The 41764-nt window shown below is 67.7% G+C and carries 29 protein-coding genes; 18 read left to right on the forward strand and 11 right to left on the reverse strand.

Annotation, left to right across the window (positions count from 1 at the left end):
• Positions 1 to 286: 286 nt before the first annotated feature.
• Positions 287 to 2005, reverse strand: a complete 1719-nt coding sequence (gene ggt / locus VG566_RS19315) for a gamma-glutamyltransferase (RefSeq protein ID WP_241884218.1) — start codon at positions 2003 to 2005, stop codon at positions 287 to 289.
• Positions 2006 to 2693: 688 nt separating this feature from the next.
• Here ggt and ilvC point away from each other — a divergent pair.
• From ilvC to leuB, 9 genes are all read left to right on the forward strand, one after another.
• A complete protein-coding gene (ilvC, locus tag VG566_RS19320; protein WP_014648333.1) occupies positions 2694 to 3668 on the forward strand; it encodes a ketol-acid reductoisomerase in 975 nt (324 codons plus the stop codon).
• A 39-nt stretch (positions 3669 to 3707) separates the two neighbouring features.
• A complete protein-coding gene (gene ilvG, locus VG566_RS19325; protein WP_014648334.1) occupies positions 3708 to 5444 on the forward strand; it encodes an acetolactate synthase 2 catalytic subunit in 1737 nt (578 codons plus the stop codon).
• Positions 5428 to 5679 carry an ACT domain-containing protein gene (locus VG566_RS19330; RefSeq protein ID WP_014038403.1) on the forward strand — a complete coding sequence of 84 codons (252 nt, stop codon included), beginning with the start codon at positions 5428 to 5430 and terminating at the stop codon, positions 5677 to 5679. The genes ilvG and VG566_RS19330 overlap by 17 nt, the downstream gene beginning before the upstream one ends.
• 96 nt (positions 5680 to 5775) lie before the next feature.
• Positions 5776 to 6867 carry a threonine dehydratase gene (locus VG566_RS19335; RefSeq protein WP_049420878.1) on the forward strand — a complete coding sequence of 364 codons (1092 nt, stop codon included), beginning with the start codon at positions 5776 to 5778 and terminating at the stop codon, positions 6865 to 6867.
• On the forward strand, positions 6864 to 8450 hold the full coding sequence (locus VG566_RS19340) for a 2-isopropylmalate synthase (protein WP_046432422.1): 1587 nt from the start codon (positions 6864 to 6866) through the stop codon (positions 8448 to 8450). The genes VG566_RS19335 and VG566_RS19340 overlap by 4 nt, the downstream gene beginning before the upstream one ends.
• A gap of 10 nt (positions 8451 to 8460) precedes the next feature.
• On the forward strand, positions 8461 to 9240 hold the full coding sequence (locus VG566_RS19345; protein WP_032958187.1) for a class I SAM-dependent methyltransferase: 780 nt from the start codon (positions 8461 to 8463) through the stop codon (positions 9238 to 9240).
• Between the two features lie 60 nt (positions 9241 to 9300).
• Positions 9301 to 10719: a 3-isopropylmalate dehydratase large subunit gene (gene leuC, locus VG566_RS19350; RefSeq protein ID WP_049405004.1), complete on the forward strand. Its 1419-nt coding sequence runs from the start codon at positions 9301 to 9303 to the stop codon at positions 10717 to 10719.
• Complete coding sequence (gene leuD / locus VG566_RS19355; protein WP_024958459.1) at positions 10719 to 11297, forward strand: 3-isopropylmalate dehydratase small subunit; 579 nt, start codon at positions 10719 to 10721, stop codon at positions 11295 to 11297. Before leuC ends, leuD begins: the two co-directional genes overlap by 1 nt.
• Entirely contained in the window at positions 11287 to 12348 is a 1062-nt protein-coding gene (gene leuB, locus VG566_RS19360; RefSeq protein ID WP_241884217.1) for a 3-isopropylmalate dehydrogenase, read from the forward strand. Before leuD ends, leuB begins: the two co-directional genes overlap by 11 nt.
• A 166-nt stretch (positions 12349 to 12514) precedes the next feature.
• Here leuB and VG566_RS19365 read toward each other — a convergent pair whose 3' ends face one another.
• Complete coding sequence (locus VG566_RS19365; RefSeq protein ID WP_241884216.1) at positions 12515 to 13288, reverse strand: SDR family oxidoreductase; 774 nt, start codon at positions 13286 to 13288, stop codon at positions 12515 to 12517.
• Between the two features lie 117 nt (positions 13289 to 13405).
• On the opposite strand from VG566_RS19365, the gene VG566_RS19370 reads away from it, so the two are divergent.
• Positions 13406 to 14311, forward strand: coding sequence for a LysR family transcriptional regulator (locus VG566_RS19370; RefSeq protein ID WP_241884215.1), 906 nt, complete (start codon positions 13406 to 13408; stop codon positions 14309 to 14311).
• A 356-nt stretch (positions 14312 to 14667) separates the two neighbouring features.
• Here the strand turns inward: VG566_RS19370 and VG566_RS19375 are convergent, their stop codons facing one another.
• Positions 14668 to 17829, reverse strand: coding sequence for an efflux RND transporter permease subunit (locus VG566_RS19375; protein ID WP_053496227.1), 3162 nt, complete (start codon positions 17827 to 17829; stop codon positions 14668 to 14670).
• Between the two features lie 4 nt (positions 17830 to 17833).
• The gene (locus VG566_RS19380) at positions 17834 to 18964 is read right to left on the reverse strand and encodes an efflux RND transporter periplasmic adaptor subunit (RefSeq protein ID WP_164111205.1); all 1131 of its coding nucleotides are present in this window, start codon (positions 18962 to 18964) and stop codon (positions 17834 to 17836) included.
• A gap of 119 nt (positions 18965 to 19083) precedes the next feature.
• Here VG566_RS19380 and VG566_RS19385 point away from each other — a divergent pair, with 119 nt between their 5' ends.
• The 3 genes from VG566_RS19385 (at position 19084) to VG566_RS19395 (ending at position 21923) form a co-directional block, all read left to right on the forward strand.
• Positions 19084 to 19764: a TetR/AcrR family transcriptional regulator gene (locus VG566_RS19385; RefSeq protein WP_197561212.1), complete on the forward strand. Its 681-nt coding sequence runs from the start codon at positions 19084 to 19086 to the stop codon at positions 19762 to 19764.
• Between the two features lie 136 nt (positions 19765 to 19900).
• Positions 19901 to 20548 carry a protein-L-isoaspartate O-methyltransferase family protein gene (locus VG566_RS19390; RefSeq protein WP_014648346.1) on the forward strand — a complete coding sequence of 216 codons (648 nt, stop codon included), beginning with the start codon at positions 19901 to 19903 and terminating at the stop codon, positions 20546 to 20548.
• Between the two features lie 16 nt (positions 20549 to 20564).
• A complete protein-coding gene (locus VG566_RS19395; protein WP_014648347.1) occupies positions 20565 to 21923 on the forward strand; it encodes a TolC family outer membrane protein in 1359 nt (452 codons plus the stop codon).
• 100 nt (positions 21924 to 22023) lie between these two features.
• Here VG566_RS19395 and VG566_RS19400 read toward each other — a convergent pair whose 3' ends face one another.
• Complete coding sequence (locus tag VG566_RS19400; RefSeq protein WP_069117901.1) at positions 22024 to 23268, reverse strand: amino acid transporter; 1245 nt, start codon at positions 23266 to 23268, stop codon at positions 22024 to 22026.
• Positions 23269 to 23491: 223 nt separating this feature from the next.
• Positions 23492 to 24790 carry a lipid IV(A) 3-deoxy-D-manno-octulosonic acid transferase gene (gene waaA / locus VG566_RS19405; RefSeq protein WP_014648349.1) on the reverse strand — a complete coding sequence of 433 codons (1299 nt, stop codon included), beginning with the start codon at positions 24788 to 24790 and terminating at the stop codon, positions 23492 to 23494.
• Between the two features lie 60 nt (positions 24791 to 24850).
• On the opposite strand from waaA, the gene VG566_RS19410 reads away from it, so the two are divergent.
• Complete coding sequence (locus VG566_RS19410) at positions 24851 to 25768, forward strand: LpxL/LpxP family Kdo(2)-lipid IV(A) lauroyl/palmitoleoyl acyltransferase (protein WP_014648350.1); 918 nt, start codon at positions 24851 to 24853, stop codon at positions 25766 to 25768.
• A 101-nt stretch (positions 25769 to 25869) separates the two neighbouring features.
• Here VG566_RS19410 and VG566_RS19415 read toward each other — a convergent pair whose 3' ends face one another.
• From VG566_RS19415 to VG566_RS19425, 3 genes are read right to left on the reverse strand one after another with little or no spacing between them, the layout of a single operon-like run.
• Complete coding sequence (locus tag VG566_RS19415; RefSeq protein WP_241884214.1) at positions 25870 to 27201, reverse strand: O-antigen ligase family protein; 1332 nt, start codon at positions 27199 to 27201, stop codon at positions 25870 to 25872.
• Positions 27182 to 28297, reverse strand: a complete 1116-nt coding sequence (locus tag VG566_RS19420; protein WP_241884213.1) for a glycosyltransferase — start codon at positions 28295 to 28297, stop codon at positions 27182 to 27184. Before VG566_RS19420 ends, VG566_RS19415 begins: the two co-directional genes overlap by 20 nt.
• 15 nt (positions 28298 to 28312) lie before the next feature.
• Positions 28313 to 28510, reverse strand: coding sequence for a zinc-finger domain-containing protein (locus VG566_RS19425; RefSeq protein WP_005410967.1), 198 nt, complete (start codon positions 28508 to 28510; stop codon positions 28313 to 28315).
• Positions 28511 to 28930: 420 nt separating this feature from the next.
• Between VG566_RS19425 and VG566_RS19430 the strand changes: the two genes are divergently transcribed.
• The gene (locus VG566_RS19430) at positions 28931 to 32275 is read left to right on the forward strand and encodes a GH92 family glycosyl hydrolase (protein ID WP_241884212.1); all 3345 of its coding nucleotides are present in this window, start codon (positions 28931 to 28933) and stop codon (positions 32273 to 32275) included.
• Positions 32272 to 33015, forward strand: coding sequence for a basic secretory protein-like protein (locus VG566_RS19435; RefSeq protein WP_164233166.1), 744 nt, complete (start codon positions 32272 to 32274; stop codon positions 33013 to 33015). Before VG566_RS19430 ends, VG566_RS19435 begins: the two co-directional genes overlap by 4 nt.
• A gap of 547 nt (positions 33016 to 33562) precedes the next feature.
• On the opposite strand, the gene VG566_RS19440 is transcribed toward VG566_RS19435, so the two are convergent.
• Positions 33563 to 35854: an NADP-dependent malic enzyme gene (locus VG566_RS19440; protein ID WP_014648356.1), complete on the reverse strand. Its 2292-nt coding sequence runs from the start codon at positions 35852 to 35854 to the stop codon at positions 33563 to 33565.
• Between the two features lie 230 nt (positions 35855 to 36084).
• Positions 36085 to 37428 (reverse strand): dicarboxylate/amino acid:cation symporter, encoded by a 1344-nt coding sequence (locus tag VG566_RS19445; RefSeq protein ID WP_014648357.1) that lies wholly within the window; start codon positions 37426 to 37428, stop codon positions 36085 to 36087.
• A gap of 332 nt (positions 37429 to 37760) precedes the next feature.
• On the opposite strand from VG566_RS19445, the gene VG566_RS19450 reads away from it, so the two are divergent.
• Both VG566_RS19450 and VG566_RS19455 read left to right on the forward strand, forming a co-directional pair.
• Complete coding sequence (locus tag VG566_RS19450; protein ID WP_164166472.1) at positions 37761 to 38930, forward strand: porin; 1170 nt, start codon at positions 37761 to 37763, stop codon at positions 38928 to 38930.
• A gap of 66 nt (positions 38931 to 38996) precedes the next feature.
• The gene (locus tag VG566_RS19455) at positions 38997 to 41639 is read left to right on the forward strand and encodes a hybrid sensor histidine kinase/response regulator (RefSeq protein WP_241884211.1); all 2643 of its coding nucleotides are present in this window, start codon (positions 38997 to 38999) and stop codon (positions 41637 to 41639) included.
• Positions 41640 to 41764: the final 125 nt, after the last annotated feature.

Consider the following 41764-nt stretch of genomic DNA (forward strand, 5'->3'; position numbering starts at 1 on the left):
TTTTTCCTGCGGAAAACGGATCCGACCCCAACCATCAGCACGCGGCTGTTGCTGTTGCTGTTGCTGTTGCTTTTGATCTTCTTTTTTCTTCCTGCGGTGGCGGCCGCAGAAAACTGTCAGAGGCCGGGTGGGTGGGCTGGGCGGGGGTGTCAGCCGCATGGATGCGGCTGCCAAGCCTACAAGGACGTACTTGCGGCGTCCCCCGAACAGCCTACCCACCCGGCCCAACAAGCTATTCCGCTTCTGAACCCACCGCAGAGGGGGCTCAGCCCGTTGGCCGGGAAACTCAGTACCCCGCGGCCTGCCCATCCTTGCGACTCTCCGAAGCTCCGTAATAAACCCCGCTCTCGGGGTCGCGCATGATCGCCTGGTACCCGCCATAAGGCCCATCGGCGAACACGATGCGATGCCCCTTGCGCATCAGCGCACGCACCGTCTCGTACGGGAAGCCGGTTTCCAGATTCACTTCACCACCGTCGGTCATCGCCGTGGCCTGTCCGGTCGGTTCGGTCGAGCCCTCGTGCTGGATGCGCGGTGCGTCACCGGCTTCCTGCAGGTTCATGCCGAAATCCACCAGGTTCATCACAATCTGCGCGTGGCCCTGCGGCTGCATCGCGCCGCCCATCACGCCGAAGCTGGCGTACGGCTTGCCGCCCTTGGTGATGAACGCCGGGATGATCGTCTGGAACGGCCGCTTGCCCGGTGCATAGCCGTTGGGATGGTTCTTCTGCAGCACGAACATCTCGCCACGATCCTGCAGGATGAAGCCCAGCCCCGGCGGCGCCATGCCGCTGCCCATGCCGCGGTAGTTGGACTGGATCAACGACACCATCATGCCGTCGGCGTCGGCCACGGTCATGTAGATCGTGTCGCCTTCTTCCAGCTGCTTCGGCGTGCCCGGCTGCACTTCCTTCAACGCCTTGTCCATCGAGATCAGCGCGCGGCGCTGCGCGGCGTATTCCTTGGAGATCAGCTTCTGCACCGGCGCCGGCTGGAAGGCCATGTCGGCATAGAAGCGCGCACGGTCGGCGAAGGCCAGCTTCTTCGCTTCGACGAACAGGTGCACGTGCTCGGGTGAACCGAACGGGATCTTCGAGAAATCGTAGCCTTCCAGCACGTTGAGGATCTGCAGCGCGGCGATGCCCTGGCTGTTCGGCGGCAGCTCCCACACGTCGTAGCCACGGTAGTTGCTGCTGACCGGCTCGACCCATTCACCGTGGTGCTCGGCCATGTCCTGGTAGCTCAGGTAGCCACCATTGGCCTTGAAGTAGTCGCCGATGGTGTGGGCAATGGCGCCCTTGTAGAAGGCATCGCGTCCGCCGTCGGCAATCTGCTGCAGGGTGCTGGCCAGGTTCGGGTTCTTCCACATCTCGCCCTTGCGCGGGGCGTGGCCGTTGATCGTGAACTGCTCCTTGAAGCCCGGGTACTGCGACAGCTTGGGCACCGAGCGGTCCCAGTAGTAGGCGATCACCTCGGCGACGGGATGGCCCTCGCGCGCGTAGCGGATGGCCGGCGCCAGGTTGTCGGCCATCGGCTTGCGGCCGAAGCGATCGTGCAGCGCGAACCAGCCGTCGACCGCGCCGGGCACGGAGACCGGCAGCGGGCCGGTAGCCGGGATGTCCTTCAGGCCACGTCGCTGGAACTCGGCCAGGGTCAGCGACTTCGGCGAGCGCCCCGAACCGTTGTAGCCGTAGACCTTCTGCGTCTTCGGGTCCCAGACGATGGCGAACAGGTCGCCACCGATGCCGTTGCCGGTCGGCTCCATCAGGCCAAGCGCGGCGTTGGCGGCGATCGCCGCGTCCACCGCCGAGCCTCCCCCCTTCATCACGTCCAGTGCAATCTGGGTGGCCAGCGGCTGCGAGGTCGCGGCCATCGCATGCGGGGCGATCACCTCCGAACGGGTGGCAAAGGTGTGGCCGGTGATGCGGTCGGCGGCCGAAGACAGTGCGGGCACAGCGGCCAGTACAGCGGCGGCCAGCAGGGAACGGGCAAGGCGTCGGGACACGGTCGGGTTCCGATGGAAGGGTGGTCCCCCGATCTTCGCCGCTGCGGCCATCCTGGGGTATCGGGCAGAGGTCATGGACGTTGATCCTGGGGTGGGTGTGCAAGGTCCGCACCCAGCAAGGCGAGGATCCGCCGGATTCCGCGCAAAAACCGCCCTGAAAGGAGTGAATTCCGGTTCACCGAAACACTTTCAGCGGCAACCATCCTTGTGCCACAGGCGATTGCGCCGGATGCAACGGAAACCAACAAGAATTCCGCCGCGAGGGTTGACATCGCCAAAACGGCTGTGTTTCTCTCGATCACATGTTGCATCACAACACGCCACCGCGAACCCACAACGAAGCCGCCGACATCGGCGCCGCCTCGCTGCGTTCGATTCTTGTGCTCGTACTTATTACCCAACCAACAGGTGCGGGACGAGCCAGCGTGTAAGCAACGAATACACCGGAACTCTTCAAAAACCCGCACCCGCCCCGGTGCGGGTTTTTTCATTTCAGAACCTGGTTTCAGACGCAACCACCATGCACAACGCCCAACGCAAAACCCGGACCCACACCGCCGCCACGCCTCGTGGTGGCTGTGCCTGCGCGGCGCATGGTGCCTCCTCCACCGCTTTCCCCTGACCGGCCGGTACGTCACCTCGACGACCGGCCGTTCTTTTTTTCTTCCCACCGCAAGGAACCTCCCCCATGAGCACCAACGACCTGCCCCAGACCAAGATCGCCGTCATCGGCTACGGCAGCCAGGGCCGCGCCCACGCACTGAACCTGCGCGAATCCGGCTTCGACGTGGTGGTAGGCCTGCGTCCGGGCGGCCCGACCGAAGTCAAGGCACAGGCCGACGGCTTCACCGTGAAAGCACCGGCCGACGCGGTGAAGGATGCGGACCTGGTCGCCGTGCTGACCCCGGACATGGTGCAGAAGAAGCTCTACGACGACGTGCTGGCGCCGAACATGAAGCAGGGTGCGGTGCTGCTGTTCGCGCACGGCCTGAACGTGCACTTCGACATGATCAGGCCGCGCGACGACCTGGACGTGGTGCTGGTTGCGCCCAAGGGTCCGGGCGCGCTGGTGCGCCGCGAGTACGAGATCGGCCGTGGCGTGCCCTGCATCTGGGCGGTCTACCAGGACAAGAGCGGCAAGGCGGCCGAGTACGCACTGGCCTATGCGGCCGGCCTCGGCGGTGCACGCGCCAACCTGATCCAGACCACCTTCAAGGAAGAGACCGAGACCGACCTGTTCGGCGAGCAGGCGGTGCTGTGCGGCGGTGCCTCGGCACTGGTGCAGGCCGGTTTCGAGACCCTGGTCGAAGCGGGCTACCAGCCGGAGATCGCCTACTACGAAGTGCTGCACGAACTGAAGCTGATCGTCGACCTGTTCTATGAAGGCGGTATCTCGCGCATGCTGGAATTCATCTCCGAGACCGCGCAGTACGGGGACTACGTCAGCGGCCCGCGGGTGATCGACGCCGGCACCAAGGCGCGCATGAAGGAAGTGCTGAAGGACATCCAGGACGGCACCTTCACCAAGAACTGGGTGGCCGAGTACGAAGCGGGCCTGCCGAACTACAACCGGTTCAAGCAGGCCGACCTGGAGCACCCGATCGAGAAGGTGGGCAAGGAACTGCGCGCCAAGATGGTCTGGTTGCAAGGACAGGCCGCGTAACCGCGCGGCCCTCCCCCACCCGCTTTGCAAGGTTCCCCCATGAACTCTTCCACACACCGCAGCGCGCCGCCCAACGGCGCGCGCTGGCTGACCCAGGCGCTGGAAGCCGAAGGCATCCGCACGCTGTTCGGCTATCCCGGCGGCACCATCATGCCGTTCTACGACGCGCTGGTGGATTCGTCGCTGAAGCACATCCTGGTGCGCCACGAGCAGGGTGCCGCACTGGCGGCGAATGGATTCGCCCGCGCCAGCGGCCAGGTCGGCGTCTGCGTGGCCACCTCCGGCCCGGGCGCCTCCAACCTGGTCACCGGCATTGCCGATGCGATGCTGGATTCGGTGCCGATGGTCTGCATCACCGGCCAGGTCGCCACGCCGCTGCTGGGTACTGACGCTTTCCAGGAACTGGATGTGTTCGGCCTGACCATGCCGATCGTCAAGCACAGCTGGCTGGTGCGCAGCGTCGACGACCTGCCGCGCGTGGTCGCCGATGCCTTCCGCGTCGCCCGCGAGGGCCGGCCCGGCCCGGTGCTGATCGACCTGCCCAAGGACGTGCAGCTGGCCGATGCCAGCCACCTGCCGGCGCACGTGCCGAGCAGCGTCGAGCCGCCACCTGCGCCGGCCGAAGCGGCCATCGCCGAAGCCATCGCCGCACTGGCAGCCGCCGAGAAGCCGGTGGTCTACGCCGGTGGCGGCATCGCGCTGGGCGATGCGGTGCAGGACCTGCGCGACTTCGTCGAAGCCAGCGCCATCCCCACCGTGATGACCCTGCGTGGCCTGGGCGCGCTGCCGGCCAGCCATCCGCAGTCACTGGGCATGCTGGGCATGCACGGTACCCGCGCGGCCAACATGGCGGTGCAGGAAAGCGACCTGCTGCTGGTGCTGGGTGCACGCTTCGACGACCGCGCCACCGGCAAGCTGGCCGAGTTCGCACCGTTCGCCCGCGTCGTCCATATCGATGCCGACGCCTACGAGATCTCCAAGCTGCGCAGCGCCGATGTCGCCGTGCCTGGCAACGTCGGCCATGCCATCCGTGCCCTGCGTGCGGCCTTCCCCTCCCCCAAGGCCCATCAGGACGCGTGGCGCAGGCGTTGCGCGCAGCACCGCGACCGCTTCTCGGCACGCTACGACGCACCGGGCCAGCACATCTACGCCCCGGCGCTGCTGAAGCGCCTGAGCGAGCTGGCCCCGGCCGATGCGGTAATCGCCTGCGATGTCGGCCAGCACCAGATGTGGGTGGCGCAGCACTGCCGCTTCAACCACCCGCGCAACCACCTGACCAGTGGCGCGCTGGGCACCATGGGCTTCGGCCTGCCGGCGGCGATGGGTGCGCAGTTCGCATGCCCGGAGCGCACCGTGGTGCTGGTGTCCGGCGACGGCAGCTTCATGATGAACGTGCAGGAGCTGGCGACCATCGCGCGTTGCCGCCTGCCGGTGAAGATCGTGCTGCTGGACAACAGTTCGCTGGGCATGGTGCGGCAGTGGCAGGAACTGTTCTTCGCCGAGCGTTACAGCGAGATCGACCTGTCCGACAACCCGGACTTCGTGGCGCTGGCACAGGTGTTCGGCATCGCCGCCACCCGCATCGACAACCGCGACGACGTGGAAGGCGGCCTGGCCGCGCTGCTGGCCGAACCGGGCCCGGCCCTGCTGCACGTGGCCATCGATGCACGTGCCAACGTGTGGCCACTGGTGCCGCCGAACACCGCCAACAGCACGATGCTGGAAAGCAACCCTGCCCATGCCCGCCAGGAGACCCCCAATGCAATACCGGCTTGACCTGGTGCTGCACCCGGCCGAAGGCGCGCTGCTGCGCGTGATCGGCATGGCCGAACGCCGCGGCTTCGCACCGCGCGCGATCAGCGGTGCGCCGGTGGCCGCCGACGATGGCCGCTGGCACCTGCAGCTGGTGGTGGATGGCCAGCGCCCGGCGGAAACGCTGTGCCGGCAGATCGAGAAGATCTACGACTGCGTGTCCGTGCAGGTCACTGCCGTGGAAGGAGCATCCGTATGAACACCCGTACCGTAGTGACCACGGTGCCGGTACGGAGGCGTCTTCTTCGCCGCCCGTGCCCGCATGCGGCGGTCGCCCGCACCGCGCTGGTGGCCCATGCCGGCCGCTGATGCCAGCCAGGAAAGCGATGTCGGCGACGTAAGCGTCGCCGACGTACTGGCGGCGCAGGCCCGGCTGCGCCGCTTCCTGCCGCCTACCCCGCTGCACCATGCCGAGCGCTTCGGCACCTGGCTGAAGCTGGAGAACCTGCAGCGCACCGGGTCCTACAAGGTACGCGGCGCGTTGAACGCGCTGCTGGCCGGCCGCGAGCGCGGCGATACCCGGCCGGTGATCTGCGCCTCGGCCGGCAACCATGCCCAGGGCGTGGCATGGGCGGCCTACCGCCTGGACGTGCCGGCCATCACCGTGATGCCGCATGGCGCACCGGCCACCAAGATCGCCGGCGTCGCCCACTGGGGCGCGACCGTTCGCCAGCACGGCACCAGCTACGACGAGGCCTACGCCTTCGCGGTCGAACTGGCACAGCGACACGGCTACCGCTTCCTGTCCGCGTTCGACGACGCCGATGTGATCGCGGGCCAGGGCACGGTCGGCATCGAGCTGGCCGCACACGCGCCGGACGTGGTGATCGTGCCGATCGGCGGCGGTGGACTGGCCTCCGGCGTTGCACTGGCGCTGAAATCGCAGGGCGTGCGCGTGATTGGCGCGCAGGTGGAAGGCGTCGATTCGATGGCACGTGCGATCCGCGGCGACGTGCGCGAGATCGCCCCGGTTGCCTCTCTGGCCGACGGCGTGCGGGTGAAGATTCCCGGCTTCCTGACCCGCCGCCTGTGCACCTCGCTGCTGGACGATGTGGTGATCGTGCGCGAGGCCGAACTGCGCGAAACGCTGGTCCGGCTTGCGCTGGAGGAACACATCATCGCCGAGGGCGCGGGCGCGTTGGCGCTGGCGGCCGGCCGCCGCGTCGCCGGCCGCCGCAAGTGTGCGGTGGTGTCCGGCGGCAACATCGATGCCGGTGTCCTGGCCGGCCTGCTCACCGACATCCGTCCGCGCCCGCCACGCAAACCGCGGCGACGGCGCAGCGAAACCCCGCGCTCGCCGACCAAGGCCAGCGCCCTCGCCTCCCCCGCCTCTTCCCCTTCCCCCCTGCAAGCCGTCGCACCCGCTGTCGAGGAGATTTCCCTGTGACCACCATCGAACGAATTACCACCCCGCGCATCCGCATCTTCGACACCACCCTGCGTGACGGCGAGCAGTCCCCCGGCTGCAGCATGAGCCCGCCGCAGAAGCTGGTGATGGCGCGTGCGCTGGACGAACTGGGCGTGGACATCATCGAGACCGGCTTCCCGGCCAGCTCGCAATCCGACCGCGAGGCGATGGCGCTGATCGGCCGCGAACTGCGCCGCCCGAGCCTGAGCCTGGCGGTGCTGTCGCGCTGCCTGCAGGCCGATATCGAGACCTCCGCACGTGCACTGGAAGCGGCAGCCAACCCGCGCCTGCACGTGTTCCTGTCGACCAGCCCGCTGCACCGCGAGCACAAGCTGCGGATGACCCGCGAGCAGGTGCTGGAGTCGGTACGCAAGCACGTCTCGTTGGCCCGTTCCTACATCGACGACGTCGAGTTCTCGGCCGAGGATGCCACCCGCACCGAGCTGGACTACCTGATCGAGGTTTCGCGCGTGGCCATTGCCGCCGGCGCCACCACCATCAACCTGCCCGACACCGTCGGCTTCACCACGCCGGAAGAAATCCGCGCGATGTTCCAGCAGGTCATCGCCGGGGTCGCCGACGTGCCGAACGCGGCCAACGTGATCTTCAGCGCGCACTGCCACAACGACCTGGGCCTGGCGGTGGCCAACTCGCTGGCCGCCATCGAAGGCGGTGCACGCCAGGTCGAGTGCACCATCAACGGCATCGGCGAGCGCGCCGGCAACTGTTCGCTGGAAGAGATCGCGATGGTGCTGAAGGTGCGCCAGGCCTTCTACGAACAGGACAGTTCGATCAACACCCCGCGCATCGTCGGCACTTCGCAGCTGCTGCAGCGTCTGGTCGGCATGCCGGTACAGCGCAACAAGGCCATCGTCGGTGCCAACGCATTCGCCCATGAATCGGGCATCCACCAGCACGGCATGCTGCGCCACCGCGGCACCTACGAAATCATGCGTCCGGAAGACGTGGGCTGGGAAGATTCGCAGATGGTGCTGGGCCGCCACAGTGGCCGCGCCGCCGTCGAAGCGCGCCTGCGTGCGTTGGGCTTCTGGCTGGACGAAGACGAACTGAAGCTGGTGTTCGAGCAGTTCAAGGGCCTGTGCGAACAGCAGCGCGTGGTCACCGATGCCGACCTGCAGACGTTGATGCAGGGCGGCTCCAGCGCGCAGGGCTACCGCCTGGCCTCGATGACCATCAGCGACGTCGGCAGCCGCGCCAACGCGCTGGTCGAACTGTCCGACCCGGATGGCAACCGCGTGGCCGAGACCGCGCAGGGCGACGGCCCGGTCGATGCGCTGTTCGGCGCGCTGTCGGCCGCCACCGGCGTGCAGCTGATGCTGGACAGCTATCACGTGCACAGCGTCGGCATCGGTGCCGATGCGCGTGGCGAAGCCAACCTGAGTGTGCGCCATGACGGCGTGGAGTACGACGGCACCGGCACCAGCAAGGACATCATCGAAGCCTCCGCGCTGGCCTGGCTGGATGTGGCCAACCGCCTGCTGCGCCAGCGTCAGGCCGCCGTCCACAGCAGCACCGACGTTCCCGCTTCCGCCACCGCCTGAGGATCCCACCATGAGCGCCTTCGACACCCCCACCCCGGCCAGCGCCGCTGGCCAGCAGTGGAACGCCCAGGACTATGCGATCGATGCCGGCTTCGTGCCGCTGCTCGGCGGTGCGGTATCGCGCCTGCTCGACCCGCGCGCCGGTGAGCGCATCCTCGACCTGGGCTGTGGCGATGGCGTACTCAGCACCGAACTGGCCCTGAGCGGTGCGCGCATCCACGGCGTGGATGCCTCGCCGGAACTGGTGATCGCCGCCCGTGCGCGCGGCGTCGACGCCCAGCTGATGGACGGCCACGCACTGTCGTTCGACAGCGAGTTCGATGCGGTGTTCAGCAATGCGGCACTGCATTGGATGACGACTCCGGACCGCGTGCTGGAAGGCGTGCGCCGCGCCCTGCGCCCCGGTGGCCGCTTCGTCGCCGAGTTCGGCGGCCACGGCAACGTGGCCACGATCGTCGCGGCCGTGCAGGCCGCGCGCGTGGCCCACGGGCATGGCGCCAGCACCTTCCGGTGGTACTTCCCGACGGCCGACGCCTACGCCGATCGCCTGCGCCAGCATGGCTTCCAGGTGCAACTGATCGAGTGCACGCCGCGCCCGACCGCACTGCCGACCGGCGTGGCCGGCTGGCTGCGGGTATTCGCCGCACCGCTGCTGGACGACCTGCCGGCCGAGGCCCGCGCCACCGTGCGCGAGGCGGCCACCGCACTGCTGGCCGAGCTGCCACGTGACGCATCTGGCCAGCCGCTGGCCGACTACGTGCGCCTGCGTGTGCTCGCCCGCCGTCGCTGACTTGACCGTTCCGCTTTCCTTACTGATGTTCGCTATTTCGTACTTCTGCCAGGCATACGCATGACTTCCGCACCCCGCACCCTGTACGACAAACTGTGGGACGCCCACGTGGTGGTTCCCGAATCCGACAGCGCGCCCGCCGTGCTGTACATCGACCTGCACCTGATCCACGAGGTGACCTCGCCGCAGGCCTTCACCGAACTGCGCGAACGCGGCTTGTCGCCGCGCCGGCCGGACCGCACCAAGGCGACGATGGACCACTCCACGCCGACCCTGCCGGCCGCCGCGGACGGCACGCTGCCCTATGCCAGCGCCGCCTCCGAGGCACAGGTCGCCACGCTGGCGCGCAACTGCGCCGAGCACGGCATCGAGCTGTTCGACATGGCCTCGGACAACCGCGGCATCGTCCACGTGATCGCGCCCGAGCAGGGCTTCACCCAGCCGGGCATGACCATCGTCTGCGGCGACAGCCACACCTCCACCCACGGTGCCTTCGGTTCGCTGGCGTTCGGCATCGGCACCAGCGAGGTCGGCCACGTGCTGGCCACGCAATGCCTGCTGCAGCGCAAGGCGAAGACGCTGGCGATCACCGTCGATGGGCCGCTGGCGCCGGGTGTCGGCGCCAAGGACGTGGTTCTGCACATCATCGGCGTGATCGGCGTCAATGGCGGCACCGGCCACGTGATCGAGTTCCGCGGCAGCACCATCGAAGCGATGGACATGGAACAGCGCATGACCCTGTGCAACATGTCGATCGAAGCGGGTGCGCGTGCCGGTATGGTGGCGCCGGACCAGGTCACCTTCGACTTCGTCGCCAACACCCCGCGCGGCCCAAAGGGCGCCGATTTCGAGGCTGCGGTGGCGCGCTGGCAGCAGCTGCGCAGTGATGACGGCGCGCACTTCGACAGCGAAGTGCACATCGACGCCGCCGATATCCGCCCGACCCTGACCTGGGGCACCCACCCGGGTACCGCCATCGCGGTGGATGCGCCGATCCCGGCCGCCAACGATGCCGCCGCACAGAAGGGCCTGGACTACATGCATTTCCAGGCCGGAAAGGCGCTGGCCGGAACGCCGGTGGACGTGGTGTTCGTCGGTTCCTGCACCAACGGCCGCCTGAGTGACATGCGTGAGGTGGCGCAGGTGCTGCGCGGTCGTCGCGTCGCCGACCGGGTGCGCATGCTGGTGGTGCCGGGCTCGGAGATCGTCAAGCGAGAGGCCGAGGCCGAAGGCATCCATGAGATCGTGCGCGCGGCCGGTGCCGAATGGCGCGAGCCGGGCTGCTCGATGTGCATCGCCATGAATGGTGATCTGGTCGCGCCCGGGCAGCTGGCCGTGAGCACCAGCAACCGTAATTTCGAAGGCCGCCAGGGTCCCGGTTCGCGCACCCTGCTGGCCTCACCGATGAGCGCGGCGTGGGCCGCGGTGAACGGGCACGTCGCCGATACCCGCGAACTGTTCGCACAGGAGGTGGCGTGATGGCCGGTTTCCGTACCCTGACCTCGGCCAGCGTGGTGCTGCGCCAGACCAACATCGACACCGACCAGATCATTCCGGCGCGGTTCCTGTCCACCACCGAACGCGCCGGCCTGGGCCGCAATGCGTTCAATGACTGGCGCTGGCAGGCCGACGGTTCGCCGGTGGCCGACTTCGCCTTCAACCAGCCGCACAACGCCGGCCGCAGCGTCCTGCTGGCGGGCCGCAACTTCGGCTGCGGCTCGTCGCGCGAGCATGCACCATGGGCACTGACCGATCTGGGCCTGCGCGCCATCGTCAGCAGCGAGATCGCCGACATCTTCCGTGGCAACTCGCTGAAGAACGGACTGCTGCCGATCGTGCTGGACGAAGCCGACGTGCAGGCGCTGATGCAGCGCCCGGACGACGAGCTGACCATCGACGTGGCCGCGCGTGAGCTGCGCACGCCCGATGGGCGCGTCTATTCCTTCCCGCTGGATGGCTTCTCGCAGACCTGCCTGCTGGAAGGCGTCGACCAGTTGGGGTATCTGTTGGGCCGTGTCCCTGAAATCGAACGCTACGAGAGTGAGCATGCACGCTGAAATTGTTGTCCTGCCCGGTGATGGCATCGGCCCGGAAGTGGCCGCCGCGGCAGTCGCCGTCCTGAAGTCTGTCGCCACGCGCTTCAACCACACCTTCACCTTCAGCGAGCACGACATCGGTGGCATCGCCATCGACCGCCACGGCGAGCCGCTGCCGGCCTCGACGTTGACTGCCTGCCAGGCCGCCAACGCGGTGCTGCTGGGCGCGGTCGGCGGCCCGAAGTGGTCCGATCCCAATGCCAAGGTGCGCCCGGAACAGGGCCTGCTGGCGATCCGCAAGGCGCTGGGCCTGTATGCCAACCTGCGCCCGGTGCGTACCCACGAAGCCGCACTGCACGCCTCGCCGATCAAGGCCGAGCTGCTGCAGGGCGTGGACTTCGTCGTGGTACGCGAACTGACCGGTGGCATCTACTTCGGCGACAAGACCCGCGATGCCGACAGTGCCAGCGACCTGTGCCGCTACACCGTGGCCGAGATCGAGCGCGTGCTGCGCAGTGCCTTCCGCCTGGCCCGGCAGCGGCGTGGCAGGGTCACCTCGGTGGACAAGGCCAACGTGTTGGAAACCTCGCGCCTGTGGCGCGACGTGGCCGCGCGCATCGGCCGCGAGGAGTTCCCGGAGGTGGCGCTGGAGCACCAACTGGTCGATTCGATGGCCATGCACCTGCTGGCCAAGCCGCGCGAGTACGACGTGATCGTCACCGAGAACATGTTCGGCGACATCCTCACCGACGAAGCCTCGATGCTGGCCGGTTCGCTCGGCCTGCTGCCGTCGGCCTCGCTGGGTGAGCCGGGTGCGGTCGGCATCTACGAACCGATCCATGGTTCGGCCCCGGACATCGCCGGCAAGGGCATCGCCAATCCCTACGCAACGATCTTCAGTGCGGCGATGCTGCTGCGCCATTCGCTGGGGCTGGAAGACGAAGCGGCCGCAGTGGAAGCCGCCGTGCATGCGGTGCTGGATGACGGCGTGTTCACTGCTGATCTGGCTGCGAAGGGCAAGGCGGTGAGTACGGCCGCGGCAACCGACGCGGTGCTGGCGAAGCTGGGCTGACCCGGTAGCGCCACGCCCTGCGTGGCGCGCTTTCCGTCGGATATCGTGCGCAGCCACCCATGGGGTGGCTCCACTGGTAGACCCACGCCATGCGTGGATGCCCCGGCCCGTGCCAACCAAGGTTGGCACCTACCAGGACGGTAGAGCCACGCCATGCGCGGCTGCATTATTTGGTGGTGTACCCACCATTGACCAGGATGGTCTGCCCGGTCATCCACCAGCCATCGGTGACCAGGAAGCGGATCCACGGCACGATGTCGGCGATGTCGGTCAGGCCGGTACGGGTGAACGCCGAGAGCGCGGCCGCGGTCTTGTGGTACGCCTGTGCATCGGCACTCTCGGCCGGGTAGAAGAACGGCGTGTCCATCGGGCCCGGCCCGATCGCAGTCACCGAGATGCCGCGCTCACCGAACTCCTTTGACGCCGCGCGGGTGAAATGCTCGACCGGCGCCTTGGTGCCGGCATAGCTGGAATAGAACGGCGTGAACGCACCCAGCAGTGAGGTGACCAGGGTGCAGATGCGACCGCCGTCGTTGACCTGGCGGCCGGCCTCCTTGAGGAAGAAGAATGCGGCCTTGGCGTTGACCGCACTCATCTCGTCGTACTCGGCTTCGCTGATCTCCAGCAGCGGCTTCTTCAATACCTTGCCGACCGTATTGATGGCGATGTCGGGACGGCCGGCTGCGGCCACGGCATCGGCGAACAAGCGCTCCATCGCTGCCGCCGAGGTCAGGTCGCCCTGCAGGGCCACCGCCCTGCTGCCGGCCGCCTGCACGGCGGCAACGGTTGCCTCTGCATCGGCCTGGGTGGCGGCACTGTTGTAGTGGATGACGATGGCTTTGGCGCCCTGTGCGGCGAAGTCGCGGGCGATCAGGCCGCCCAGGTTCTTGGCGCCACCGGCGATCAGCACGGTCTTGCCCTTGAGGGAATGCTCGGTCATGGCTTCGGTCTCGGGAGGGGGCTGCCCGGGGTGGCAACCCTGCCCTGACGACGATATCGTGCAGAAAAAGCGGATAAAGCCCGCCACATTGACTTAACTTTCCAGAGCCAGCGAACAATGGACCGGATCGATCGCTTCCGCATCTTCACCCGGGTCGTGGAGTGCGCGAGCTTCACCCGCGCCGCCGACCAGCTCGGCCTGCCCCGCTCGACCGTCTCGGCGGCGATTGCCGAGCTGGAACAGCGGCTTGGCACCCGCCTGCTGCAGCGCTCGACCCGACGGGTATCCACCACCCATGACGGCGACGTGTTCCATGCCCGCTGCCTGCGCCTGATCGCGGAGGTTGAAGACGCCGAGTCGCTGTTCCGGCAGGACGACGCGCAACCGGCCGGTTTGCTGAAGATCGACGTACCCAGCCGCATCGGCCGTCGCGTCATCGCCCCGGCGTTGCCGGATTTCTTCGCGCGCTATCCGCAGCTGGAAGTGGACCTCGGCATGACCGATCGCGCGGTGAACCTGATCGAAGACGGCTGCGATGCCGTGCTGCGGGTCGGCCAGCTGGGCGATTCCAGCCTGGTGGCGCGCACGCTGGGCCAGCTCGACTTCGTCAACGTGGCCGCGCCGGCCTACCTGCGCGAGCACGGTGTTCCGCAGCATCCTGCCGACCTGCCGCAGCACCGCGCGGTGAACTATGCGTCGCCGACCACGGCACGGGTGGAACCGTGGGAATGGCAGGATGGCGGCCAGCTGCGCACGCTGCCGATGCCCGGCTGGGTACGCGTGAACAGCGCCGAGGCCTCGATCGCGTGCTGCGTGGCGGGATTGGGGTTGTTGCAGATTCCGCGCTACGACGTGCAGGCCGAGCTGCAGTCAGGCGCATTGGTGGAGGTGATGCCGCAGTACGCGGCGCAGCCGCTGCCGGTGACCCTGCTGCAACCGCATCGGCAACACCGTGCACTGCGCGTGCAGGTGTTCGTCGAGTGGTTGCTGCCAGTGCTGCGGGCCGGCCTGCAGCTGCAGTAGATCCACGTCATGCGCGGGTGCATGCTCCAGTGCCAACCAAGGTTGGCACCTACCAGGGCAAAGACCCGCTGCAGTAGATCCACGCCATGCGTGGATGCATGCGTCAGCGCCAACCAAGGTTGGCACCTACCAGGGCAACGACCCGCTGCGGTAGATCCACGCCCTACGGGGATGTTCCTGTAGAGTCGAGCCATGCTCGACTCATCCCATCATCGCGCAAAGCGCAGCCGAGCATGGCTCGGCTCTACAGAAAGCAGATCCCGCGAGCAGATCAGTCCACGTCATGCGTGGATGCATGCGTCAGTGCCAACCGAGGTTGGCACCTGCCAGGGGCCGTGGCCGCAGAACCCGGGGCATTACGCCCCGGATTCGTCCGGCTTCACCCGGAACCACGCCGCGTACAACGCCGGCAGGAACACCAGCGTCAGCACCGTACCCACGATCAGACCACCCATGATCGAGATCGCCATCGAGCCATAGAACGCGCTGCGCGACAGCGGAATCATTGCCAGCACGGCCGCCAGCGCGGTCAGCACGATCGGGCGGAAGCGGCGCACCGTGGCATCGATGATCGAATGCCAGCGGTCATGCCCGGCATCGATGTCCTGCTGGATCTGGTCGATCAGGATCACCGAGTTGCGCATGATCATGCCGGCCAGCGCGATCGTGCCCAGCAGCGCGACGAAGCCGAACGGCGCACGGAACAGCAGCAGGAACAGGGTCGCACCGATGATGCCCAGCGGCGCGGTCACCAGCACCATCGCCGCACGCGAGAAGCTGCGCAGCTGCAGCATCAGCAGCGTCGCCACCACCACCAGGAACAGCGGCATGCCGGCCTTGATCGAGTTCTGGCCGCGCGCCGAGTCCTCCACGGTGCCGCCGGTTTCCAGCAGGTAGCCGCTGGGCAGCTCGGCACGGATGCCATCCAGCGTGGGCACGATCTGGTGCACCACGTCCAGCGCCTGCATGCCATCGCTGATGTCGGCGCGCACGGTCACGGTCGGCAACCGGTTGCGGTGCCAGATGATGCCGTCCTCGAAGCCGTACTCCATCGTCGCCACCTGCGACAGCGTGATGCTGCCGCCGTTGGCGGTCGGCATCGACAGGCTGGACAGCAGCTCCAGCTGGTTGCGCTCATCGGCCGGTCCGCGCAGCAGCATCTCGATCTGGCGGTTGCCTTCGCGATACACGCTCACCGACTGGCCGGCCAGCGAACTGGCCAGGAACTGGCTGACCTGGGCGCTGCTCACGCCCAGCGCGCGGGCACGCTCCTGGTCGATCACCAGCCGCACCACCTTGCTCGGCTCGCTCCAGTCCAGGTTGACGTTCATCACGTGCGGGTTCTCACGCACCTTGGCCTCGACCTGGCGCGCGATCGCCTGCACCTTCTCGATGTGCTCGCCGGAGATGCGCATCTGCACCGGATAACCGACCGGCGGGCCGTTCTCCAGGCGGGTCACGCGCATCTGCACGTCCGGGAACTTGGGAATCACCTCGTGCAGCAGCCAGTCACGGGTGCTTTCGCGCGATTTGATGTCCTTGGCCAGCACCACGAACTGGGCGAAGTTGGTCGCCGGCAGCTGCTGGTCCAGCGGCAGGTAGAAGCGCGGCGAACCGGTACCCACATAGGACACATAGTTGGCGATGCCCTCGCGGCTGGACAGCAGCTTCTCCAGCTTCTCGGCCTGGGCCTGGGTCGAGCGCAGCGACGCCCCCTCGGCCAGCTCGATGTCCACCATCAGTTCCGGCCGGGTCGAGTCCGGGAAGAACTGCTGCGGCACGAAGCGGAACATCATCAGTGAGAACACGAACAGGGCAACGGTCGCGGCGATCACCCACCAGCGGCGGCGCAGGCAGGCGTCGAGGAAGCGCCGGAAGCTGCGGTAGAACGGGCGCTGGTAGGGATCGTGGTCGTGCCCATGCTGCGGCGGTGCGATCAGGTTGGCCAGCGCCGGATAGCGGTCGGCCCACTGCTGGCGCTTGGCCAGCCAACGCGCGGACAGGCTGCCGGGCTTCGGCGGCTGCGGATTGAACAGGTCCGGCAGCATCTTGTCGCCCAGGTACGGGATGAACAGCACCGCTGCGATCCATGACACCACCAGTGCGATGGTCACCACCTGGAACAGCGAACGGGTGTATTCACCGGTGCTCGATGCCGCCGTGGCGATCGGCAGGAAGCCGGCTGCCGTGATCAATGTGCCGGTCAGCATCGGGAACGCGGTCGATTCCCAGGCGAAGCTGGCCGCGCGCAGGCGATCGAAGCCCTGCTCCATCTTGGTGGCCATCATCTCCACCGCGATGATCGCATCGTCCACCAGCAGGCCCAGCGCCAGCACCAGTGCGCCCAGCGAAATCTTGTGCAGGCCGATGTCGAAGTAATGCATGACGAAGAAGGTCATCGCCAGCACCAGCGGAATGGTCACGCCCACCACCAGGCCGGTGCGCAGGCCCAGCGAGAAGAAACTGACCAGCAGCACGATCACCACCGCTTCGGTCAGCACCTGCACGAACTCGCCAACCGACTCCTCCACCGACTGCGGCTGGTCGGACACCTTGCGCAGCTGCATGCCGGCCGGCAGGGTCTTCTGCAGCCGCTCGAACTCGGCGTCGAGGTTGGCGCCCAGCTTGAGGATGTCACCGCCATCCTTCATCGCCACCGCCAGGCCGATCGCCTCTTCGCCCATGAAGCGCATCTTCGGCGACGCCGGATCGGCGAAGCCACGCTTGACCTCGGCGATGTCGCCCAGGTGCACGGTGCGGTCGCCAGCACGGATCGGGAACTGGCGGATGGCGTCGATGTCGTTGAACTGGCCCGTCACGCGCAGTTGCACGCGATCGGTGGCGGTCTCGAAGAAGCTGGTGCCGGTGATCGCATTCTGGTCGGCCAGCGCCTGCTGCACCTGCTGCATCGACACACCCAGCGTTGCCAGCCGGGTGTTGGACAGTTCGATCCACACCTTCTCGTCCTGCAGGCCGACCAGGTCGATCTTGCCGACATCGGGCACGCGCTGCAGTTCCAGCTGGATGCGGTCGGCGTAGTCGCGCATCACCGCGTAGTCGAAGCCCTTGCCGGTCAACGCATAGATGTTCCCGTAGGTGTCGCCGAACTCATCGTTGAAGAACGGGCCGACAATCTCGCGCGGCAGCGTCGCACGGATGTCGCCCACGCGCTTGCGAACCTGGTACCACAGGTCCGGGATCTGCCTGGAACGCAGGCTGTCGCGCGCCATGAAGATGACCTGCGATTCGCCGGGGCGCGAATAGGAGCGGATGAACTCGTACTCGCCGGTGTTCATCAGCGCCTTCTCGATCGGCTCGGTCACCTGCCGCGAGACCTGTTCGGCGGTGGCGCCCGGCCAAAGCGTGCGCACCACCATCGCCTTGAAGGTGAATGGTGGATCCTCGGACTGGCCCAGATGCTTGTACGACCATGCGCCGATCAGCGCGAAGGCAAGCATCGCGAACAGCACCAGCGGGCGGTTGGACAACGCCCACTCGGAAAGATTGAAGCGGCGCACCGGCTTACTCCTTGGCCTTGGCGGCAGCGGTCGGCGTGGCCGGCTTCAGCACCGGGCGGTTCTGGCGGTCCACGGCGATCACCGGCTGGCCGGCACGCAACAGGTGTCCGCCGGCAGCGACCACCCAGTCACCCGCATTCACGCCGGACAGCACCGGCACCGATTCGCTGCCATAGGCACCGGTGGTGACCGACGCGGCCTTCAGCGTGCTGTTGGCCGGATCGACCACCCACACGCTGGCGGCACCGTTGGCACCGCGCTGCAGCGCACCGAGCGGCAGCTGCAGGGTGCCGTGGCGGCCGGCGCTGCTGTAGACGCGCGCGCTTTGGCCCAGTTCGACATCGGCCAGCGCATCGGCGGGCAGGCTGACCCGGGTTGCATAGGTGCGTGCCTGTGGATCGGCGGCAGCGGCGATCTCGCGGATCGTGCCTGGCAGGCGCTGGCCAGGACGGTTCCACAGCTCCACCTCGACCGGCTGGCCCACCGCATAGTCGCGGATGGTGGCCTCGGGCAGGTCGATCAGCACTTCGCGCCCGCCATCGGCGGCCAGGTTGAAGATGGTCTGGCCGGCCGACACCACCTGCCCGGCTTCGGCCTCGCGGCTGGCGATCACGCCATCGGACGGCGCGCGCAGCTGTGCGTAGTCGGCCTGGTTGCGCAGCACATCGAGGTTGGCGCGGGCGGCGTTGGCCTGGCCCTGCGCGGCCTTGAAGGCGGCGGACTGCTGGTCCAGCTGCGAGCGGCTGACCAGCTGCTGGTCGGCCAGCACCTGGTAGCGCTTGAGGTCATCACGGGCACGCACCAGATCGGCTTCGGCCGCAGCAAGCTGCGCCTGCGAGGCGCGGGCCTGCAGCGCGAAGTCGGCCACGTCCAGCTCGGCCAGCACGTCGCCCTTCTTCACCCGTTGCCCGGCATCGACGTGGCGCTTGACCAGATTGCCGCCAACGCGGAACGACAGTGGACTTTCCTGCCGCGCACGCACCGTGCCCGGGAACGCCGCCGGCGCCTGCCCGGCCTGCTCGCCAGGGTGAACCACCAGCACCGGAACGGCCGCCTGGGGCGCCTGTTCCTGTCCCGAACAGGCTGCCAGCGCAGCCATCCACACCATACCGCCCATCCAGCGCACGATCTTCATCGGTCAACGTCCTGAAAACGCAGGGTTGCAACTAAGGGAGGAGCCGCGACTGCCGGCCCAATTTAATAAACCGGCCGGTATAGTATAAATATCGAACCGCTTGGTCTAGTATTGTCGTGATGAGTTCTCACACTTCCCGCAAGCCGTCGGCCAAGCCCGCTGCCAAGGCCGCCGGACCCGGGCGCCCCAAGGACCTCGGCAAGCGCGCGGCGATCCTTGAAGCAGCCAAGACACTGTTCATCGAACAGGGCTATACCGGCGTGAGCATGGACACCATCGCCGCTCAGGCCGGCGTCTCGAAACTGACTGTGTACAGCCACTTCGGCGACAAGGAGACCCTGTTCTCCGAGGCCGTGCAGTCGAAGTGCATTGAAATGCTGCCCGATGCCCTGTTCGTGGCCGACGCGGACGGCCCGCTGCGCGACCAGCTGATCGGGATCGGTCTGGCCTTCTTCGAACTGATCACGTCCGATGCGGCGATCTCGATCCAGCGCATGATGATGGCGCCGGAGACCGACGAACGCCTGCGCGAGCTGTTCTGGAAGGCAGGACCGGAACGTACCTGCGAGGCCCTGGCTGACTTCCTGCGGGCACGCGCCGAGCGCGGCGAGCTGGAAATCACCGACTGTTCGCTGGCTGGCGAGCAGTTCCTGACCCTGGTCAAGGGTGAAGTGCACATGCATATGATGTGCGGCATGCCACTGTCACCGGTGGAGTGCGACCCTCTTGCCCACGTGACTGCCAGCATCGACTTCTTCCTGCGCGCCTATGCGCCGCGAGGGGTCGGGACGGCTGAATAACCAAAACTGAACGAACCGGAGGTCGCGATGACTTCCGGCACTGCGACCCCGGCCACCCGGCAGCTGATGCTCTGGGCGCGCCGCCGGCCTCCGGCACCGGTAAAATGGCCGGCCCACTGCGCTGGATTTGAACCTCATGACGATTGATTACGCCCACGCCCGCGAACTGATGGTGGAACAGCAGATCCGTCCCTGGGACGTGCTGGACATCAAGGTGCTCGACGTCCTGGCCCGCCTGCCGCGCGAGGCTTTTGTCGCCGATGCACACCGGGCACTGGCCTACGCCGATGTCGAACTGCCGATCGGCCATGGCCAGAAGATGATGAAGCCGGTCATCGAGGGTCGTACCCTGCAGGCGCTGGACCTGCAGCCGGGTGACGAAGTGCTGGAAATCGGCACCGGCAGCGGCTTCCTGTCGGCCTGCATCGGCGCGCTGGCGCGCGACGTGCTGAGCCTGGAAATCGACCCGGAGCTGGCCGCCGCCGCGCGCGCCCGTCTGGACGCGTCCGGCCTGGGCACCAACGTCCGCGTGGAAGTGGCCGACGCCCTGTCCTGGCAGACCGAACGCCGCTTTGACGTGATCTGTGTCACTGGTGCGGTCGACGTGGTGCCGTCACAGTTCGCTTCGTGGCTGCGTCCGGGTGGTCGCCTGTTCGTGATCCACGGCCGCTCGCCGGCGATGGAGGCCCTGCTGGTCAAGGCCGACGGCAGCAGCGAGTCCCTGTTCGAGACCGATATCGATTACCTGCGTGGTGCCGCCCCGGCCCCCCAGTTCCACCTCTGAGTCCAAGGAAGCCGCAATGATCCGCCGATCCCTCGCTGTTGCGCTGGCCACTGCCCTGCTGCCGTTGTCCGCCCATGCCGCCGACCTGCTGCAGGTCTACGAAATGGCGCGCAATGGCGATCCGCAGCTGTCCGCCGCCGAATCGACCCGGCTGTATGACAAGGAAGGCGCCGTGCAGGCGCGCGCCGCCCTGCTGCCGCAGATCAACGGCCAGGCCCAGCTGAACCGCACGCGCAGTGAGCCGAACGCCGACGCCAACTCCGGCTCGTTCACCAACAAGCGCCGCACCTACACGATCGACGGCAGCCAGACGCTGTTCAACTGGACCCAGATCAACAACCTGCGTTCGCAGCGCGAGCTGAGCAAGGCGGCGGACTTCACCCTCGATTCGGCCAACGACAGCCTGATCGTGCGCACCTCGGCGGCCTACTTCAACGTGCTGGTGGCGATCGAATCGCTGAATGCCGCACAGACCAATGAAGCGGCCGCGAAGAAGCAGTTCGACTTCGCCGACAAGCGCCTGGAAGTGGGCCTGGCGCCGATCACCGACGTGCACGAAGCACGCGCCCAGTACGACCAGGCGCGTGCCAACACCATCGTTGCGCAGAACACCCTGGCCGATAACTACCAGGCCCTGACCGAACTGACCGGCCAGCCGGTGACCAACCTGCGTGGGCTGCCGGCCGACTTCCGCCCGGAAGTGCCGGCCAACCGTGGCAACATCGATGAGCTGGTGCAGCAGGCCACCACCCAGAATCCGGCGCTGAAGGCGCAGGAACTGAAGGTCAGCGCCGCCGAGGCTGGCGTGCAGGCCGCCCGTGGCGGCCATTACCCGACCCTGTCGCTGGGCGGCAGCTGGGGCAAGAGCGCGACCTGGGGTGACAGCACTGGTTCCGGTTCGCTGTCGCCGGACGCCCGCACCAACAGCATCGGCCTGACCCTGAGCGTGCCGATCTTCTCCGGTGGTGCCACCCAGTCCGGCGTGCGCCAGGCGCTGGCCCAGCGTGACATCGCCCAGGACGGCTACGAGCAGCAGAAGCGCGCCCTGGACCGCAACACCCGCAATGCCTACCAGACCCTGGTACAGGGCATCAGCGAAGTGGAGGCCCGTCGCCTGGCCGTGGTCTCGGCACAGAGCGCGTACGACGCCTCGCAGGTCGGCCTGGAAGTCGGTACCCGTACCGTGCTGGACGTGATCCAGAACCAGCGCATCCTGTTCTCGGCGCAGCTGGACTACGCCCAGGCCCGCTACACCTTCCTGCAGAACCGCCTGCTGCTGAGCCAGTCGCTGGGTGCGCTGGACGTGGCCGAGCTGCAGGACGTCAACCGCCTGCTGACCCAGGACGCGGGCAATCCGGCAACGACCACGCACTGATCCGTCGCCCTGCCGGCAACAAAGAAGCCACCCGCAAGGGTGGCTTTTTTGCAGGCGGTGCATCCGCCCGCAGCTACCCGTTGCGTGGCCCCGCGAACCCTCAGCCCGGCCATGCCCGCAGGCGTTCCAACGCCGCAAGGACGCACAGCGCGGCCGCCAAGGGCGCCAGCATCGGCAGCACCAGTTCGCGACCGGTTGCGCCCTGCCTCATGTCATTCCGCCGCCGCAGCACCGCCAGGCACAGCGCCGCCATCACCAGCAGGGTTGCCGGACCCGGCAGCGCCGGCAGGGTGCCCAACGGCAGCCACAGCACCAGCATCACCGCCGGCAGTCCGACCGCCGCCACGATCACACCGCGGGAGCGTCCCACGGCATCACCCGCCCCTGGCCACAGCGATGTTGCCAGCCGCAAGGCCAGCATCAGCAGCACCAGCTGCAGGGCGGCCAGGCCCGTAGCCCCCGCCAGCGGCAACAACGGCAGCATCCACTCCAATTGCGGATGCATCTGCAGCGCCACCGACAGTGGCCGGGTACTGGCAAGCGCGGAAAACTCGACCAGCCCTGCCTGCAGTGCTGCCAGCACGATCAGCAGCAGCATCGCCAGCAACGAGACCAGCGCCAGCACTGCCGGTTGCCACATCGCGCCCTGGCGGCGCAACGCAGGAAAGCCCAGTGCCAAGCCGACGCTGGCAAATACCCCCAGCAGCGGCACCGCAGCCGCCAGCACCCCGCCCAGCCCGAAGCGATACGGCGCGGTCGCCGGTGGCAGCCAGGGGATCCAGTGCGCGTAATGCACATGACGTGCCGCCAGCGCCAGCAGCAACACCCCCGCACCGATCTTCACCGTCAACAGGGCGCAGGCCACCAGCACCACACGCCGTGGCGGCAGCAATGCCAGCGCGCCCAGCATCAGCAGGCCCACCGCCGCCGTGACCTGTTCCGGCAGCCAGTCGCAGGGCTGGAGGCCTTCGGCGGCCAGCACCGCGTGTAGATGGAGGGCCATGGACTGCGCCACGCCCGCCGTGGTCGCCACCAGCTCCAGCAGCAGGGCCATGCCCAACACGCCCGCCACCCGCGGCCCCCAGCTGGCAGCCAGCAGCCCGTGCAGGCCCTCGCCCGCCGGCAACCGCAGCACCAGATCCTGCAGGCAACACAGCACCAGGCCGGCCCCCAGTGCAGCCAGCAACAGGCTCAGCACGATGGCGGGGCCTGCCTGTGCCGCCGTGTGCTGGCCCACCAGTGCGATCACGCTGCCGCCCACCAACAGTGTCAACGCCACCACCGCCAGATGGTCCGTCCCCAGTCCGGCCCCACCCGTGCCGTCCCCGCCCCTGTCGCCGTCCATCGCAAGTTCCCTTGATATCCGCCCAAGCGCGGTCGACAGCAGGCTGGCAGCCTGCGTCGCCCTGCGGAATCAGAATCGGTGGAATGTGCGCAACGATGTGATGGCAGGCACGCTGCCAGCGGCAGGGTCGGTCCAGCAACGACAGCAAAATCGTCGCTAAGCAGAATTGATGAAGTTGATCACGACAATGCTCGTCAGCGCCGCTGACTCCGCGCTGCCGCGATCACTCGCGCGGTGGTGGCAGGTGCGGCGCCACCAGGGCAAGCGTACGTTGCAGCGCGCCGCGGCCATTGCTGACCAGCGTGCATCCCGCCCGCGCCATGTCTTCGCGGGCCTGGGCATCGTCGAGCAGGTGCTGCAGCAGATCGCCCACCGCCTGCGCGTCCTCGCCGATCAGCAGCGCCCCGGCCTCGCGCATGCGCCGGGAAATCTCCGCGAAGTTGTGCAGGTGCGGGCCGGTCACCGCCGCCGTTCCCATCGCGGCCGGCTCCAGCAGGTTGTGACCACCGATGGCCTGCAGGCTGCCGCCGACGAAGGCGACCTGGGCGCAGGCATAGAACGGCATCAGCTCGCCAAGGGTGTCGATGACGAACACGTCTGTGGCCGCGTGTGGCCACTGGTCCACGCGGCGGGTCGCCACGCTCCAGCCCTGTTCGCGCGCCAGCGCTTCCACCTTCGGGAAACGCTCGGGATGTCGCGGTGCCCACAGCAGCAGCAGCTCCGGATGCCGCTGGCGCAGGCGCCGGTGCAGGTCGATCACCGCCTGCTCCTCGCCATCATGGGTACTGGCGGCGATCCATACCGGACGAGCGGCCGGTACCCGCGCATGGAACTGTTCGACGAAACCCTGCACGTCCGGCGTGGCGATGTCGAACTTCAGGTTGCCCAGCGCCTGCACCTGGCCGGGATCCGCCCCTAGCTGCACGAAGCGCTCGGCATCGTCCTGCGACTGCGCGGCCACGCAGGTGACGGTGCGCAGCGCGCGGCGGATCAGTGCCGCCAGCAACCGGTAGCCGCGCAGCGAACGCGCCGACAACCGGGCGTTGAGGATGTACACCGGAATGCCGCGGTCACGGCAGCCGAACAGCATGTTCGGCCACAGCTCGGTTTCCAGGATCAGCGCCAGGCTGGGCTGGAAATGGCCGAGGAAACGGTTGACGCTGCCCGGCACGTCGTACGGCAGATAGACATGGTCCAGGGCGTCGCCCCACAGCGCGCGTACGCGCTCGGAGCCGGTCGGGGTGATGGTGGTGATCACCCAGCGGATGTCCGGGCGCTGCTGGCGCAGGGCATTGACCAGCGGCGCGGCGGCATTGACCTCGCCCACCGAGACCGCGTGCAGCCAGACCCGCGGCTGCCCGGTCGGCTGCGGATAGGAGGCATAGCGTTCATCCCAGCGCCGGAAGTATTCACGAACCCGGAAACCGCGCCAGACCAGGTGGTACACGGTGATCGGCAGCAGGATGTAGAGCACGACCGAATACAGGCCGCGCAGGATCCATTCGACAGGGTCTTTGCGCATGCGGCAAGGATACGGGAGCCCCCGGGGAAAGACACGCGGCCGCCTTGGTAGAATGGCCCCATGTCAGATGCCTCCACCGCCGTCCGCCCATCGCTGCGCGATCCGCGCAACTGGCCGATGTTCGCCGCCATGTTCGGCGCCTTCGCCATCGCTCGCCTGCCGTGGATGCTGCAGCGCGCGCTGGGCCGGGGCGTCGGCTGGATCACCTGGCGCCTGCTCGGCAGCCGCCGCCGCGCCGCCGAAGTCAACCTGCAGCTCTGCTTCCCCGAGAAGGACGAAGCCTGGCGCCAGCGCCTGGTGCGCGACAGTTTCGATGCGCTGGGCGTGGGCGTGTTCGAGTGCATCCGCGCCTGGTGGGGCAGCATCGACCGCATCCGCCCGCAGGTACGGATCGAAGGCCTGGAACACCTGCGGCAGATGGAGGCTGAAGGCCGCGGCGTGCTGCTGGTCTCCGGCCACTTCATGACCCTGGAAATGTGCGGACGCCTGCTGTGCGACTACGTCGACCTGTCCGGCATGTACCGCAAGCACAAGAACCCGGTGTACGAGTGGGCGGTGAAGTTCGGCCGCCTGCGCTATGCCAAGGCGATGTTCGCCAACGAGGACATCCGCGCGACCGTGCGCCACCTGAAGAAGGGCGGCTTCCTCTGGTACGCGCCGGACCAGGACATGCGTGGCAAGGACACCGTGTTCGTGCCGTTCTTCGGCCACACCGCTTCGACCATCACCGCCACCCACCAGCTGGCAAGGATGACCGGTTGTGCAGTGATCCCGTACTTCCACCGCCGCGAAGGCGGCAAGTACGTGCTGAAGATCGGCGCACCGCTGGAGAATTTCCCCAGCGAGGACGTGGAAGCCGATACCACGCGGGTCAACCAGGCCATCGAAGAGATGGTGCGCGAAGCCCCCGACCAGTACCTGTGGATCCACCGCCGCTTCAAGCGCCAGCCCGGCGGCCGGAGTGATTTCTACAAATAGCCGGATGCGGTGGAAGGGCCGGCGTCCTCGCGGTAGTCGCCAACCTTGGTTGGCGCCGGATGAACCGAGGCCGGTCCCGGGGAGCCCACCAAGGTTGGCAACTACTGCATCGGCGGAGATTCGTCCGATTCGCGGGCCAGCAGACTGCCGGCGAACAGGGCCGCCAGCAGCACGGTCAGGCCGCCCCAGAACGCAGAATAGAACGCCAGGTGCGTATTGAGCGGGAACACGGTAACCGCCAGCGCCAGCATCGCCGGGCGGGCGCGGTCACGCGCCGCCGGCGGTGCATAGCGCCAGGCCCGCCAGGCCTGCGCCACCGCCGCCAGCCACAGCAGCAGGCCCAGCACGCCGGTCTCGGCCAGGATTTCCAGCACGATCTGGTGGGCGTGCAATGCCGGTTGATTGCCCCACACGGCGGGGCCCTCGTCTGACACGCAGGCCGGATACGCATCACGGAAGCCGCGCGCACCGACACCGTTGACCGGATGTTCCTCGATCATGCACACCGCCGCCGTCCAGATGCGCGCGCGCCCCGAAAGCGCCTCGTCAACGCCCTGCCCGTCTTCGTTCCATGCCTGTGCCGTGCGCGCAACACGCTCGCGCAGCTGCGGCACGCCCGCTGTCAGTGCGGCCGTACCCAGCGCTGCCACAAGGGCCAGCAGCAGCAGCCGCTTCCAGCCGAACTGGCGCAGGCCGCTGTAGCCCAGCACCAGCACAAAGGTGATCCACGAGGCGCGCGAACCGGCCAGCAGCAGCACGCCTCCCAGTGCGGCGGCGGCCAGCAACCACCCCGCACTGCCGAAACGCCGCGCCATCGGCAGCAGCAGGAAGGGTGACAGGCTGGCCAGCACCTGGCCGAATTTCAGGTTGCAGGGCCCGAGCGCGCCACTGAGGCGGTCGGCCAGTGCGGCTTCGTCGGCCGGGCACAGCGCGTGGCCACTTACGGCCAGCTTCAGGTGATCCAGCGACCAGAACCATGGGCTGGTGCCGGCCAGCGCCTGTACCAACGCGTCCAGCGTCCACGCGCCGGTGATCAGCGCCAGGCCACCGAAGGTCAGCCGCCGCCGTTCCGGCGTGGCTACCGCGATCGCCACCAGCCACATGAAGGGCAGGTAGCGAAGTCCGGCGGCAGCCTTGGTCCACGAGGCCGCCGGATCGATCGCATCGATGGCCGAGAACGCCTGTGGCAGCCAGTAGCCGAGGAACAGGATCGAGGTCAGGGCCCACGCCGCCGTGCTCAACAGGTGCGGGCGGCGCTGCAGCCGGCGCATGACCATGCGCGCGGCAGCATAGAGCGCGCCAAGGCCGAGCACGGTTTCGGCGATGCCTGGCAACGGCCACATCGCCACGTACGCCAGCACCCACCAGGGCGCCCAGCGCCCAGCGCGATCGTCGCGCACGATGGCAGCGGGGTCAGCCGGCGAGATCGGCATAGAGGCGGAGGGTATCGCGCTGCATGGCCTGCAGGGTAAACGGGATGCGGGTCGGCAAGGATGGCGGCTGCACCAGCAGGGCCAGCGCACGTTCACCCAGCGCGCGCGCGTCGCCGAGCGGCACCGCGCCGCTGGGCTGCAGCTGCTGCAGCAGTTCGCCGACGCCACCGTGGTCCCAGCCCAGCACCGGGCGGCCGACCGACAGCGCCTCGACCACGGTGCGGCCAAAGGCTTCCGGCTTGTCCGACAGCTGCAGCACCAGATCGCTGGCGGCGTAGGCCAGGGCGATGCGTGCGGTAGGCGTACTGATCTGTACGGCCTCGGCCACGCCCAGTGCCGCAGCCTGGCGGCGCAGATCGGCCACGTAGGCCTCGCGCCCGGGTTCCTCGGTACCCAGCATCCACAGCTGCGCAGGCACGCCGGCGGCACGCACGTCGGCCAGCAGCTGCAGCGCGTGGGCGTGGCCCTTCAGCCGGGTACCGCGCCCGGGCAACAGCAGCAGCGGGCCATCAACCTGCGCCAGCCAGGGATAATCGGCGGCCAGGGCCAGCCGCGGGCGACGGTCGGCACGCGCTACGCGTGGGAACTGGCCGACATCGACACCGCGGGGAATGACCTGCAGTTTTTCTTCCGGCACCGTCGGGTAGTGGCGTTGCACGAAGGCGCGCACGGTATTGGACACGCAGATCACGCGTTCGCCACTGGTCATCACCGCACTGTAGCGGCTGGGCGAATTCAACCCGTGCACGGTGGTCACCCAGTGCGGGCGCTGTGCGGCGGGCATGGCGCGGATCGCGTACAGGCCCAGCCAGGCCGGCAGCCGCGAACGGGCGTGCACGATGTCCGCACCGACCTCGGCAAACAGGCGGCGCAGGGTCGGCAGATGGCGCAGGGTCAGCAGCGACTTGCGGCCGATGTCCAGGGTGAGGTGCTCGGCACCGCTGTCCAGCAGCGGCTGCACCAGGCGGCCACCGGCGGACACCACCAGCGCACGATGGCCGGCCGCGACCAGGGCAGCAGCGATTTCCAGGGTCGAGCGCTCGACACCGCCGGAGTGCAGCGCCGGCAGCAACTGCACCACGGTCAATCGGCGCATCGAAGGGGCCGCCGTTTAGTCGGCCAGCACGAACACGGAACCGCAGTACGGGCACTGCGCTTCGCCGTTGGGCTCGTCTTCGATCGGCAGGTACACGCGCGGATGCGAGTTCCACAGCGCCATTTCCGGGGTCGGGCAGCTCAACGGCAGATCGCTGCGGTGCACGGTGTAGCGCTTCTCGGCGTTGGCGGGCGCGGTGGCGGTATGGCTCATGGCGGATGTCGGTGAACGGGTTGCGAGGCCTGTGATTCTAGCATCTGGGCCGCACCGACATTGCGCCACAACGGGCGTTTGCGCGCTCCCGCCGATGCCTCGCATCTCCCCGCCGCACGCCGGGCGGCGGCGGCGCCGGGGATTTCGCGGTCGTTCCGGCAGGTTCGCTCGCCAGAATCGACTCCAGCGATATTTCCCGCATTTGGATCGAACTAAATGGCACTTGCCAGCGCGCGACGGCTGTTGCAGGATCGGGCCAGGTCGCACCCCGACCCACCCAATCCAACCCGATCGCATGGCCCGCCCCCACCGGACCGGCATCGCCTCTTCCACTGCCAGCCTGGCGGGCGGAGCGATGCTGTCCGTGGTGTCCGCCGATGCGGGTTCTGCCCGCCGCCAGCCCTTCCGGGAGACCCTTGCATGACCCTGTCCGATCCGCGCCGCGCCCTGCTTCCACTCGCCCTGGCCCTGGCCTGTGCGACCACTGCGATGCCGGTGCTGGCACAGGGGCTGCAGACCTCGTTCGAGCCCGGCGAACCTGCCCCGACGCAGGCCGCGGGTGCACTTCAGGTCACGATCGGCAACGGCCCTGCGGCGCCTTACGCGGCCAAGCGCAACGCCGGCTACAGCGGCCTGCATGCACTGCGCTACAGCAGCGAAGGCGGCAGCGCGCGGCGCGAACTGTTCAAGGCCGACCTGCCCATCGAGGCCGATACCACGCTGTCGTGGCTGGTGCTGCCGGAGATCGTCGGCAAGGACACCGTCGCTTCGACCTATGTCTCGCTGGACCTGCTGCTGGACGATGGCAGCCGCGTGTCGGCCGGTGCGGCGCGCGACCAGCATGGGGTGGCGATCGGCGCACGCGCGCAGGGCGAATCGAAGACGCTGTACCCGCAACAGTGGGCGCGCAAGGCAGTGCGGCTGGGCGACGTACCCACGCTGAAGGGCCGCCGCGTGGTGGCGATCGAGCTGGAGGTGGCCAGTGCCGAGGGCGCGCCGGTCTCTGGCTGGATCGATGACGTGCGCCTGGACGCACAGCCGCGGCAGCGGCCACAGCGCGTCTCCGACTGGGTGCTGACCACCCGCGGCACCCAGGCCAACGGCACCTTCTCGCGCGGCAACAATTTCCCGGCCACGGCGGTGCCGCACGGCTTCAACTTCTGGACCCCGGTGACCGATGCCGGCGCACTGAACTGGCTGTACCGCTGGAACGAACAGAACGACGCACAGAACCGCCCGCAGCTGCAGGCGCTTGCGCTGAGCCACCAGCCCAGCCCGTGGATGGGTGACCGCCAGACCTTCCAGGTGATGCCCTCGGCCAGCCGTGGCGTGCCGGAGGCCGACCGCCGCAAGCGCGCGCTGTCGTTCGATCGCCGCCATGAAAGCGCGCGCCCCTACCGCTACGACGTGCGCTTCGACAACGGCATCGCTGCCGCCATCGCGCCGACCGATCATGCCGCGTTGTTCCGCTTCGACTTCCCCGAAGGCGGTGACGCCAACCTGCTGTTCGACAACGTCGATGCACGTGGTGGCCTGACTCTGGATGCCGCCACACAGACGCTGTCCGGCTACACCGATACGCGCAGCGGCCTCTCCAACGGCGCCAGCCGCATGTATGTCGTGGCCAGCTTCGACAAGCCCTGGCGCAGCAGCGGCCGCCTCGACACCGGGCGCCCGACCGGCTACATCAAGTTCGATGCCGGCAGCGAGCGGCGGGTGACGATGCGCATCGCCACCTCGCTGATCTCGGTGGAGCAGGCGCGGCACAACCTCGCACTGGAAATCGCCGCCGCCGATACGCTGGAGAGCGTGGCCGGCCGCGCACAGGACGCGTGGGACGCGCGCCTGGCCCGCTTCGACATCGGCGATGCCAGCGACGACCAGAAGACCACGCTGTATTCCAGCCTGTACCGGCTGTTCCTGTACCCGAATTCCGGCCACGAGAACGTGGGCAGCGCCGCCGCACCGGAGTGGCGCTACGCCAACCAGGCCAGCGCCAGCGATGACAACACCGAAGGCAGCGCGACCCGCAGTTACGCCGGCGTGCGCGATGGCAAGGTGTTCGTCAACAACGGCTTCTGGGACACCTTCCGCACCACCTGGCCGGCTTATGCACTGTTCACGCCCGACGATGCCGGCCAGCTAGTGCAGGGCTTCATCGAGCAGTACCGCGCCGGCGGCTGGATCGCACGCTGGTCGTCGCCGGGCTATGCGGACCTGATGGTCGGTACCAGCTCGGACGTGGCCTTCGCCGATGCGTGGCTGAAGGGCATCGGCGGTTTCGATCCGGCCGAGGCCTACGCCGCCGCGCTGAAGAACGCGACCGTGGTCCCGCCCGACCGCCATGTCGGCCGCAAGGGCATGGACCGTTCGACCTTCCGTGGCTACGCCAGCGCGGACGTGCATGAAGGCATGTCGTGGACGATGGAAGGCGCACTCAATGATTTCGGCATCGCCAACATGGCCGACGCGCTGGCCAAGCGTGCGACCACGCCGGCCGCACGCGAGCGCTACAGCACCGAGGCCGACTACTTCCGCTATCGCGCCGCCAGCTACACGACGATGTTCGATCCGGCCGCCGGCTTCTTCCAGGGCCGCACTGCCGATGGCCAGTGGCGCGTGGACGCGAAGGACTACGACCCGCGCGTGTGGGGCCACGACTACACCGAGTCCAATGGCTGGACCTTCGCCTTTACCGCCGCCCACGATGGCGAGGGCCTGGCCGCGCTGTACGGTGGCCGCGACAAGCTGGCGGCGAAACTGGATGCCTTCTTCGCCACGCCGGAAACCGCGGACCCGGCACTGGCAGGTTCCTACGGCGGCACCATCCACGAGATGACCGAGGCGCGCGACGTGCGCATGGGCATGTACGCGCACAGCAACCAGCCGGCGCACCACATCCCGTGGATGTACCTGTACGCCGGGCAGCCGTGGAAGACCCAGCAGCACGTGCGCGAGATCCTGTCGCGGCTGTACGTCGGCAGCGAGATCGGCCAGGGCTATCCGGGCGACGAGGACAATGGCGAGACCTCGGCGTGGTACGTGCTGGCCTCGCTGGGCCTGTACCCGCTGCGCATGGGCGCCCCGGAGTATGTGATCGGTTCGCCGGCCTTCCGCCACGCACGGGTGGAACTGCAGGGCGGCGCGGTGCTGACCGTGAACGCGGCCAACAATTCGCGAGAGAACGTCTACGTGCAGTCGCTGAAGATCAACGGCACGCCCTGGACGAAGACCTGGGTGCCGCACGAGCTGATCGCCAAGGGCGCGACGCTGGACTTCGTGATGGGCCCGCAGCCGTCGCGCTGGGGCAGCGGCGTGGATGACGTGCCGCGCTCGCTGACCGCCCGTGGCCAGCGCCCGCAGCTGCTGCACGACCTGCTCGGCAGCGGCGCGAAGGCGACGCTGGCCGATGGCCGCGCCCTGCCGGCGCTGGTCGATGACGATGCGGCCACCACCGTCGGCCTGGGTGGCGGCGCGACCATCGCACTGACCGGCCTGAGCAATGGCACGCCGACGATGTATACGCTGACCAGCGGTGACGGCCGCATCCAGGGCGGCGAATGGACGCTGGAAGCGCGCAATGGCAACGGCCACTGGATCGTGCTCGACCAGCGCAGCGGCGAAGCCTTCGAGTCTGCCCGCCAGACCCGTCCGTTCCGCATCGCCAGACCCGGTCGTTACAGCGAGTACCGGCTGCGCCTGGCCGCGCCGGGCCGGCTGCCGCTGGCGGAGATCGAACTGTTGGCGCCCAGCGCCGTACAATGAGCCCTATGCGCTACCGTCTGTTGCCTCTGGCCCTTGTTGCCCTTTCCTTCTCCAGCTTCGGCCAGACCCAGGCCTTTGATGCGCAGCTGACCCGCGACGGCGTGACGCTGAACTACCAGGACGCCCGTGGCGCCCTGGCCGCGCCGCAGCGCAAGCGGGTGATCGATACGTTCTACTTCGCCTACCTGCGCGAACGTGCGGACTTCCACCCGGCCGCGCCAACGATGGTGCGCATCGTGATCGATCCGGCCTACACCGGGATCGCCTTCGTCGGTGACAAGGACCAGGCGGCAACGATCACCATCAATCCGGGTTGGCTGGCGCAGCACCCCAACGACATCGACCTGGTCACCCATGAGGCCATGCACATCGTGCAGGGCTATCCGGGCCATGGCGACGCACGGGTGCCGGGTTGGCTGGTGGAGGGCATCGCCGACTACGCACGCGACCGCTACGGCATGGACAATGCCGCCGCGGGCTGGTCGCTGCCGGGCAAGGTCGAGAAGGGTCAGAACTTCGACAGCGGCTACCGGGTCACCGGTGCGTTCCTGAAATGGGCCGACGCCGAACACCCGGGCCTGGTGCTGGCACTGGACACGGCCCTGCGCGATGGCCGCTATGCACCGGCGCTGTGGCAGAAGCACACCGGCAAGGCACTGCCCGCACTGTGGGCCCAGTACGCCAAGCCGCGTTCGGATGCACCGCCGCCGGCCCCTGCACGCCGCGGCAAGCGGCGCTGACTGGCTGGTCAACTGGGAATTGGGGCGACTGGGTAATGGGGCGACTGGGTAGAGTCGACTGTTAGTCGACTGACTTCCGTACAGCCACCGAAAACCCCGCGCTTCGCGCGATAGTCGACCAACGGTCGACTCTACCTCGCTGCTTTCTACGCCTCAGCGCGACTGCACGAAACCGGCGTACAGCGCGAACAGCTGCTGGAAATATCGCCGCGTGACTCGATTACGCATGACACCCTCGCCCATGAAAGTTGGTCGGGCCCAGGGTGGGAAGGCCGGTCCGGTCCCTTCCCACGGCCGGGCCGCGTGGGCGTATTGGGCCGCAACGGCGTTGCAGGGAAATGACCGGGCGGCGTAGCGCGTGTGGCAGGTTCGGCGGCCGTTGCGGCAAATGAAAACACCGGGCAATGCCCGGTGTTTTCACTTGCGCCGACGTCCAGCCGCGCCAGCGCCATCATTCTTCCGACCAGGAGCCCCTTCTTGTTGAAGGGGCGCGCCGAAGGCGGGGGTAGAGGAAGAATGCGTGGGCAGCGGAAATGGGAAAGAAGGCTTATGCCTTCTTTTCCGCTTCCAGCTGCTTGCGGATCTGCGCATCGACCGCCGCGATCGCGGTCATGTTCAGGATCCGGCGCGAAGTGGCGCTGGTGGTCAGGATGTGCACCGGCTTGTTCACGCCCATCAGGATCGGGCCGATCGCCACGCCATCGGTGAACACGCGCACCAGGTTGTAGGCGATGTTGGCCGCTTCCAGGTTCGGCAGCACGAACAGGTTGGCGCGGCCCTGCAGGGTCGAGCCCGGCAGCAGCTTCTGGCGCAGCGCTTCATCCCATGCGGTGTCGCCCTGCATTTCGCCGTCCACGTTCAGGCGCGGGTTGCGCTTGAGCAGCAGCTCGCGCACCTGGCGCATCTTCAGCGCGTCCTTCGAGTCATGGCTGCCGAAGTTGGAGTGCGACAGCAGCGCGACCTTCGGCTCGATGCCGAACAACTTCATGCGGTAGGCCGCCTGCAGGGTCGCTTCGCACAGCTGCTCGGCGGTCGGGTCTTCCTGCACGTGGGTATCGACGAAGAAGAACACGCCCTGCTGGTTGATCACGCCGGTCATCGCCGAGGTCGAGGTGACCTTCGGCTCCAGCGGCAGCACGCTGCGCACGTAGCCCAGCTTCTTGTGGAAGCGGCCGACGATGCCGGTCAGCATTGCATCGGCTTCGCCACGCGCCACCATCACTGCTGCGATCAGGGTCGGGCGCGAACGCATCAGGTTCTTCGCCGCGGCCACGGTCACGCCACGACGGCCGGTCAGGCCGTGGTAGTACTGCCAGTATTCGTTGAAGCGCGGATCATCGTTGATGTTGGTGACTTCAACGTTCTCGCCGATCTTCAGGCGCAGGCCGAGGCGCTCGATGCGCGATTCGATCACTTCCGGACGGCCGATCAGGATCGGGTGCGCCAGGCCGTCATCGACCACGTTCTGCACCGCCTGCAGCACCACTTCCTCTTCGCCTTCGGCGTACACCACGCGCTGCTTGTCGCTGCGCGCGCGGTCGTAGACCGGCTTCATCATCAGGCTGGTGCGGTAGACGAACTGGGCCAGCTTGTCGCGGTAGGCGCCCATGTCGTCGATCGGGCGCGAGGCCACGCCCGAGTCCATCGCGGCCTGGGCCACGGCGGCCGACAGCTCCACCAGCAGGCGACGGTCGAACGGACGCGGGATCAGGTATTCACGGCCGAAGCTAGGGGTGTCACCGCCATAGGCCGAGCCCATGTCGGTGGCGGCGCGGCGGGCCAGTGCAGCGATGGCACGCACGCAGGCGATCTTCATTTCCTCGTTGATCGCGGTGGCGCCCACGTCCAGCGCACCACGGAACAGGTACGGGAAGCACAGCACATTGTTGACCTGGTTCGGGTAGTCCGAACGGCCGGTGCCGATGATCGCGTCCGGACGGGCGGCGCGCGCCAGTTCCGGCATGATTTCCGGGGTCGGGTTGGCCAGTGCGAAGATCACCGGATCCGGCGCCATGGTCTTGACCATGTCGGCGGTCAGGATGCCCGGCGCCGACAGGCCCAGGAAGATGTCCGCGCCGTCGACGATCTCGGCCAGGGTGCGCTTGTCGGTGTCGCGCGCATAGCGCTGCTTTTCCGGGTCCAGGTCGGTACGGCCGGTGTGGATCACGCCCTCGCGGTCGAAGGCCAGGATGTTTTCCGGCTTCAGGCCCAGCTGCACCAGCATGTTCACGCAGGAAATGCCGGCTGCGCCCATGCCCGTGGTGGCCAGCTTCACGTCCTCGATCTTCTTGCCGGTGATCGCCATGGCGTTGAGCACCGCCGCGCCGACGATGATCGCCGTGCCGTGCTGGTCGTCATGGAACACCGGGATCTTCATGCGCTCGCGCAGCTTGCGCTCGACCACGAAGCATTCCGGCGCCTTGATGTCTTCCAGGTTGATGCCGCCGAAGGTCGGTTCCAGCGAGGCGATGATGTCGACCAGCTTGTCCGGGTCGGTCTCGTCGACTTCGATGTCGAACACATCGATGCCGGCGAACTTCTGGAACAGCACGCCCTTGCCTTCCATCACCGGCTTGCCGGCCAGCGCGCCGATGTTGCCCAGGCCCAGCACCGCGGTGCCGTTGGAGATCACCGCCACCAGGTTGCCGCGGGCAGTCAGCTCGCTGGCCTGCTGCGGGTCGGCCTTGATCGCTTCACAGGCGTACGCCACGCCCGGCGAATACGCCAGCGACAGGTCGCGCTGGGTCAGCATGGGCTTGGTAGCGGAAACCTTGATCTTTCCCGGCGGGGACATCCGGTGGTAATCGAGGGCGGCCTGTTTGAAATCTTCGTTGGACATCGATGTGGGTTACATGAATGGGCAGAAGGGACAGGGGATGATACCCCCGTTGGAGCGTCTGGACCTGTCGCTATCCTGTCGCAAGCATGCTGCGACCGCACAATTCCGTGCCGTATGCGACGGTACCGCGATGTCAGCTTCGGCGTTGCCCATGACAGCCATGGGACGCCCTGAAACGCCGCGGGGCCGTACCACTGTCGTGACCGGCCCCGCGGTACCACACACCTGGATCAGCCCTTGGCCGGCAGTGCCTCGGGCAGCGCATCGACCGGCGGCGGCAGTTCGCTTTCGCGGCCATCCAGCGCCAGCTTCAGGCGGTTGCGGTCCAGCGCGCCTTCCCAGCGCGAGACCACCACGGTGGCCACGGCATTGCCGATGAAGTTGGTCAGCGAGCGGCATTCGCTCATGAAGCGGTCCACGCCCAGGATCAGCGCCATGCCGGCAACCGGCACTTCCGGCACGACGGCCAGGGTGGCGGCCAGGGTGATGAAGCCCGCGCCGGTGACGCCGGCCGCGCCCTTGGAGCTGAGCATGGCGACCAGCAGCAGGGCGATCTGGTGGCCCAGGGTCAGTTCGGTGTTGGTGGCCTGGGCGATGAACAGCGCCGCCAGGGTCATGTAGATGTTGGTGCCGTCCAGGTTGAACGAGTAGCCGGTCGGGACCACCAGGCCCACCACCGACTTGCTGCAGCCGGCGCGTTCCATCTTCTCCATCAGCGACGGCAGCGCCGACTCCGACGACGAGGTGCCGAGCACCAGCAGCAGTTCGGCCTTCAGGTAGCGCGCCAGCTTGAATACCGAGAAGCCGCACAGGCGGCAGACCACGCCGAGGATCACCGCCACGAACAGGAAGGCGGTGAGGTAGAACGAGCCCACCAGCCAGGCCAGGTTGATCAGCGATCCGACGCCGTACTTGCCGATGGTGAAGGCGATCGCACCGAAGGCGCCGATCGGGGCGGCCTTCATCAGGATGTGCACCAGCTTGAACACCGGAGCGACCAGCGCCTCCAGGAAGTTCAGCACCGGCTTGCCCTTCTCGCCCACCATCGCCAGCGCGATGCCGAACAGCACGGCCACGAACAGCACCTGCAGGATGTTGCCATCGACGAAGGCGCTGAGCAGCGTCTTCGGGATGATGTCCATCAGGAAGCCGACCAGGGTCAGGTCGTGCGACTTCTCGACGTAGCTGTGCACCGCGGTCTGGTCCAGCTCGGCCGGGTTGATGTTCATGCCGGCGCCGGGCTGCACCACGTGCGCCACGATCATGCCGACGATCAGCGCCAGCGTGGAGAAGAACAGGAAGTACGCCATCGCCTTGGCAAAGACCCGGCCCACCGTACGCAGGTGGGTCATGCTGGCGATGCCGGTGACGATGGTGAGGAAGATCACCGGCGCGATGATCATCTTCACCAGGTTGATGAAGGCATCACCGAGCGGCTTCATCTTCTCGCCGATCAACGGCTCGTAATGGCCGAGGATGGCGCCCAGGACGATCGCCACGATCACCTGGAAGTACAGCTGGCGATAGATCGGCAACGGCTTTGCAGGCACCGGTGCTGCGGTCGGGATGTGCATGGCGGACTCCGGAAGGGGCGTTTTCAGGCACGTACGGCCCCGGAGCTGCACGGGAACCGTTACCGTGGAAACTGATCGCAGGCCCTGTGCAGCACGCACAGGAGGTGCGACCAATGGACGCCTTTGTACGCGCCAGGCACGCCAGCGCAGATAACCTATTGGTACTAGCCTCCCGGTTCAGGTGGCACAGGTGCCTACACTGGCGCCGCACCGCCCGATCCTGGGGAGGCTGGTGGCCCGGGCTGAACGGCTGGGTGAGTCTTTGCGAAAGTTCCGGCCCTTCCGGCCGTTGATGTCCTGTCCACACGCAATCTGAGAGAGCCGCACCCAACATGCGCCCGAATCCCACCTTGCTGGCCCTGTCGCTGGCCGCCCTTCCCGCCTTCGCCTCGGCCGCCGATTTCGACAACTGGCCGACCAAGTACACCTTCGGTGAAGGCACCGAGCTGGCGGCCACCGCCAACATCGCCTACGACTACAACGACTTCTCCTCGGCCAGTGGCCTCGAGGACGACGATGCCGTGCGCCGCAAGGAATTCGGCGCGACGCTGAAAAAGAAGGGCGTCTACGATGCGATGGTCTACTACGACTTCCAGGCCGATACCTGGCTGGACGTGTTCGTGCGCTTCGAGAGCAAGGCCTTCTTCGGCCGTGACGTCGGCCGCTTCCGCTTCGGCTACATGAAGACCCCGGTCGGCCTGGATGCGAACACCTCTTCGCGTGCCGGCAGCTTCCTGGAAACCTCGCTGCCGGTGCAGGCCTTCTACGAAGGCCGCCGCACCGGCGTGGAGTGGGTGCTGGAGCGCCCGCAGTACCTGCTGCAGGCCGGGGCCTATGGCGGCAAGGACCTGCAGGGCGACAACCCCGGCACCACCCAGGCGGTGCGTGCGGTGTGGACGCCGGTGAAGGCACCGGGTGATGTGATCCACCTGGGCCTGGCCTACTCGCAGGAAAACCCGCGTGGCTACAGCGATGGCCGCGACGTGCATCACGAGGCCAGCGCCCGCCTGCGCGCGCGCCCGGAAGCCGGCCTGACCGACATCCGCTACGTCGATTCCGGTGCGCTGGTCACCGCCGACCAGATCCGCCGCACCGGCCTGGAAGGCATCTGGATCCGGGGCCCGTTCTCGCTGCAGGCCGAAGCGCTGCGCGCTACGGTCACCCGTCATGACGGCAAGCCCGACTACACCGGCAGTGGCCAGTACGCGATGGCCAGCTGGGTGCTGACCGGCGAATCGCGCCCGTACAACGCCGGCGCGGTGGCCAACATCAAGCCGGCGCACAACTACGGCGCGGTCGAACTGCTGGCCCGATACAGCCGTCTCGACCTGGACGATGGCAGCATCCTCGGCGGCCGCCAGCACGACCTGACGCTGGGCGCGAACTGGTACCTGACCAGCCACTTCAAGTTCCAGGCCAACTACGTGAAGGTCGACGCCAGCCGTCGTGGCGTGCACAGCACGCCGGAGATCTTCGAACTGCGCGCGCAGATGCACTTCTGACCCCTTCCACGTCAGACCCCGGCGGGCGTGCACGCCACGCCCGCCGGCCCTGCGTAGACTGCCGCCATGTACTGGCTCAGCCGCCACCGGATGCTGTTGCTGACCCTGCTGGTGATGGTCGGCGGTACCGTGCTGTGCGCGGTCGCCGCCGGTCATTACGCCTGGCGGCGCGCGCTCGGCGAGGAAAGCAGCCAGGTGCAACGCCAGCTGCAGCTGTATGGCCAGGGCCTGCAACAGCGCATCGACCGCTTCGGCACCTTGCCGCAGGTGCTGGCACTTGACCCGGATCTGCTGCATGCACTGCGCGTGCCGCCCTCGCCCAGCGAACGGCAGCGGCTGAACCTCAAGCTGCAACGCGCCAACGAAGTCACCCGTGCCTCGACCCTGACCCTGGTCGGCCACGACGGTGTGGCGGTGGCGGCCAGCAACTGGGACCAGCCGACCACCAACGTCGGCGAGAACTACAGCTACCGCCCCTACTACCGCCAGGCGCTGGCGCAGGGCCGTGGCCGCTTCTACGGCATCGGCATGACCACCGGCGTGCCCGGCTATTACCTTTCGCAGGCCATCGAAGAAGACGGCAAGCGGCTGGGCGTGGTGGTGATCAAGGTCGAGTTGTCCGCGCTGGAACAGGAATGGCTGAGCAGCCCCGACGTGGTGCTGGCCAGCGACGACCACGACGTGGTGTTCCTGGCCAACCGGGACAGCTGGCGCTACCGGCTGCTGCGCCCGCTGGGGGCCGATGAGCGCCGCGAGATGCTGGACGCCCGCCAGTACGCCGACCGCGCATTGCAGCCCCTGCGCGCACGCACCGAAGACGTGCTGGCCGATGGCGGCCGCATGGTGCGCCTGCTGGACCCGGCGCTGCCGCAGCCGATGCTGTGGCAGAGCCTGCCGCTGCCCGCCGAAGGCTGGAACTTGCACCTGCTGCACGATGCCGGTGCCGCCACCGGCGCCGGCCGCGCCGCAGCACTCACCGGTGGCGCTGCATGGCTGGCGCTGGGCTTCCTGGTGCTGTTCGTGCAGCAGCGCCGGCGACTGTCCAAGCATCGCCTGCGAAGCCGCCGCGAGCTGGAAACCCTGCTCAAGCAGCATGCACAGGAACTGCGTACCGCGCAGGATGGCCTGCTGCAGGCCGCCACCGATGCCGACAGCGGCCTCAGCCGCAGCCTCGAACACCTGCCGCAGGGCGTGGTGGTGATCGACCGCGAACTGCGCCTGGTCGCGTGGAATTCGCGCTATCTGGAACTGTTCCGCTTCCCGCAGGACCTGGTTCGCGTCGGCCGGCCGATCGAGGAACTGTTCCGCTTCAACGCACGCCGTGGCCTGCTTGGTCCGGGCCCGGTCGATGAAGCCATCGAGCGCCGCCTGAATCACCTGCGCAGCGGCCGCCCGCACATGCGCGAGAGCGAAAAAGACGATGGCACCGTGCTGGAAATCCGCGGCAACCCGCTGCCCGACGGCGGCTTCGTCACCAGCTATGCCGACATCACCAGCTACAAGAACGCCGCGCGCGAACTGCGCTCGCTGGCCGATGCGCTGGAACACCGCATCGCCGAGCGCACACATGACCTGGAGGAAGCACGCCGCGAAGCCGAGCAGGCCAACCGCTACAAGACGCGATTCGTCGCCTCGGCCGTGCACGACCTGCTGCAGCCGCTCAACGCGGCGCGCATGTTCGTCTCGGTGCTGCGCGGCAAGCTGGGCGACCCGGCGCAGCAGCAGACTGCGGACCACATCGATGCTGCACTGGCCGCGCAGGATGCGATCCTCAATAGTCTGCTGGATATCGCGCGCCTGGAATCCGGCAGCCTGCCGACCCGAGTGCAGGCGTTCCGGCTCGGGCCTTTGCTGCAGACGCTGGCGCGCGAATTCGGCATCGCCGCACAGTCGCGTGGCCTGGTGGTCGACTGGGTCGATACCGATGCGGTAGTGGTCAGCGATGAAGCCCTGCTGCGCCGAATCCTGCAGAACTTCCTGTCCAACGCGCTGCGCTACAGCGAACGCGGCCGCGTGCTGCTCGGCTGCCGTCGCCGTGAAGGCATGCTGTGGATCGAGGTGCACGACCAGGGCCCCGGCATTCCCGACGCGTTGCAGGGCGAGATCTTCGAGGAGTTCCGCCGCCTGCACGACGGCCAGCAGCGCGGCGCCGGCCTTGGCCTGGCCATCGTCGATCGCATCGGCCGCCTGCTTGGGCATCCGATCCGGCTGCGCTCGCAGCTGGGCCAGGGCAGCGTGTTCGCGGTGGGCGTGCCGTTCGGCGAAGCCAGCGCGATTCCCGCTACTGCTCCTGTGCCGGTGCTGGTGCAGGAACCGGCGGCGGACAACCCGCTTCGCGGTCGCCGGGTGTGGGTGATCGACGACGATCCGCACGTGTGCGCGGCCAGCCGCGCGCTGCTGGAGCGCTGGGGCTGCGAGGTGGCGCTGGCCGATGGCCCACAGGCGGCGCTGCAGCTGGCAGCAACAGGCGCAGTACCGGAGCTGGTGCTGCTGGATGTGCGCATGGGCGATCACCATGGGCCGGTGCTGTACGAGACATTGGCCGAATTGTGGCAGGCCCGCCCGCCGGTAGTGCTGGTTACTGCCGAGCGCGATGCGGGATTGCGTGAGATGGCCGCCGAACGCGGCTGGGGGATGATGGCCAAGCCGGTGAAGCCGCCAGCGCTGCGGGCACTGATGAGTCAGTTGCTGATCCGCCATCGCGGGTAGTTTCCAGCCAACGGCGCAGCCCCTCGTGGGTGGTGTCTGGGTGGTCGCGGAAAGCAGAAGCCGCGGGTGGGCCGGTCGGGTTGGGTACGCGGGGGACGCCGTGAATCCGTCCCTGGAGGCTTGGC

Origin of the sequence: Stenotrophomonas sp. CASM114 (genome assembly GCF_049384325.1) — a bacterium.
GTDB lineage: Bacteria > Pseudomonadota > Gammaproteobacteria > Xanthomonadales > Xanthomonadaceae > Stenotrophomonas > Stenotrophomonas muris.

Bases quoted from the DNA above. Each gene is read 5' to 3' on its own strand.
- leuB (WP_241884217.1), top strand. From the start codon at position 11,287: ATGCACGCTGAAATTGTTGTCCTGCCCGGTGATGGCATCGGCCCGGAA.
- leuD (WP_024958459.1), top strand. From the start codon at position 10,719: ATGGCCGGTTTCCGTACCCTGACCTCGGCCAGCGTGGTGCTGCGCCAG.
- VG566_RS19440 (WP_014648356.1), bottom strand. From the start codon at position 35,854: ATGTCCAACGAAGATTTCAAACAGGCCGCCCTCGATTACCACCGGATG.
- VG566_RS19370 (WP_241884215.1), top strand. From the start codon at position 13,406: ATGGACCGGATCGATCGCTTCCGCATCTTCACCCGGGTCGTGGAGTGC.
- VG566_RS19395 (WP_014648347.1), top strand. From the start codon at position 20,565: ATGATCCGCCGATCCCTCGCTGTTGCGCTGGCCACTGCCCTGCTGCCG.
- VG566_RS19330 (WP_014038403.1), top strand. From the start codon at position 5,428: ATGCAATACCGGCTTGACCTGGTGCTGCACCCGGCCGAAGGCGCGCTG.
- VG566_RS19345 (WP_032958187.1), top strand. From the start codon at position 8,461: ATGAGCGCCTTCGACACCCCCACCCCGGCCAGCGCCGCTGGCCAGCAG.
- VG566_RS19420 (WP_241884213.1), bottom strand. From the start codon at position 28,297: ATGCGCCGATTGACCGTGGTGCAGTTGCTGCCGGCGCTGCACTCCGGC.
- VG566_RS19400 (WP_069117901.1), bottom strand. From the start codon at position 23,268: ATGGACGGCGACAGGGGCGGGGACGGCACGGGTGGGGCCGGACTGGGG.
- VG566_RS19380 (WP_164111205.1), bottom strand. From the start codon at position 18,964: ATGAAGATCGTGCGCTGGATGGGCGGTATGGTGTGGATGGCTGCGCTG.
- VG566_RS19435 (WP_164233166.1), top strand. From the start codon at position 32,272: ATGAGCCCTATGCGCTACCGTCTGTTGCCTCTGGCCCTTGTTGCCCTT.
- VG566_RS19415 (WP_241884214.1), bottom strand. From the start codon at position 27,201: ATGCCGATCTCGCCGGCTGACCCCGCTGCCATCGTGCGCGACGATCGC.
- waaA (WP_014648349.1), bottom strand. From the start codon at position 24,790: ATGCGCAAAGACCCTGTCGAATGGATCCTGCGCGGCCTGTATTCGGTC.
- VG566_RS19455 (WP_241884211.1), top strand. From the start codon at position 38,997: ATGTACTGGCTCAGCCGCCACCGGATGCTGTTGCTGACCCTGCTGGTG.
- VG566_RS19445 (WP_014648357.1), bottom strand. From the start codon at position 37,428: ATGCACATCCCGACCGCAGCACCGGTGCCTGCAAAGCCGTTGCCGATC.
- ilvG (WP_014648334.1), top strand. From the start codon at position 3,708: ATGAACTCTTCCACACACCGCAGCGCGCCGCCCAACGGCGCGCGCTGG.
- VG566_RS19335 (WP_049420878.1), top strand. From the start codon at position 5,776: ATGCCGGCCGCTGATGCCAGCCAGGAAAGCGATGTCGGCGACGTAAGC.
- VG566_RS19390 (WP_014648346.1), top strand. From the start codon at position 19,901: ATGACGATTGATTACGCCCACGCCCGCGAACTGATGGTGGAACAGCAG.
- VG566_RS19425 (WP_005410967.1), bottom strand. From the start codon at position 28,510: ATGAGCCATACCGCCACCGCGCCCGCCAACGCCGAGAAGCGCTACACC.
- VG566_RS19365 (WP_241884216.1), bottom strand. From the start codon at position 13,288: ATGACCGAGCATTCCCTCAAGGGCAAGACCGTGCTGATCGCCGGTGGC.
- ilvC (WP_014648333.1), top strand. From the start codon at position 2,694: ATGAGCACCAACGACCTGCCCCAGACCAAGATCGCCGTCATCGGCTAC.
- leuC (WP_049405004.1), top strand. From the start codon at position 9,301: ATGACTTCCGCACCCCGCACCCTGTACGACAAACTGTGGGACGCCCAC.
- VG566_RS19410 (WP_014648350.1), top strand. From the start codon at position 24,851: ATGTCAGATGCCTCCACCGCCGTCCGCCCATCGCTGCGCGATCCGCGC.
- VG566_RS19430 (WP_241884212.1), top strand. From the start codon at position 28,931: ATGACCCTGTCCGATCCGCGCCGCGCCCTGCTTCCACTCGCCCTGGCC.
- VG566_RS19450 (WP_164166472.1), top strand. From the start codon at position 37,761: ATGCGCCCGAATCCCACCTTGCTGGCCCTGTCGCTGGCCGCCCTTCCC.
- VG566_RS19385 (WP_197561212.1), top strand. From the start codon at position 19,084: ATGAGTTCTCACACTTCCCGCAAGCCGTCGGCCAAGCCCGCTGCCAAG.